The organism is Streptomyces amakusaensis, from assembly GCF_039532665.1.
GTDB lineage: Bacteria > Actinomycetota > Actinomycetes > Streptomycetales > Streptomycetaceae > Streptomyces > Streptomyces amakusaensis.
Genome location: NZ_BAAASB010000011.1, coordinates 168,745 through 224,757, shown reverse-complemented (window position 1 = coordinate 224,757; position 56,013 = coordinate 168,745). Strand labels below are relative to the sequence as shown.

51 protein-coding genes, 3 pseudogenes and 1 riboswitch (2 of these 55 cut by a window edge) are annotated in these 56,013 nt (G+C 71.4%); of the genes and pseudogenes, 21 read left to right on the top strand and 33 right to left on the bottom strand.

The window, feature by feature from the left end:
• The 12 genes from ABD371_RS20950 to ABD371_RS20895 form a co-directional block, all read right to left on the bottom strand.
• On the bottom strand, window positions 1-121 hold the 5' end (the start) of the coding sequence (locus ABD371_RS20950) for an STAS domain-containing protein (protein ID WP_344479070.1). Its footprint begins 170 nt before the window's first position; only the first 121 of its 291 coding nucleotides appear in the window; it begins with the start codon at window positions 119-121; its stop codon lies off the left edge, out of view.
• 84 nt (window positions 122-205) lie between these two features.
• Window positions 206-1,483 carry a thymidine phosphorylase gene (locus tag ABD371_RS20945; protein ID WP_344479069.1) on the bottom strand — a complete coding sequence of 426 codons (1,278 nt, stop codon included), beginning with the start codon at window positions 1,481-1,483 and terminating at the stop codon, window positions 206-208.
• Between the two features lie 105 nt (window positions 1,484-1,588).
• Window positions 1,589-1,984 carry a cytidine deaminase gene (locus tag ABD371_RS20940; protein ID WP_190121579.1) on the bottom strand — a complete coding sequence of 132 codons (396 nt, stop codon included), beginning with the start codon at window positions 1,982-1,984 and terminating at the stop codon, window positions 1,589-1,591.
• Window positions 1,981-3,273 (bottom strand): ABC transporter permease, encoded by a 1,293-nt coding sequence (locus tag ABD371_RS20935; RefSeq protein ID WP_344479067.1) that lies wholly within the window; start codon window positions 3,271-3,273, stop codon window positions 1,981-1,983. Before ABD371_RS20935 ends, ABD371_RS20940 begins: the two co-directional genes overlap by 4 nt.
• A complete protein-coding gene (locus ABD371_RS20930; RefSeq protein ID WP_344479065.1) occupies window positions 3,270-4,382 on the bottom strand; it encodes an ABC transporter permease in 1,113 nt (370 codons plus the stop codon). The genes ABD371_RS20935 and ABD371_RS20930 overlap by 4 nt, the downstream gene beginning before the upstream one ends.
• Complete coding sequence (locus ABD371_RS20925) at window positions 4,379-6,007, bottom strand: ABC transporter ATP-binding protein (RefSeq protein WP_344479234.1); 1,629 nt, start codon at window positions 6,005-6,007, stop codon at window positions 4,379-4,381. The genes ABD371_RS20930 and ABD371_RS20925 overlap by 4 nt, the downstream gene beginning before the upstream one ends.
• Window positions 6,008-6,347: 340 nt before the next feature.
• Window positions 6,348-7,403, bottom strand: coding sequence for a BMP family lipoprotein (locus ABD371_RS20920; protein WP_344479064.1), 1,056 nt, complete (start codon window positions 7,401-7,403; stop codon window positions 6,348-6,350).
• A gap of 242 nt (window positions 7,404-7,645) precedes the next feature.
• Complete coding sequence (locus tag ABD371_RS20915; protein ID WP_344479233.1) at window positions 7,646-8,869, bottom strand: amidohydrolase; 1,224 nt, start codon at window positions 8,867-8,869, stop codon at window positions 7,646-7,648.
• Window positions 8,870-9,054: 185 nt separating this feature from the next.
• Window positions 9,055-10,125 (bottom strand): hypothetical protein, encoded by a 1,071-nt coding sequence (locus ABD371_RS20910; protein ID WP_344479062.1) that lies wholly within the window; start codon window positions 10,123-10,125, stop codon window positions 9,055-9,057.
• A 144-nt stretch (window positions 10,126-10,269) separates the two neighbouring features.
• A complete protein-coding gene (locus ABD371_RS20905; protein ID WP_344479061.1) occupies window positions 10,270-11,208 on the bottom strand; it encodes an N-acetylneuraminate synthase family protein in 939 nt (312 codons plus the stop codon).
• Between the two features lie 41 nt (window positions 11,209-11,249).
• On the bottom strand, window positions 11,250-12,551 hold the full coding sequence (locus tag ABD371_RS20900) for a cytidylyltransferase domain-containing protein (RefSeq protein WP_344479059.1): 1,302 nt from the start codon (window positions 12,549-12,551) through the stop codon (window positions 11,250-11,252).
• A 50-nt stretch (window positions 12,552-12,601) separates the two neighbouring features.
• The gene (locus ABD371_RS20895; RefSeq protein ID WP_344479058.1) at window positions 12,602-13,915 is read right to left on the bottom strand and encodes a DUF6716 putative glycosyltransferase; all 1,314 of its coding nucleotides are present in this window, start codon (window positions 13,913-13,915) and stop codon (window positions 12,602-12,604) included.
• 197 nt (window positions 13,916-14,112) lie between these two features.
• Between ABD371_RS20895 and ABD371_RS20890 the strand changes: the two genes are divergently transcribed.
• The 3 genes from ABD371_RS20890 to ABD371_RS20880 all read left to right on the top strand — a co-directional run bounded on the left by ABD371_RS20890 (window position 14,113) and on the right by ABD371_RS20880 (window position 17,339).
• Complete coding sequence (locus ABD371_RS20890) at window positions 14,113-15,093, top strand: glycosyltransferase family 2 protein (RefSeq protein ID WP_344479056.1); 981 nt, start codon at window positions 14,113-14,115, stop codon at window positions 15,091-15,093.
• Window positions 15,093-16,472: a polysialyltransferase family glycosyltransferase gene (locus ABD371_RS20885; protein ID WP_344479055.1), complete on the top strand. Its 1,380-nt coding sequence runs from the start codon at window positions 15,093-15,095 to the stop codon at window positions 16,470-16,472. Before ABD371_RS20890 ends, ABD371_RS20885 begins: the two co-directional genes overlap by 1 nt.
• A gap of 249 nt (window positions 16,473-16,721) precedes the next feature.
• Complete coding sequence (locus ABD371_RS20880; protein WP_344479053.1) at window positions 16,722-17,339, top strand: CBS domain-containing protein; 618 nt, start codon at window positions 16,722-16,724, stop codon at window positions 17,337-17,339.
• A gap of 61 nt (window positions 17,340-17,400) precedes the next feature.
• On the opposite strand, the gene leuE is transcribed toward ABD371_RS20880, so the two are convergent.
• Both leuE and ABD371_RS20870 read right to left on the bottom strand, forming a co-directional pair.
• Window positions 17,401-18,060, bottom strand: coding sequence for a leucine efflux protein LeuE (leuE, locus tag ABD371_RS20875; RefSeq protein ID WP_344479052.1), 660 nt, complete (start codon window positions 18,058-18,060; stop codon window positions 17,401-17,403).
• A 77-nt stretch (window positions 18,061-18,137) separates the two neighbouring features.
• Entirely contained in the window at window positions 18,138-19,718 is a 1,581-nt protein-coding gene (locus ABD371_RS20870; RefSeq protein WP_344479050.1) for an acyl-CoA mutase large subunit family protein, read from the bottom strand.
• A gap of 151 nt (window positions 19,719-19,869) precedes the next feature.
• Between ABD371_RS20870 and ABD371_RS20865 the strand changes: the two genes are divergently transcribed.
• Window positions 19,870-20,850, top strand: coding sequence for a L,D-transpeptidase family protein (locus ABD371_RS20865; protein ID WP_344479048.1), 981 nt, complete (start codon window positions 19,870-19,872; stop codon window positions 20,848-20,850).
• A gap of 252 nt (window positions 20,851-21,102) precedes the next feature.
• On the opposite strand, the gene ABD371_RS20860 is transcribed toward ABD371_RS20865, so the two are convergent.
• The 4 genes from ABD371_RS20860 to ABD371_RS20845 all read right to left on the bottom strand — a co-directional run bounded on the left by ABD371_RS20860 (window position 21,103) and on the right by ABD371_RS20845 (window position 25,882).
• On the bottom strand, window positions 21,103-22,323 hold the full coding sequence (locus tag ABD371_RS20860) for a hypothetical protein (protein WP_344479047.1): 1,221 nt from the start codon (window positions 22,321-22,323) through the stop codon (window positions 21,103-21,105).
• The gene (locus ABD371_RS20855; protein WP_344479045.1) at window positions 22,323-23,135 is read right to left on the bottom strand and encodes an RNA polymerase sigma factor; all 813 of its coding nucleotides are present in this window, start codon (window positions 23,133-23,135) and stop codon (window positions 22,323-22,325) included. Before ABD371_RS20855 ends, ABD371_RS20860 begins: the two co-directional genes overlap by 1 nt.
• Before the next feature lie 304 nt (window positions 23,136-23,439).
• Window positions 23,440-24,024, bottom strand: coding sequence for a hypothetical protein (locus ABD371_RS20850; RefSeq protein ID WP_344479044.1), 585 nt, complete (start codon window positions 24,022-24,024; stop codon window positions 23,440-23,442).
• A gap of 262 nt (window positions 24,025-24,286) precedes the next feature.
• Window positions 24,287-25,882: a beta-N-acetylhexosaminidase gene (locus ABD371_RS20845; RefSeq protein ID WP_344479231.1), complete on the bottom strand. Its 1,596-nt coding sequence runs from the start codon at window positions 25,880-25,882 to the stop codon at window positions 24,287-24,289.
• Between the two features lie 110 nt (window positions 25,883-25,992).
• On the opposite strand from ABD371_RS20845, the gene ABD371_RS20840 reads away from it, so the two are divergent.
• The 7 genes and pseudogenes from ABD371_RS20840 to ABD371_RS20810 all read left to right on the top strand — a co-directional run bounded on the left by ABD371_RS20840 (window position 25,993) and on the right by ABD371_RS20810 (window position 31,179).
• Window positions 25,993-26,880 carry a 2-oxo-4-hydroxy-4-carboxy-5-ureidoimidazoline decarboxylase gene (locus ABD371_RS20840; protein ID WP_344479230.1) on the top strand — a complete coding sequence of 296 codons (888 nt, stop codon included), beginning with the start codon at window positions 25,993-25,995 and terminating at the stop codon, window positions 26,878-26,880.
• A gap of 167 nt (window positions 26,881-27,047) precedes the next feature.
• Entirely contained in the window at window positions 27,048-27,428 is a 381-nt protein-coding gene (gene sdhC / locus ABD371_RS20835) for a succinate dehydrogenase, cytochrome b556 subunit (protein WP_344479042.1), read from the top strand.
• Between the two features lie 6 nt (window positions 27,429-27,434).
• Window positions 27,435-27,911, top strand: a complete 477-nt coding sequence (locus ABD371_RS20830; RefSeq protein WP_190121597.1) for a succinate dehydrogenase hydrophobic membrane anchor subunit — start codon at window positions 27,435-27,437, stop codon at window positions 27,909-27,911.
• 19 nt (window positions 27,912-27,930) lie between these two features.
• The gene (gene sdhA, locus ABD371_RS20825) at window positions 27,931-29,685 is read left to right on the top strand and encodes a succinate dehydrogenase flavoprotein subunit (RefSeq protein WP_190121598.1); all 1,755 of its coding nucleotides are present in this window, start codon (window positions 27,931-27,933) and stop codon (window positions 29,683-29,685) included.
• Window positions 29,685-30,443: a succinate dehydrogenase iron-sulfur subunit gene (locus tag ABD371_RS20820; RefSeq protein WP_344479040.1), complete on the top strand. Its 759-nt coding sequence runs from the start codon at window positions 29,685-29,687 to the stop codon at window positions 30,441-30,443. The genes sdhA and ABD371_RS20820 overlap by 1 nt, the downstream gene beginning before the upstream one ends.
• A gap of 80 nt (window positions 30,444-30,523) precedes the next feature.
• Window positions 30,524-30,813 (top strand): annotated as a pseudogene (locus tag ABD371_RS20815) (type II toxin-antitoxin system RelE/ParE family toxin); the annotation flags it as partial.
• Window positions 30,810-31,179: pseudogene (locus tag ABD371_RS20810) on the top strand (helix-turn-helix domain-containing protein). The pseudogenes ABD371_RS20815 and ABD371_RS20810, both read left to right, overlap by 4 nt.
• Before the next feature lie 294 nt (window positions 31,180-31,473).
• Here the strand turns inward: ABD371_RS20810 and ABD371_RS20805 are convergent.
• Window positions 31,474-31,734 (bottom strand): DUF7660 family protein, encoded by a 261-nt coding sequence (locus ABD371_RS20805; protein ID WP_344479037.1) that lies wholly within the window; start codon window positions 31,732-31,734, stop codon window positions 31,474-31,476.
• Window positions 31,731-33,977 (bottom strand): polymorphic toxin-type HINT domain-containing protein, encoded by a 2,247-nt coding sequence (locus ABD371_RS20800; RefSeq protein ID WP_417801411.1) that lies wholly within the window; start codon window positions 33,975-33,977, stop codon window positions 31,731-31,733. The genes ABD371_RS20805 and ABD371_RS20800 overlap by 4 nt, the downstream gene beginning before the upstream one ends.
• Here ABD371_RS20800 and ABD371_RS20795 point away from each other — a divergent pair.
• Both ABD371_RS20795 and ABD371_RS20790 read left to right on the top strand, forming a co-directional pair.
• Window positions 33,880-35,151 (top strand): annotated as a pseudogene (locus ABD371_RS20795) (DNRLRE domain-containing protein); the annotation flags it as partial. The gene ABD371_RS20800 and the pseudogene ABD371_RS20795 overlap by 98 nt on opposite strands.
• Before the next feature lie 152 nt (window positions 35,152-35,303).
• A complete protein-coding gene (locus ABD371_RS20790) occupies window positions 35,304-35,828 on the top strand; it encodes a hypothetical protein (RefSeq protein WP_344479036.1) in 525 nt (174 codons plus the stop codon).
• A 45-nt stretch (window positions 35,829-35,873) separates the two neighbouring features.
• On the opposite strand, the gene ABD371_RS20785 is transcribed toward ABD371_RS20790, so the two are convergent.
• The gene (locus ABD371_RS20785) at window positions 35,874-36,629 is read right to left on the bottom strand and encodes an alpha/beta fold hydrolase (RefSeq protein WP_344479034.1); all 756 of its coding nucleotides are present in this window, start codon (window positions 36,627-36,629) and stop codon (window positions 35,874-35,876) included.
• A 136-nt stretch (window positions 36,630-36,765) separates the two neighbouring features.
• On the opposite strand from ABD371_RS20785, the gene ABD371_RS20780 reads away from it, so the two are divergent.
• From ABD371_RS20780 to ABD371_RS20770, 3 genes are read left to right on the top strand one after another with little or no spacing between them, the layout of a single operon-like run.
• The gene (locus ABD371_RS20780) at window positions 36,766-37,209 is read left to right on the top strand and encodes a hypothetical protein (protein ID WP_344479033.1); all 444 of its coding nucleotides are present in this window, start codon (window positions 36,766-36,768) and stop codon (window positions 37,207-37,209) included.
• A 5-nt stretch (window positions 37,210-37,214) separates the two neighbouring features.
• Window positions 37,215-37,682, top strand: coding sequence for a thiol-disulfide oxidoreductase DCC family protein (locus ABD371_RS20775; RefSeq protein ID WP_344479031.1), 468 nt, complete (start codon window positions 37,215-37,217; stop codon window positions 37,680-37,682).
• 11 nt (window positions 37,683-37,693) lie between these two features.
• Complete coding sequence (locus tag ABD371_RS20770) at window positions 37,694-38,527, top strand: TetR/AcrR family transcriptional regulator (RefSeq protein WP_344479030.1); 834 nt, start codon at window positions 37,694-37,696, stop codon at window positions 38,525-38,527.
• Window positions 38,528-38,560: 33 nt separating this feature from the next.
• On the opposite strand, the gene ABD371_RS20765 is transcribed toward ABD371_RS20770, so the two are convergent.
• Window positions 38,561-39,928 carry a metallophosphoesterase gene (locus ABD371_RS20765; protein ID WP_344479028.1) on the bottom strand — a complete coding sequence of 456 codons (1,368 nt, stop codon included), beginning with the start codon at window positions 39,926-39,928 and terminating at the stop codon, window positions 38,561-38,563.
• Window positions 39,929-39,939: 11 nt separating this feature from the next.
• A complete protein-coding gene (locus tag ABD371_RS20760) occupies window positions 39,940-40,191 on the bottom strand; it encodes an SCO4848 family membrane protein (RefSeq protein ID WP_344479027.1) in 252 nt (83 codons plus the stop codon).
• Window positions 40,192-40,321: 130 nt separating this feature from the next.
• Here ABD371_RS20760 and ABD371_RS20755 point away from each other — a divergent pair, with 130 nt between their 5' ends.
• Window positions 40,322-41,605 carry a D-alanyl-D-alanine carboxypeptidase family protein gene (locus ABD371_RS20755; RefSeq protein ID WP_465270031.1) on the top strand — a complete coding sequence of 428 codons (1,284 nt, stop codon included), beginning with the start codon at window positions 40,322-40,324 and terminating at the stop codon, window positions 41,603-41,605.
• 2 nt (window positions 41,606-41,607) lie between these two features.
• On the opposite strand, the gene ABD371_RS20750 is transcribed toward ABD371_RS20755, so the two are convergent.
• From ABD371_RS20750 to ABD371_RS20740, 3 genes are read right to left on the bottom strand one after another with little or no spacing between them, the layout of a single operon-like run.
• Window positions 41,608-42,540, bottom strand: coding sequence for a YihY/virulence factor BrkB family protein (locus tag ABD371_RS20750; RefSeq protein WP_344479023.1), 933 nt, complete (start codon window positions 42,538-42,540; stop codon window positions 41,608-41,610).
• A gap of 28 nt (window positions 42,541-42,568) precedes the next feature.
• The gene (locus tag ABD371_RS20745; protein WP_381734023.1) at window positions 42,569-43,534 is read right to left on the bottom strand and encodes a decaprenyl-phosphate phosphoribosyltransferase; all 966 of its coding nucleotides are present in this window, start codon (window positions 43,532-43,534) and stop codon (window positions 42,569-42,571) included.
• A complete protein-coding gene (locus ABD371_RS20740) occupies window positions 43,531-44,172 on the bottom strand; it encodes a phosphatase PAP2 family protein (RefSeq protein WP_344479021.1) in 642 nt (213 codons plus the stop codon). Before ABD371_RS20740 ends, ABD371_RS20745 begins: the two co-directional genes overlap by 4 nt.
• A 166-nt stretch (window positions 44,173-44,338) precedes the next feature.
• Here ABD371_RS20740 and dprE1 point away from each other — a divergent pair, with 166 nt between their 5' ends.
• Window positions 44,339-45,712, top strand: a complete 1,374-nt coding sequence (gene dprE1, locus ABD371_RS20735) for a decaprenylphosphoryl-beta-D-ribose oxidase (protein WP_344479020.1) — start codon at window positions 44,339-44,341, stop codon at window positions 45,710-45,712.
• A gap of 35 nt (window positions 45,713-45,747) precedes the next feature.
• Entirely contained in the window at window positions 45,748-46,503 is a 756-nt protein-coding gene (gene dprE2 / locus ABD371_RS20730) for a decaprenylphospho-beta-D-erythro-pentofuranosid-2-ulose 2-reductase (protein ID WP_344479018.1), read from the top strand.
• A 2-nt stretch (window positions 46,504-46,505) separates the two neighbouring features.
• Here the strand turns inward: dprE2 and ABD371_RS20725 are convergent, their stop codons facing one another.
• The 3 genes from ABD371_RS20725 to ABD371_RS20715 all read right to left on the bottom strand — a co-directional run bounded on the left by ABD371_RS20725 (window position 46,506) and on the right by ABD371_RS20715 (window position 49,629).
• Complete coding sequence (locus tag ABD371_RS20725; protein ID WP_344479017.1) at window positions 46,506-47,093, bottom strand: 2'-5' RNA ligase family protein; 588 nt, start codon at window positions 47,091-47,093, stop codon at window positions 46,506-46,508.
• Between the two features lie 163 nt (window positions 47,094-47,256).
• The gene (gene trpS / locus ABD371_RS20720) at window positions 47,257-48,297 is read right to left on the bottom strand and encodes a tryptophan--tRNA ligase (RefSeq protein WP_344479015.1); all 1,041 of its coding nucleotides are present in this window, start codon (window positions 48,295-48,297) and stop codon (window positions 47,257-47,259) included.
• Between the two features lie 66 nt (window positions 48,298-48,363).
• A complete protein-coding gene (locus ABD371_RS20715) occupies window positions 48,364-49,629 on the bottom strand; it encodes a serine hydroxymethyltransferase (protein ID WP_344479014.1) in 1,266 nt (421 codons plus the stop codon).
• An 87-nt stretch (window positions 49,630-49,716) separates the two neighbouring features.
• A riboswitch (ZMP/ZTP riboswitch) is annotated at window positions 49,717-49,806 on the bottom strand.
• Window positions 49,807-49,942: 136 nt separating this feature from the next.
• On the opposite strand from ABD371_RS20715, the gene rocD reads away from it, so the two are divergent.
• Complete coding sequence (rocD, locus tag ABD371_RS20710; protein WP_344479012.1) at window positions 49,943-51,151, top strand: ornithine--oxo-acid transaminase; 1,209 nt, start codon at window positions 49,943-49,945, stop codon at window positions 51,149-51,151.
• A 46-nt stretch (window positions 51,152-51,197) separates the two neighbouring features.
• Here the strand turns inward: rocD and ABD371_RS20705 are convergent, their stop codons facing one another.
• A complete protein-coding gene (locus ABD371_RS20705; RefSeq protein WP_344479011.1) occupies window positions 51,198-52,379 on the bottom strand; it encodes a glutathionylspermidine synthase family protein in 1,182 nt (393 codons plus the stop codon).
• Window positions 52,380-52,431: 52 nt separating this feature from the next.
• Entirely contained in the window at window positions 52,432-52,707 is a 276-nt protein-coding gene (locus ABD371_RS20700) for a hypothetical protein (protein ID WP_344479009.1), read from the bottom strand.
• Between the two features lie 316 nt (window positions 52,708-53,023).
• Here ABD371_RS20700 and ABD371_RS20695 point away from each other — a divergent pair, with 316 nt between their 5' ends.
• Window positions 53,024-54,496, top strand: coding sequence for an FG-GAP-like repeat-containing protein (locus tag ABD371_RS20695; protein ID WP_344479008.1), 1,473 nt, complete (start codon window positions 53,024-53,026; stop codon window positions 54,494-54,496).
• A gap of 17 nt (window positions 54,497-54,513) precedes the next feature.
• Here the strand turns inward: ABD371_RS20695 and ABD371_RS20690 are convergent, their stop codons facing one another.
• A complete protein-coding gene (locus tag ABD371_RS20690) occupies window positions 54,514-55,071 on the bottom strand; it encodes a chloramphenicol phosphotransferase CPT family protein (protein WP_344479006.1) in 558 nt (185 codons plus the stop codon).
• 188 nt (window positions 55,072-55,259) lie between these two features.
• Window positions 55,260-56,013, bottom strand: the 3' portion of a protein-coding gene (locus ABD371_RS20685) for a malate dehydrogenase (RefSeq protein ID WP_190121621.1). The gene runs 236 nt beyond the window's last position; the window shows 754 of its 990 coding nt (coding positions 237-990); its start codon lies beyond the right edge, outside the window — the gene reads right to left on this strand; it ends in the stop codon at window positions 55,260-55,262.

Genomic DNA, 56,013 nt, shown 5'->3' with positions numbered 1-56,013 from the left:
AGACGGCCTCGGTCGCGCCGGTGCCGGCGAGGCGGGCGCTCAGTTCCTGGCAGAGCCGGGGCACATCGTCCCGGGAGACGGGCCCTTGGATGCGTACGACGACGGGGTCTGGGGTGTTCACACCCACAGAGACCAGCGGGAGGGGCGGAATTCATCGGCGGACCGGGCGGGATCTGCCCGGACCGGTCCGCCGACGAGCGCGGGATCAGGAGATGCGGTCGAGCACGATGGGGCTCGGGGTGAAGGCGGTGCCCGCCGGGGCGATGTCGTAGGAGGACTCCAGCGACTTCAGGGCGTAGTCGAACTTCTCCGGGGTGTCGGTGTGCAGGGTCAGCAGCGGCTGGCCCTCGGTCACCGTGTCGCCCGGCTTGGCGTGCAGCTCCACACCCGCCCCCGCCTGGACGGGGTCCTCCTTGCGGGCGCGGCCCGCGCCGAGCCGCCAGGCGGCGATGCCGACGTCGTACGCGTCGAGGCGGGTCAGCACACCGGAGGCCGGGGCCGTGACGACCTGGCGCTCGCGGGCCACCGGCAGCGCCGCGTCCGGGTCGCCGCCCTGGGCCGAGATCATGCGCCGCCAGACGTCCATGGCGGAGCCGTCGGCGAGGGCCTTCGCCGGGTCGGCGTCCTTCAGCCCGGCCGCGTCGAGCATCTCGCGGGCGAGCGCGAGGGTCAGCTCGACGACATCCGCCGGGCCGCCGCCCGCCAGGACCTCGACGGACTCGCGGACTTCGAGGGCGTTGCCCGCGGTGAGGCCGAGCGGGGTGGACATGTCGGTGAGGAGGGCGACGGTCCGCACTCCGCTGTCGGTGCCCAGCGCCACCATCGTGGAGGCCAGCTCACGGGCGTCCTCGATGTTCTTCATGAACGCGCCGGTGCCGGCCTTGACGTCCAGGACCAGCGAGCCGGTGCCCTCGGCGATCTTCTTCGACATGATCGAGGAGGCGATGAGCGGGATGGCCTCGACGGTGCCGGTGACATCGCGCAGCGCGTACAGCTTCTTGTCGGCGGGGGCCAGACCGTCGCCCGCCGCGCAGATCACCGCGCCGGTGGTGTCCAGTACGTGCAGCATCTCCTCGTTGGAGAGCAGCGCGCGCCAGCCGGGGATGGACTCCAGCTTGTCCAGGGTGCCGCCGGTGTGGCCGAGGCCGCGCCCGGAGAGCTGCGGCACGGCCGCGCCGCAGGCGGCGACCAGCGGGGCCAGCGGGAGGGTGATCTTGTCGCCGACGCCGCCGGTGGAGTGCTTGTCGGCGGTGGGGCGGGAGAGCGCGTCGAAGTTCATCCGCTCGCCGGAGGCGATCATCGCGGCGGTCCAGCGGGCGATCTCCGTACGGTTCATGCCGTTCAGCAGGATCGCCATGGCCAGGGCCGACATCTGCTCGTCGGCGACCTCACCCCGGGTGTAGGCGTCGATGACCCAGTCGATCTGCTCGGGGCTCAGCTCCCCCCGGTCCCGCTTGGTGCGGATGACGGAGATGACGTCCATGGCATTTCCTCCAGAGTGGCGGATCGCAGTGCTCTACGCGCATAGCGATCGGGGGTAAAGGCCGCGGCCCCTCCGTTCGCAGGGAGGGGCCGCAGCCAGGGGTGTCTAGATGAGATTCTTGGGACCGAAGGCCTGGGGGAGCATCTCCGCCAGGGTCACGATCCCGCCCGGGGTGTCGAGCAGCAGCTCGGGCCCCCCGAACTCGTACAGCAGCTGCCGGCAGCGACCGCACGGCACCAGGCTCTCGCCCCGGCCGTCCACACAGGTGAAGTGGGTCAGCCGGCCGCCGCCGGTGGCCTGGAGCTGGGAGACGAGTCCGCACTCGGCGCAGAGCGAGAGCCCGTAGGAGGCGTTCTCGACATTGCAGCCGGTGACCGTGCGGCCGTCGTCCACCAGGGCGGCCACCCCGACCGGGAAGTCCGAGTAGGGCGCGTACGCGTGGGTCATCGCCTCACGCGCCCGGCTCCGCAGGACCTCCCAGTCGAACGCGGCCGTCGTCACTTGCCCTGGCCCTTGCGGTAGCGCATGCCGTCCGCCTTCGGCATTCGCAGCCGTTGCGCGGAGAGCGAGAGGACCAGCAGCGTCACCACGTACGGGGTGGCGGTCACGAACTCGTTGGGAACGGTGTCCGTGGCCAGGTACCAGAGCAGCACCAGGGCGGCGATGACCGCGCTGACCACGGCCTGGACCGTGTTCTTGCGGTAGAACTTCCAGATCGCGAGGGCGACCAGGCCGATCACCAGCAGCAGCAGGAGCGCGTGGACGGTCTGGCCGCCGTTGCGCAGCTGGAGCGCGTCGGTGAAGCCGAAGAGGCCCGCGCCCATGGCGAGCCCGCCGGGCCGCCAGTTACCGAAGATCATCGCGGCGAGACCGATGTAGCCCCGGCCGCCGGTCTGGCCCTCGTTGTAGATGTGCGCGGTGACCAGCGACAGGAACGCGCCGCCGAGACCGGCCATACCGCCGGAGACGATCACGGCGATGTACTTGTACTTGTAGACGTTGACGCCGAGCGACTCGGCGGCGATCGGGTTCTCGCCGCAGGAGCGCAGCCGCAGACCGAACGAGGTGCGCCACAGCACGAAGAACGTCATCACGAAGAGCGCCACGGCCACCAGGGTCAGCAGCGACAGATTGGTGACCAGACCGCCGAGGATGCCCGCCAGGTCCGAGATCAGGAACCAGTGGTTCTTCTCGATCGTCAGCAGCCAGTCGGAGAGCCCCGGCACGGTGATGGAGGTGATCGAGTCGGCCGGCGGGGACTGCTTGGGGCTGCCGCCCGCCGCCGCGGCCTCGCCGCTGTTGAACCAGAGCTTGGCGAAGTAGGTGGTGAAACCGACGGCCAGGATGTTGATCGCGATGCCGGAGATGATGTGGTCGACGCCGAAGGTGACGGTGGCGACCGCGTGCAGCAGTCCGCCGAGCATGCCGCCCAGCACACCGCAGAGGACACCGATCCAGGGATCGGTCTGCCAGCCGGCCCAGGCGCCGAAGAAGGTGCCCAGGATCATCATGCCTTCGAGGCCGATGTTGACCACGCCCGCGCGCTCGGCCCAGAGGCCGCCGAGACCGGCGAGGCCGATCGGCACCGCCAGGGAGAGCGCGGCGCTGACCAGTCCGGCCGAGGTGATGTCCTGCGCCCCGGTGATCATCCGAACCGCGGAGAGGACGAGCAGCGCGCCCGAGATGATCAGCAGAACGACCGGGAAGGACAGGCGGGTACGGCCGCCCTTGCCGCCGCTCACCTTGGGGGCGGCGGCGGGCGGCGGGGTGGAAGTCGCCGTGACGCTCACGCCGACACCTCCTGCTTCTCGGAGTTACGGGCCTGGGCGGCGAGCTTCGCGCCGACCTGCCGCTGCTGGCGCTTGAGGCCGTAGCGGCGCACGACTTCGTAGGCGATGACCACGCAGAGGACGATCACGCCCTGGATGACGCCGACGATCTCCTTGTCGTAGCCCTGGAATTCGAGCTGGCCGCTGCCGCGCTCCAGGAAGGCCCAGAGGATCGCGCCGAGGGCAATGCCGATCGGGTGGTTGCGGCCGAGGAGGGCGATGGCGATACCGGTGAAGCCGATGCCGACGGGGAAGTCGCCGCTGTACTCGTAGCTGTCGTTGAGCAGGGTCGGCATGCCGACCAGGCCCGCGACCGCGCCGGAGATCAGCATGGAGGTGACGACCATCTTCTTCACGTTCACACCGCTGGCCTGGGCCGCGGAGCCGGACTGGCCGACCGTGCGCAGATCGAAGCCGAAGCGGGTGCGGGAGAGCGTGAACCAGTAGGCGACGCCCGCGAGGGCCGCGACCACGATGAAGCCCCAGACGGGGCCGGTGGCGGTCGGGAACTCGAAGAAGTGCGAGGACTCCGGGATGGGCTTGGTGGAGATCTTGGTGCCGGCGGTGTCCAGGTGGCCGAGGCGGCCGGTCTGGAGGAGATAGCCGATGATCGCGGTGGCGATCGCGTTCAGCATGATCGTGGAGACGACCTCGCTGACGCCCCGGGTGACCTTGAGGACACCGGCGATACCGGCCCACATCGCGCCGACGGTCATCGCGCAGAGGATGATCAGCGGGATCTGGATCGCGCCGGGCAGGGTCAGCGCGCCGCCGAGGGCGGCGGCGAAGAAGGCGGCGAGGCGGTACTGACCGTCGACGCCGATGTTGAACAGGTTCATCCGGAAGCCGAGGGCGACCGCGAGTCCTGCCAGGTAGTAGGTGGTCGCCTTGTTCAGGATGTAGACCTGGCTGTCCGCCTTCGACCCGTAGTCGAACATGATGGCGAAGGCGTTGAACGGCTCCTTGCCGGTCGCCAGCAGCACCACGGCGGTCACCAGGAACGCGACCACGATCGCGAGCAGCGGGGCCGCGAGGCCCAGGAGCACCCGCTCCTTGTCGATCTTCTTCATCGGTCCTCTCCCCCGTCCCGGGGGTCGTCCGCGTCGCCGTCGGACTCAGCAGGGGCTTCGAGATGGCCGGAGGCCGCGCCGGTCATGGCCGAGCCCAGCTCCTCCGGGGTGATGGTCGCCGGGTCGGCGTCCGCGACCAGCCGGCCCCGGTACATCACCCTGAGGGTGTCGGAGAGCCCGATCAGCTCGTCCAGGTCGGCGGAGATCAGCAGCACCGCCAGTCCCTCCCGGCGCGCCTCGCGGATCTGGTCCCAGATCTGCGCCTGCGCGCCGACGTCCACACCGCGGGTGGGGTGGGCGGCGATCAGCAGCTTGGGGTTGTGGCTCATCTCGCGGCCGACGATCAGCTTCTGCTGGTTGCCGCCGGAGAGCGAGGCCGCGGTGACGTCGATGCCGGGGGTGCGCACGTCGTACTCGCGGACGATCCGCTCGGTGTCGGCGCGGGCGGCCTTGAGGTCGAGGAAGGATCCCCGGCTGTTGGGCTTCTCGGTCACATGGCCGAGGATGCGGTTCTCCCAGAGCGGGGCTTCCAGCAGCAGTCCGTGGCGGTGACGGTCCTCGGGGATGACCCCGATGCCGTCCTCGCGGCGCTTGCGCGTCGGGGTCTGCGAGATGTCCTGGCCGTCGAGGGTGAGCACACCGGTGTCCAGATGGCGCATGCCCATGATCGCCTCGACCAGTTCGGACTGGCCGTTGCCCTCCACGCCGGCGATGCCGAGGACTTCGCCCTTGTGGATGGTGAAGTCGATGGAGTCCAGTACGGCGCGGACGACTCCGTCGGGGTCGGTCGCGGTCAGCCGCACCTCCTTGACCTGGAGCATCGGCACATCGGTGACGGTGGACTCACGGGTCTCGGGCGAGGGCAGCTCGCTGCCGACCATCAGCTCGGCGAGCTGCTTCGGTGTGGTGGAGGCGGGGTCGGCGGTACCGACCGTGGTGCCCCGGCGGATGACGGTGATGTCGTCGGCGACCGAGAGCACCTCGCCGAGCTTGTGCGAGATGAAGATGACCGTGAGGCCCTCCGCCTTCAGCTCCCGCAGATTGTCGAAGAGCGCGTCGACCTCCTGCGGCACCAGCACGGCGGTCGGCTCGTCCAGGATCAGCGTGCGCGCGCCCCGGTAGAGAACCTTGAGGATCTCGACCCGCTGGCGGTCGGCGACGCCGAGGTCCTCGACATGGGCGTCGGGCCGGATGCCGAGGCCGTACGCGTCCGAGATCTCCTTGATCTTGGTGCGGGCCCGGTCGCCGATGCCGTACAGCTTCTCGGAGCCGAGGACGACGTTCTCGAGGACGGTGAGGTAGTCGGCGAGCATGAAGTGCTGGTGCACCATGCCGATGCCGCGGGCGATGGCGTCTCCGGGGTTGGAGAAGGAGACCTGCTCGCCGTCCACCGCGATGGTGCCCTCGTCCGGCTTCTGCATGCCGTAAAGGATCTTCATCAGGGTGGACTTGCCCGCGCCGTTCTCGCCGACGAGGGCGTGCACGGTGCCACGGGCCACGGTGATGTCGATGTCGTGGTTGGCCACGACTCCGGGGAATCGTTTGGTGATGCCGCGGAGCTCTACGGCATGGGGACTGCTGGACGCTTTGATGGCGCACTCTCCAGGACAGGAGTGGAGGAGCAGAGGCGGTGGTGGCGAAAACTACCGCGTAGCACCCCGTAGCTGGGAAACTACGCGCGTAGCGTCGCCAAATCGTGAAAGACCCTGGCGCGCTCGCCGAACGCGATACGTGCGTCGGGGCCCGGAGGGGCGGCAAGGGAGTGTCTTCAAAGTAGCGTCGTCCGCCCGAAGGGCGGGTCTGGCGGGGTCTGGTGCGTGCGATCGCAAGGCGGAGGAAGGAGCCCACGCGGAGCGTGGGCGACCGACGACAACGCGGCGAGCGTGCGTACCAGGGCACGGCAGACAGACGGGACTTTGAAGGCACGACCTTAGGCCGCTCGTCCGGGCCCCGATCCCGGCTGGATCAGGTCGTGGTGTTGACCTTGATCTCGCCGTCCACGATCTTCTTCTTCGCGGCGTCGAGCTTGTCCTGGATGTCCTTCAGGTGGTCGCCCGTGGTGGTGAGGCTGACACCGTCCTCCGCGAGGGAGTAGGTGTGCGTGCCGGTCAGCGGCTTGCCGTCCTTGACGGACTTGGCCAGCTCGAAGACGCCGGTGTCGACGTTCTTGACGACCGAGGTCAGGATGACGGAGGCGTACTTCTTCAGAGCCGGGTCCTTGGCCTGGTCCGAGTCGACGCCGATCGCCCAGGAGCCCTTCTTGGCCGCGACGGCCTCGATGGCGCCGGCGCCGGAGCCGCCCGCGGCGGTGTAGATCACGTCGACACCCTTGTCGAGCATGCCCTCGGCGGCGCCCTTGCCCTTGTCGGGGCTGCCGAAGCCGGAGAGGTCCGTACCGGTGGTCAGGTACTGGATCTGCACCGACGCCTTGGGGTTGGTCTCCTTGACGCCCTGCTCGAAGCCGGCCGCGAACTTCTTGATCAGCGGAAGGTCGACACCGCCGATGAAGCCGATCTTGCCGTCCTTCGACTTCAGCGCGGCGGCGACGCCCGCGAGGTAGGAGCCCTGCTCCTCGGTGAAGACGATGTTGTCGACGTTCTTGGCGTCGGAGATCGAGTCGACCAGGCCGAAGCTCGTCTTGGGGAACTGCGGAGCGACCTTGTCGATCGTGTCCTTGTAGGCGAAGCCCACGGCGACGACGGGGTTGAAGCCGCCCTTCGCCAGCGAGGCGAGGCGCGCCTCGCGGTCCGCCGGGGTCTCGCCGTGCTTGGCGGTGAGCTCCTTGGTCTCGGCGCCCAGCTCGGCCTTGGCCTTGTCCAGGCCGCGGGCGGCGGAGTCGTTGAAGGAGTTGTCACCACGGCCGCCGACGTCGTAGGCCATGCCGATCTTCAGCTTGCCGTCCGCCGCACCGGTGGACTCGGTGGTGGTGGACTCGGTGGACGCCTCACCGCACCCGGAGGCGGTGAGAGCGAGGGCCGCGGAGGCGAAACACGCGGCAGCGATCTTGGATACCCGGCGCAAGAGGAGGCCCCTTCGAGACTGACCGAAAGCGCCTCTTCCGGCGCTGGTTTTGCGGCGATCGTAACGCGCGTAGATGTCAGTTAAAGCCCTGTTCATGAGTCGTTATCGGATCGTCGCGAACAGGGCGTGTGAAGGACTGAGCGTAGCGTTACGGGCACGGAGACGGGTGGTGCGCACGGGGCCGGGGGTGCGACCCCCGGAATGCCCTGGAATGGCGCTTCCAGGGCATTCCGGGTGCGGTGTCAGCCGCGGGCCGCGTGGAGCAGGGCCGTGGCGGTGAAGAGCTCGACGCCGACCTTGATGGCCCGCTCGTCGGCGTCGAAGTCGCCCCGGTGGAGATCGCGCTTGACCGGGTCGCCGGGGGTGCGCACACCGAGCCTGGCCAGTGCGCCGGGGACCCGTTCGAGGTACCAGGAGAAATCCTCGCCGCCCAGGCTCTGTTCGGTGTCCTCGACGGCGGCGGGGCCCAGCCGGACGGTCTGCGCCTCCCGCAGCAGCTCGGTGACGTAGGGATCGTTGACCACGGGCGGCACGCCCCGGATGTAGTTGATCTCCGACTTGGCCCGGTGGAGCGTGGCGATCTCGTCGATGGCCGCGTGGACCAGATCGGGCGCGACCCGCCAGCCCGGCAGATCCAGGCAGCGGACGGTGCCGGAGAGTTCCGCGTGCTGGGGGATGACATTGCAGGCGTGGCCCGCCTCGATGCGTCCCCAGGTGACGGCGAGCCCCGAGCGGGCGTCCACCCGGCGGGCGAGCAGGGCGGGGACCTCGGTGGCCACCTTCGCCGCCGCCGTGACCAGGTCGGTGGTCAGATGCGGACGGGCGGTGTGGCCGCCGGGCCCGTCGAGGGAGACTTCGAGCCGGTCGCAGGCGGAGGTGATGGGGCCGGGCCGCAGCCCGATGACGCCCGCGTCGACCCGGGGGTCGCAGTGCACCGCGACGATCATGCCGACGCCGTCCAGCACCCCCGATTCGATGGCGTCGGACGCGCCGCCGGGCAGCACCTCCTCGGCGGGCTGGAAGATCAGCCGTACCGGGCGCGGCAGCAGCCCCTGCCGGTCCAGCTCGGCCAGGACCAGCCCGGCCCCCAGCACCGTGGCGGTGTGGATGTCGTGGCCGCAGGCGTGCGCGCGGTCCGGGACGGTGGAGCGGTAGGGGACGCCGGTCTTGGTGTCGGGGATGGGGAGCGCGTCGATGTCCGCGCGGAGCGCCAGAAGTGGCGTTTCTCCGTCCCACTCGCCGATGTCACACAGGAGTCCGGTGCCGACGGAGAGCACCCGTGGTTCGAGACCGGCCTCTTCGAGGCGCGCCTTGAGAGCGGCGGTCGTACGGAACTCCTGGTTGCCCAATTCGGGGTGCATGTGCAGATCGCGGCGGAAGGCGATCAGCTCGGCGCGCAGCGATTCGGACAGAGTGCCGGGGAGGGCGACGCCCCCGGGCAGGTCGGCTTCGGACTCGCGGGACATCAGTTGGTTCACCTGTTGAAGAGTAGGCCCAGCAGGGGGCCAACTGACCGCTGATCAACAAAAGTTCAACCCTACAGGCGAAGGAACAGCGGCCCCCAGGTGCATGATCTCGGATATCTGTGGGTAAGCTCACGCCTCTTTCCGAACGTACCCCACCGCGCGGGACCTCGCCGCCGGGCGGTTTCTCAGGCCGGCGCGGGCAGCCGCTCGACGTCCCGGGCGCTCCCGGTGACGCCCGCGAGGAACCCCCGGGCGCGTGGTGAGGCGGTCGCTCTCAGCCATTCCGGGGCTATGTCGCAGACGGCCACCTTGATTCCGGTGCCCGCGAGTGCGATGGGGAGGGTGTGGACCACGGTGGAGGGGAAGCTGAGGACCGTGGCGGCGATCGGGCCCCGGCGGGCGACCAGCTCCAGCGGGAGGTCCGGGCGGACGATCTCCACTCCGGTCTCCCGGGCCAGCCGGGCGAGTTTGCCGGACTCCTCGCGGCGGTGGGCGAAGTAGCGGGTCACGCCGTGCGTCCGGGCGAGGGCGGCGACCGCCGCCGCGTACCGGTCCGGGTCGACCACCCCGGTCTCCACCAGGGAGGTGCCCACCAGATCGGCCCCCGGCGCGATCTCCGGCGGGCCGAAGCGGAAGCGGGCCCAGCCGAAGGTGTTGGGGGTGACGGCGATTCCTCGGGGCGGGTCGACGGGCATCGAGGTGAACAGCTCGACGGACTGGGTGCGGGAGGGCGTCAGCCGTCTGCGGGCGAGCCGGGTGACCGGCGCGAGGGCCAGCTCCCGGGGGCCCCGGGCGTCGCGCCGGTGCCAGCGCGTCAGCTTCTCGCCCCGGGCGAGCCGGTCGGTGAACTCCATGGTCGCGGTGCCGTCGTCCACCACGGTCAGCGGCACGCCGCCGACCAGCGTCAGCAGCAGCTGCACATAGCGCGAGAACGGGTCGCCGATGACGATCCGCCCGGCGCGGCGCAGCTCCGGCAGCAGTTCGCGCACCGCCCTGAGCGGCGCGCCCGCGCCGCCGCGCGCCTCCTGCCAGCGGACCGCGAAGCCCTCCTCGCGGGCCAGCTCGGCCATGGTGCGCAGCTGGTCCCGGGAGACGGGGTCGGTGGGCGGGAGCACGACGACGAGGATGCCGTCGGCGGGGCCCGGGGCCGGGGCCTTCGGCGGTCCGGGGCGGCGCGGTGGCTCGTACGGCTGGGCGTGGGCCCACTCCAGGACGTTCAGGAGCTGGACCGGGCTCTCGACGAAGGCGAGATTCACTGCGGGTCACCTCTGACGTGGACGGTTCGGTCTTCGGAGAGGGAGGGGAGGGCCGGAGGGCGGGGGTCCGCAAGGGGGTCACCCAGAGGGGGTTCGGCCTCTGGGCACGGGGTCCGTCCGCCCTCCGGGGTCTGCGGGGAAGGTTCAGACGGCGACGGGCTCGCGGTCGTCGGCCCCGGTCCCGGTCTCCACCGCGTGGAGACCGGGGACGCGGCGGAGCTTGCGCATGGGGGCGAGTTCGGATGCGTAGACCTTCTTCACGCCGTCGCCGAGCGCCGCCTCGATGGTGCGGATGTCGCGTACGAGACGCTGGAGCCCGCCCGGTTCGACGGAGGCGGCCTGGTCGGAGCCCCACATCGCGCGGTCGAGGGTGATGTGGCGCTCGACGAAGACGGCTCCGACGGCGACGGCGGCCAGGGTGGTCTGGAGTCCGGTCTCATGGCCGGAGTAGCCGATCGGGACGTTCGGGTACTCGTCCTTGAGGGTCTGGATCACCTTGAGGTTCAGCTCCTCCGCCCGCGCCGGGTAGGTCGAGGTGGCGTGGCAGAGCAGGATGTTGTCGCTGCCCAGCACCTCCACCGCGTGCCGGATCTGGCGCGGGGTGGACATCCCGGTGGAGAGGATGACGGTCCGGCCGGTGGCGCGCAGGGCGCGGAGCAGTTCGTCGTCGGTGAGCGAGGCGGAGGCCACCTTGTGCGCGGGGACGTCGAACTTCTCCAGGAAGGCGACGGCCTCGGTGTCCCAGGGCGAGGCGAACCAGTCGATGCCGCGCTCGCGGCAGTGCGCGTCGATACGGCGGTACTCCCGCTCGCCGAACTCCACCCGGTGCCGGTAGTCGATGTAGGTCATCCGGCCCCAGGGGGTGTCGCGCTCGATGTCCCACTGGTCGCGCGGGGTGCAGATCTCCGGGGTGCGCTTCTGGAACTTGACGGCGTCGCAGCCCGCGTCGGCGGCGGCGTCGATGAGGGCGAGGGCGTTGTCCAGGTCGCCGTTGTGGTTGATGCCGATCTCACCGGTGACATAGACGGGGTGGCCCGGCCCGGCGGTCCTGGTGCCGAGGGTGCGCAGTCGGGACGTGCTCATGAGGGTGGTTCCTTACGTGTCGGGGTTCGGTCGAGTGAGGTTCAGGACGGGGACTGGTCGTGGGGCGGCCGGCCGGGGCCGTTCAGCTCCGGGCCGAGGAGCCAGCCGGCGATCTCGCGGACGGCTCCCTCGCCGCCGCGCGTCGCGGTGACCGCGCGGGCGGCGGCGCGTACGGGGCCGTGCGCGTCGGCGACGGCCACGGGCCAGCCGGCGAGCGAGAAACAGGGCAGATCGTTGACGTCGTTGCCGAGGTAGAGCACGCGCTCCGGCGGGATGCCCCGCTCCTCGCACCACTCGGCGAGCGCGAGATCCTTGCGGTCGATGCCGTGCAGCACGGGGATGCCGAGCTTGCGGGCGCGGGCGGCGACCACCGGATTCCGCTCGCTGGAGAGGATCAGCAGGGCGAGCCCGGCCTCGCGGAGGCGGGCGATGCCGAGCCCGTCGCCCCGGTGGACGGCGACGGTCTCCCGGCCGTCCGCGTCGATGAGGACGCGGTCGTCGGTCTGGGTGCCGTCGAAGTCGAGGACGACGGCGTCGACATCGGCCGGGGCGGGCCGGGCGGGCGCGGTGTCCCGGTCGCCGGGACGCCTTCCGGCGGCGGGCGGGTCGAGCAGCGGGGCGAGCGCCCTGGCCCGGGCGAGGTCGTGGGGGTCGTCCACCTCCAGCACGCGGGCGGGGTCGGTGCGGACCAGCTCGGTGCGGCCGAAGAACCGGTGCCGTGCGGCGCGGAAGCCCGCCGCGTCCATGGCGTACGCGGCTCCCGTCTCCAGCAGGTCCTGCGGCCGGTCCTGGCGGCGGGGCCGGTGGGCGGGGTCGTGGTTGACGCCGCGGGCTCCCCGGGCCGGCTCCGGGTCCTGGTCCTGGTCCTGGTCCTGGTCCGGGTCCTGGCCGGAGGCCGATTCCCGCGCGTCGCGCCAGAGGAAGCCGTGGAAGGGGGCCACCGTCACCGCGCTGTCCGCGCCGCCCTCGGCCACCGCCGAGGCGACGCCCGCCACTTCCGCGCCGGTGAGGAAGGGGCTGGTGCACTGGACCAGCACCACCACGCCCACCCGCCTCCCGTGCGCCGACTCGAAGGCGTCCAGTGCGTGCAGCACCGCCGATTCGCTGCTCGCCGTGTCCCCGGCGAGCGCCTCGGGCCGCCACACCACCTCCGCGCCCGCGGCCTTGGCCGCCCCGGCGATCTCCGGGTCGTCGGTGGTGACCACGACATCGGTGACCAGCCGGGCGGCGAGGCTCTCCCGTACGGCACGGACCACCAGCGGCACACCGCCCACCGGTGCGAGGTTCTTGGCGGGGACGCCCTTGGAACCGCCCCTGGCGGGTATCACGGCGAGGACGGTCATCGGCTGTCGCTCTCCTGAGGTGTCGGGGGCCGGCCGGCCCGAGGCGCGGCTCACAGTTCGCCCACCCGCCGGATCGCCGGGGCGACCCGCTGGACGCCGTGGCGGTACGCGCCGCGCGCGGCCCCCCGTACGGCGTCGCGGACCAGCCTTCGCACACCGCCGGGCCCGGCCTCCCCCGCCGCGCCCGGCAGCGGGACGCCGTCCGGGCCGAGCCGGTGGCGGGCGAGGATCCCGGGCAGATAGCCGGGGGCGGTGGCGGCCGTGTAGTACGGCGCGAGGGGCGGGAGTCCGGGGCGCGCGAGCAGCTCGGCGACCCGTTCGCGGGCGGTGTCGAAGGCGTTCTCGTACCGTCCGTCCGCCGCGACGCCCTGCCCGGCCAGCCAGAGCGGGTCGGGCACCGGGCGGTGCCCGGCGTCGAGACGGTCGAAGGAGGTCAGCAGCCCGGAGCCGATGAAGTGGTGGTTGCCGAGGGACTCGCGGACGCCGAGGTCGGTGAGGATCGCGGTCGGGATCCCCCGGTGCAGCGACTCCATAGCCGCCGTGGAGGAGACGGTGACCAGCAGATCCGTACGGTCCAGTACCTCGCCCATGTGCCCGTGCGCCAGGGTGAGGTTGGGCGGCAGCCCGCCCGGCGCCTTCTCGGCGAGCCGCTGGTACGGGAGTTCTTCGAGGTGGGTGGTGTGTTCACCGGGCCGGGAGCGCAGCTTGAGGACCACTTCGCGGGCAGGGTGGAGCCTCGCGTGCTCGATCAGTCTGCGCAGCAGATGGGCGCGGTCGGCGCGGGCCGCGGGCACCGACGGCTGTGTCGCGAAGACGAGGGTGTCGCGCCCGGCCTCGGGCCGGTACGCCTCGCCGCCGAGGAAGGGCAGCGCGGCCTCGGTGACGGCGGACGCGTCCGCCCCGACCCCCTCGTACACCGCGCGGAACCGCTCCGCGTCCCGGCGGGAGTTGGCGAGCACGAGGTCCGCGCCGTGCCTCAGCAGCAGTCCGTCGGCGAGCTTCTCGTAGACCACTCCGACATATCCGGTGACGACGACCGGGCGGTCCGGCGTCGGCTGCGCGGCGAGGCCGTGCAGCAGGGCCTGGACCCCGCCGCCGACGAGCGCGAGGACGATCACGTCGTAGGCGTCGCCGCCCGCCCGCCGCAGGAATTCGGCGGCGGTCACCTCGTGGATCGCGTCCGCCTCCGCGCCGACCTCGGCGAGCTGGCGGGCCGTGGGAGTGGCCCGGCCGCGCAGCAGGAAGCCGGTGAGGGCGGCGGGTCCGGGGGCGATGCGGCGGGCGGTGAGCGCGCCCCATTTCCACCGGGTGTCGGAGTCGGCGAGTACGGCCACGCGTACTGGCTCGCTGGTAGGTGATGGCACATCCAGGACGTTAGGAAGCCATTTCGTTCGACGGCCCAACGCGACCGCAACAAAGGGTTAACAGCGCCCCTACGCATGGGGAGTTCGGGCGGATCCGGAATCGGCACGCGAGAATGAACGCGTTCGTCGCCCGCCGTTCATCCGGCGTCCGTCCGGCGGACGGACGCCGGCCCGATCGGCGATCCAGCCTCGGGCGGGTGGTCAAGCTCTCCGTCATCGTGCCGTTCTTCAACGTACGGACATACGCGCCCGACACCCTCCGAAGCCTTCTCTCCAATGCCCGTGACGACTTCGAATTCCTGCTGGTCGACGATTTCTCGACCGACGGGACCGCGGAGATCCTGGAGCGCGCGGAGCGCGACGTCCCCGGCGCCCGGCTGATCCGCCGGGAGGCCAACGGCGGTCTGGCGACCGCCCGCAACACCGGGCTGGACGCGGCGCGCGGGAGGTACGTCGCCTTCCTCGACGGCGACGACTGGCTCGCCCCGGGCCATTTCGCCCGGCTGCTCACCGCGATGGAGGAGCTGGGCTGCGACTTCGTCCGCACCGACCATGTGCAGTGCACGGCGAGGTCCCGCACGGTCCGCCGGGTGCCGGTCGGCCGCCGGGGCGAGGTGCTCGATCCGCGATCGGTGATCGGGCCCGCCGACCGGTCGACGGCCGTGGACTACCCGTTCGCCTGGGCGGGGATGTACCACCGCAGACTCCTCGAACAAGGGCTGCTGCATTTCACCGACGGGCTGCGGACGGCCGAGGACCGGCCGTGGATATGGCGGCTGCACCGGGACGCGGAATCCTTCGCGGTCATCACCCTGCTGGGAATCTTCTACCGGCGCGGAGTCGCCTCCTCGCTCACCCAGATCGGCGATGTCCGCCAGCTCGATTTCCTCCGCGCTTTCGACCAGGTACTTGCCGAGACGGCGAAAGACCGGGAAGCGGAAAGGCTGTTGCCGAAAGCGGTCCGCACCTACTGTGCGGTGATCGCCCACCATCTGAATTCGGCGGGGAGATACGAACCGGCGGTGGCGAAGTCCCTGCGGACACAATCGGCGGCGGCACTGCGGCGCATGCCCCAGGAAGTGCTGGGGGACGTCCTGGACTCGATGGACGCCCGCCGGGCGGGCCGGCTGCGCGCGCTGCGCCGCCGCACCCTGGCGACCGGACGGGCGGCGGCCTGATGCGGACGACCCAGATCTTCTACGCCTCCTCGCTGTACGGGATCGCCACCCTGGCGGCGGCGATCGACAGCGGCTTCTTCCCCCCGGCGGACCGCAGACTGCTGCTGGTCTCCAACAACGCGCGCACCCCGGAGACCTCGCCCGCGCCGGACACCGCGCCGGGCTTCGAGCGGCTGCGGGGCCGCTTCGACGGGGTGGTGTCGTGGAACGAGGCGATCGCCCCCTTCCACCCGGGCGGCTGGTCGCCGCGCCGGGACGATCTGCCCCTGTGGGAGAGGTATCTGCGGCTGCGGTGGGGGCTCGGCGACGACCGGATCGCGCTCGCGGTGGAGTCCGTCCAGGTCGCCCCCGCGCTCACGGTCGCCCAGCTCTTCCCGGACGCGCCGGTGGATGTGTACGCGGACGGGCTGATGAGCTACGGGCCGACGCGCGACGCGATCGATCCGCTGGTGGGCGAGCGGGTGCGCCGGCTGCTCCATCTCGATCTGGTGCCGGGGCTCGAACCGCTGCTGCTGGCGGAGTTCGGGGTGAGGCCCGAGGTGGTGCCGGCGGAGGCCTTCCGCGAGGTGATCGCCGAGCTGGCGGAGGCCGCGCCCCCCGGCGGCGGGGAGGAGGAAGGGGAAGGGGCCGTGCTGCTGCTGGGCCAGTATCTGGCGGCGCTCGGGATCCTCACCCCCCAGGAGGAGGAGGACCTCCATCTGCGGATGATGTGGGCCGCCGTCGAGCGGGGCCACCGCCGGATCGTCTTCAAACCCCATCCGACGGCCCCCGCGTCCTGGACCCGCGCCCTGGAGCTGTCGGCGGCGGACCTCGGGGTGGAGCTGTCCGTACGGGCGGAGCCGGTGCTCGCGGAGGTGGTCTACCGGCGGGCGCGGCCCGCGCTGGTGGTGGGCTGCTTCTCCACCGCGCTGCTGACGGCGAACGCCTTCTACGGCATCCCGGTGGCCCGGATCGGCACCGAACCGCTGCTGGACCGGCTGACGCCGTACCAGAACAGCAACCGGATCCCGCTGACGATCGTGGACGCGCTGGTGCCGGAGGTGTCCGGAAAACCCGACGGGACGGACAGAACCGGCGGGGCGGGCGGGACGGGCGGGACGGACGGGACGGGCGGGACGGACCGGGTCCTGACCGTGGACGAGCTGACCGGGCTGGTCAAGGCGGTCGGTTTCGCGATGCAGTCGCGGATCAGGCCCGATCTGCGCGGGCCCGCCGAGGAATTCCTCGCCACCCGTCTCGACGCCCGGACACTGCGCTACTTCAAACGCCGACGGCTGACCGCGCTGGGCCTCCCGGGCGGCGCGCCGGTGCCCCGGGGAGCGGCGGTCAGAAAGATGGTGCGCGGGGCTCGCCGCCTGCGACGGGCGGCACTACGCTGAACCGGCGGCACCCGTTCTCCCGTAAAGAGGGCGGGTGCCGTCCAGGTGTCCCGCCCTCTCCCCTCCCCTCCCTCCCCCTCCCCTGGTTGTTCCCGCTCTCTGCCACGCCCCCGCCGGAATGAGGCCCAAGGTCAAAAGGGGCCTAAGGTCTCTGTGCGGAGAGGCTTCGCACCGACCACGCTGGTGGTCAGCGGCATGAAGCAGCACGGAGCAGCACAGAACAGCACTTCGGGAAGGGGCTGGGGAGCCATGAGGCACCGCAGGGTCGCCGACCTGATGACGCCCGCCGCCGTGAGCGTCCAGCGGGGAACCGCTTTCAAGGAGATCGCCCGGCTGCTGGACGAGTACGGCATCACGGCCGTGCCGGTGGTCGACGACGAGGAGCGCCCGGTCGGCGTCGTGTCGGAGGCGGATCTGCTGCGCAGGCAGACCTCCCGGACGACGGCGAGCACCGCCGAGGCGCTGATGTCCAGCCCGGCGATCGTGGCGGAGCCGCAGTGGAGCGTGGTCCGGGCGGCCCGGGTGATGGAGGAGAAGCGGATCAAGCGGCTGCCGGTGGTGGACGCCGCCGGACGGCTGACCGGTGTGGTCAGCCGCAGCGATCTGCTCCGGCTCTTCCTCCGGCGGGACCGGGCGATCCAGGAGGAGATCCTTGAGGACGTCCTCACCCAGACCCTGGGTCTCTCCCCCTCCGCCCTCACCGTCGACGTCACCGACGGCCGGGTCACCCTGAGCGGAACCGTGGAGCGGCGGACGGTGCTGCCGGTGTTCGTCCGGCTGTGCGAGAGCGTCGACGGGGTGGTCGAGGTCATCGACCGGCTGAGCTACCGCCTCGACGACACGGCTCCCGCCGAGGCGCCGGACTGACCGCACTGACCGGCCGGGCCGCACTGACCGCACTGACCGGCCGGGCCGTGGGCGTACCGCCTCAGGCGGCGCTGCTGAGCGAGAGCTTCACCGCGAAGCCGAGGAAGAGGGCCCCGGCGGCCGAGTTCGCCCCGGCGGTCAGCCGTCTGCGGCGGCGGAAGGCGGCGGCGAGGTGGGTGCCGGTGAATATCAGCGCGGAGAGATAGAGGAAGCTCGCCAGCTGGAGGAAGCCGCCGAGGACGGCGAAGGACAGCGCGGGATAGGCGTACGCGGGATCCACGAACTGCACAAAGAAGGCGATCATGAACAGGATCGCCTTCGGGTTGAGCAGGCTGATCACAAAGGCCTTCCGGAAGGGCCGCTCGGCCGTCACCGCGGGCTGTTCACCGGCGGGGGTCTCGGCGGGCTCCTCGTGCCGCTGCCGCCACAGCGACCAGGCCGCGCGCAGCATGCCTATCGCCAGCCAGGTCAGATAGCCGGCCCCGGCGAACTTCACGATCCCGAAGAGCAGCTCATTGGCCTGGAGCAGCGAGGCCACGCCCGCCGCCGCCAGCACCATCAGCACGGTGTCGCCGCACCAGACGCCGGCGGCGGCCGTGTACCCCTTGCGGGTCCCGCGCCGCGCGGCGACCGAGAGCACATAGAGCGAGTTCGGCCCCGGCAGCAGAACGACCAGGACGAGACCCGCCAGATAGGTCGGAAGATCGGTGACACCCAGCATGAAAAGGAGTGTCGCACACGGGTACGACAACCCCTCTCTGTGTTCTCCGCCACAGGTCAGAGGGGGGGCGGAGGGGGTCAGAAGGTGTCCGTGGGGACATGGGAGCCCCAGACCTCGCGCAGCGCGTGGCAGACCTCGCCGACCGTCGCCAGGGCGCGCAGCGCGTCCTTCATCGGGGGCAGCACATTCGCCGTGCCCCCGGCCGCCGTGCGCAGCGCGTCGAGCGCCCCGGCCACGGCGGCCCCGTCGCGTCCGGCGCGCAGGGCCGCCAGCCGCTCGCACTGCCGGGCCTCGATCCCGGGGTCGACGCGGAGCGGCTCGTACGGCTCCTCCGTGTCGAGCGCGTAGCGGTTGACGCCGACGACGACGCGTTCGCCGCTGTCGGTCTCCTGGGCGATCCGGTAGGCGCTGCGCTCGATCTCGCGCTTCTGGAAGCCCTGCTCGATGGCGTCGACCGCGCCGCCCAGCTCCTGGACCCGGCGCAACAGGGCCAGGGTCTCGTCCTCGATGCCGTCCGTCAGCCGCTCGATCGCGTACGAGCCGGCGAACGGGTCGACGGTGGCGGTCACATCGGTCTCGTACGCCAGGACCTGCTGGGTGCGGAGCGCCAGCCGGGCGGACTTCTCGGCCGGCAGGGCGATCGCCTCGTCGAAGGAGTTGGTGTGCAGCGACTGGGTGCCGCCGAGGACGGCCGCGAGGGCCTGCACGGTGACGCGTACGAGATTGACCTCGGGCTGCTGGGCGGTGAGCTGCACGCCCGCCGTCTGGGTGTGGAAGCGGAGCATCAGCGACTTGGGGTTCCGGGCCCCGAACTCCTCGCGCATCACCCGTGCCCAGATCCGGCGCGCGGCCCGGAATTTGGCGATCTCCTCCAGGAGGGTGGTCCTGGCGACGAAGAAGAAGGAGACCCGGGGGGCGAAGTCGTCCACCTCCATGCCCGCCGCCACCGCCGTGCGGACGTACTCGATGCCGTTGGCGAGGGTGAAGGCGATCTCCTGCGCGGGCGTGGCCCCGGCCTCGGCCATGTGGTAGCCGGAGACGGAGATGGTGTTCCACCGGGGGATCTCGCGCCGGCAGTACCGGAAGGTGTCCGCGACCAGCCGCAGCGAGGGCCCCGGCGGAAAGATGTAGGTGCCCCGGGCGATGTACTCCTTGAGCACGTCGTTCTGGATGGTGCCGGTGAGCCGGTCGGCCGGTACGCCCTGTTCCTCGGCCACCAGCCGGTAGAGCAGCAGCAGCGGCGCGGCCGGGGCGTTGATCGTCATCGAGGTGGAGACGCGGTCGAGCGGGATGCCGTCGAACAGGACGCGCATGTCGTCGAGGGAGTCGATCGCCACGCCGACCCTGCCCACCTCTCCGTGGGCGATCGGCGCGTCGGAGTCGTGGCCCATCTGGGTGGGCAGGTCGAAGGCGACGGAGAGTCCGGTGGTGCCGTGGGCGATCAGCCGCCGGTAGCGGGCGTTGGACTCGGCGGCGGTGCCGAACCCCGCGTACTGGCGCATGGTCCAGGGGCGGCCGGTGTACATCGTCGGGTGGACGCCCCGGGTGTAGGGGTACGAGCCGGGCTCCCCCAGCCGCTCCGCCGGGTCCCAGCCCGTCAGCGCGTCCGGCCCGTAAACCGGTTCGATGGGCAGCCCCGACTCGGACTGGCGTGTCATTCTCGGCCTCCCCGGGACCTCTTTTCGGACCTTTCTTCCCCATCATGCGGGGGATTGGGCAACCGGGCAGGGCGGAATCACCTCTGGAGGGGCAGCACAGGCGGCCGGGGGACACAGGGGGACGGGCATGCTTCGCAGCAGCGTCGTACGCGTGAGGACACGCCGGGGGACACGCCAGGGGCCGCGCCGGGGGACCCGCCGGGCGGCGACGGTACGCGGAGTGCTGGCGGCGGTGGCCGTGCTGGCGGTGACCACGGGGTGTACGGCGCAGGCGAGCGATCTCCGGTCGGCGGGGGCCGGTTCCGGGGTCGGCGGCACCCCGTCCGCGACCGGAGCCGTCTCGAAGCCGCCTCCGGCCCCGGCCCCGGTCCTTCCCCCGCCCCCGGTCTCCAGCTCGGCACCGGCACCGGCGGCGACGCCGTCCGCCCGGCCGTCGGTGTCCGCGTCGGCGACGACGGCGGCTCCCGCGCGGTCGGCCGCCCCGAGCACCCCGCCCGCGCCGGTGCTGATGAGCCGGGGCGCCCGGAGCGACCAGGTCCGCGAACTCCAGGCCAGGCTCGCCCAGATCGGCTGGTTCGACGACGCTCCCACCGGGACGTACGGACCGGTCACCACCGCCGCCGTCCAGGGGTTCCAGAGCAGGCGCGGACTGCCCGTGACGGGGGCCACGGACACCGTGACCTGGCGGAAGCTGCTCGGTATGACGACCGAGCCGACCCGCGCCGAGCTGACCGGCGAGACCGTCAACAAGCCCGCCGTGAAGCTCGACCCGCGCTGTACGACGGGCCGGGTGATGTGCGTCAGCAAGACCACGCGCACGCTCTCCTGGGTGGTCGACGGCGAGGTCCGGTCGACGATGGACGTACGGTTCGGCTCGGAGTACACCCCCACCCGGGAGGGGGTCTTCAGCGTGTTCCTGAAGTCGAGGGACCATGTGTCGACGCTGTACGACACCCCGATGCCGTACGCGCTGTTCTTCAGCGGCGGCCAGGCGGTGCACTACTCCTCGGACTTCGCCGCGAACGGCTACAGCGGGGCCTCGCACGGCTGCGTCAATGTGCGGGACCGGGCGGCCGTCTCGGCTCTCTTCGCGGAGGTGCGGAACGGCGACAAGGTCGTCGTCCACTGGTGACCCGCCCGGCGGGAAGGAAGAAAAGGAAGAAGAGGAGAAGGCGCGGGCGGGACCGGGGGAACGTGTCCCACCCGCGCCGATGCGTCAAGCCGTAGGTACGGGGGGAACCCCGGCTCATGACGCCACCGATGACCAGTCGGCTCACTCATTACTGCGCCGTACGCCACAAAAATGTCACACATGGCTGTTCCCCCGAATGAAGTAGCAGGTCAGGGCGGTTCGGGGGAGGCCGAGCGGTACGGGCGGCAGGCGCTACTCCGACGGCCCCCGCCGGCGGTCGACGGCCGAGCCGCCGCCCGGGCCGCCCGCGCCGGTGCCGGTGCCGGTGCCGGTGCCGGTGCCGCTGTTCGCCGTGCCGCTCCCCTTCACGGTCTGACCGTCCTTCACGGTGCCGCCGTTCTGGGCGGACTTGCCGTTCTTCCCGCCGGTACGGTCGCCGTGGTGGTGCCCGTGGCCGTGGTCATTCCCCTGCCCCTGCCCCTGCCCCTTCGGCCTGGGCTTGGGCTTGGTCCAGCTCTTCCCGTGGTCGGGCCGGGTGAACTTGTCCGGCTTGGCCGGTACGGCGGAGGCGGCGTCGGCGTCCCCGTCCGCCGTGTCCCGTCCCTTCGCCCGGAACGGACCGTCGAGCAGCCTCTCGCAGAAACGGCCCACCCGGTCGGCCCCCTTGGCGTTCCGCTCCAGCCGCTTCGCGCCCACGGGACCGAGGGTCCCGTCACGGCGGGCCCGGCAGTCGGCGACCAGCCGGTGGTACTTCTCCCCCGCCACCCGGTTCCGGTTCTGGTTCTGGTTCCGGTCCTGGTCGCCCGTCCAGCCCTCCGCGCCGATCTCCCCGCCGCCCGGGCCCGGCTCGGCGTCCACGCCGCCGGGCGAGCCGGAGCCGCTCGTGGAGGGTTTGGGCGCACCGCTCTGGGCACCGCTGTCGGCGAGCGGGGCCGTCGGACTCGTACCGACTACACCGGGCGGGCGCAGCGGCGGACGGGTCTCCGGCTCGGCCGGCGGCTCGCTGCTCGCGGGCGTCGGGGCGTCGCCGCCGCCGACGACGTGCGAACCGGCGGGCGGCGCGTGGAAGGGCGAGGGCAGCAGACCGCTGCTCGCCGCCACCGCGACCCCGCCGAAGGCGAATCCGGCGACGGCGGCCACCACGCCGAACCGGACCGTGCGCGGCAGCCCGCCCGCCTGGCGCGGGCGCGGCGGCCGGGTCAGCCGTACGACTCCGAGGCTCTCGCCCTCCTGCGGGATCCGGGCGGGCGCTTCGGCCCGTACTCTGCGAAAGGCCGCCGTCGCGGCGGCCTCTCCCTGCATCTCGCCGTCCTCCGGACGGAGTGGCAGCCGTGGAGCGCCGGCGGAGCGCAGCGCCCGGTCGAGCCGGTCGGCCTGGGTACGGGCTCGCCCCTCGGGGGCGTCGACCGGTTCACCGCGCAACAGCCGTTCCGCTGCGTCCTGGTCGAGCCACTCGTACCGCTCGTCGGCCATCACATGTCCTTCTGCGTCCGCAGCCGTATATGCGTCACACCGGCGGGTGCCGTCGCACCCGGCCGTGGTACGCGCTGCGGAGGCACACCATTCAGGTCGGTTCCGCGGTCGTCGGGGCCGGTTCCCGCGCTCGCGTCGTCCGTGTCGACACTGTCCGCACCGTACGCTCTCGCGACCGGATCTCGGTATTCCATTTGCCGGTGACCAGCCCTCGGGCGCGGCCCGTCGAGGCTCTCAAGAGGGCTCCCGGCGAGGTCCGGGCCCTCCGCGCCCAGCAGCTCGGCCAGTCGCTTGAGGCCCCGGTGGGCGGCGGTGCGGACCGCGCCCGGGCGCTTGCCCAGGGTCTTGGCGGCGCTCTTGGCGTCGAGGCCGACCACCACCCGCAGGACGACCGCCTCGGCCTGGTCCTGGGGCAGCTGGGCGATCAGCGCCATGGTGCTGCCGGTGGCCAGCGACTCCATCGCCGCGTCGGCGGTGTCGCACTCGGCGGGCTTCCCGGTCAGCTCGGTCTCGTCGCCGCCGACGGCGGGGCGGCGGCCCCGCATCCGTATGTGGTCGAGGGCCCGGTTGCGGGCTATGCGCGCGGCCCAGCCCCGGAACCGGTCCGCGTCGCCGCTGAAGCGCTCCAGGTCCCGGGCGATCTGGAGCCATGCCTCGGACGTGACGTCCTCGGCGTCCGCCTCTCCCACGAGAGTGCGCACATAGCCGAGCAGCCGCGGGTGCACGGCGCGGTACACAGTACGGAAGGCGGTCTCGTTCCCGTCCTGTGCCGCGAGCACCGCGGCGGTCAGCTCCGCGTCGTCCCCCAGCACTACCTCAACCTGTTTCGAATCGCAGCTGGTCACCACTGCCCGCGCCCTCAGGGCGCGCATCAGACGCTACGGCGTCGCCCTGGCTCACGTCCATGGCTTGTACAACTTGCAACAATATGCCGACTCAGTGGGGTGTGACAGAAAACGTCTGCCCGGCGCTGAGTGAAGTACGGGGACGCCACGCGACCCCGACGGACGGCGACCGGGGCCTCTCCTGTGGGGGGTGGCGGCCTCGGTCGTCCCTCCATCCACCACCACGGCCGCCGCCCGGCGAACCTCCGTACGCGCGTGCGTCGCGGGCCGGTCAGCCCTGGACCCTGGACCGGCGGGAGACCACCGCGCGCAGCACCCGCCGCCCCTCGGTCGACACCCGCAGCACCTGGCGGAGCCCGGCCCCGCCCTCCCCCGCGCCGAGTATCTCCAGCACCTTCAGCTGCCGCCGCAGCTCGCCCGCGACCAGCGGGCCGGCCCCGGCGGGCTCGCCCTCGCGGCAGCCCTTCAGCACCTCGACGACGGCGGTGGCGGCGGGCTCCCCGACCGCCGGGCCCGCGTCCAGCCGGTGGTGGAGTTCGAGCGCGGCGATCGAGCAGTCGTCCGCCCACTCCCGCAGCGGCTCCCGGTCCCAGAGCGGGGGCGCGGCATCCAGCATCTGCCGTACGAGAGTGCCCGCCTCGTCCCCGGTGTCCGCCTCGGCCATCGTCTCCCGGGCCTCGATCAGCGCGACGGACCAGCCGTCCGCGCCCTTCGCCAGCCCGGCCCAGAGCGGGCGCAGCACGTCCGCCTCCGCCGCGAGCAGCGGCAGACAGCGCTCCAGGCTGGCCAGCCCGCTCGCGGCGAGGCCTCGCTCGTCGGCCTCCGCGATCAGTTCTCTCAGGCATTTCGACGCCATGGGACGTCTCCCCCTCCCGACGTGCCCCCATCGATCCGGAGGCCCGTTCAGCGGCGCGGTTTTCGGGCCGCTTGGCGCAAAGTACTCCCTTCCGCACCCCGCCCGCCATGGGTTGTGCGGAGCTGGACGGTTGTGCACCGGACTGACCGAAGCACATCAAGTGAGCTTGACTCCCTCACATGTGCGTCACGTGGCCATGACATTCCCGCCACCCGAAGGCGTTCGGCCGCAGGCTCTCAGTCCTGTCGGCCGGCCCCGCCGCTCAGCCGAGCCGCTCGGCCAGCGCCTGGAACCCCGGCCAGTCACGGGCGGGCGGGCGCGGGTCCCAGACCTTCTGGGCCGTCGCCCGGAGCGGCAGCGCGATGCCCCGGGCGATCCGCTCGGGGGTCTGCGCCCCGGCGATGTCGCACCAGATCGCGAACCGGGCGCCCAGGATCTGCCGCGAGTACTTCTCCGGCACCGGCGCGGTGCCGCGCAGCACCAGCGGGGTCCACTGCTCGTAGATCCGCTCGCCGGTGGGATAGACGAACTCATTGGGCTCGCCGAGCACGTAATAGAGGTACTCGTCGTTCAGATTCACCACCGGCCGGCCCTCGGCGAGGTACTCCTCCGGCTGACGCGCCCCGATCTCCTTGCCGGTCCAGTACTGGACCTCGACGTCCTTGTCGACGCTCACCCGCCCGCCCCGGAAGAATCCGTCGTTCCACGCGGTGGGCACCCGGCCCAGCGGGCGCACCACGGCGGCGCGGTCGTTCACCCAGTCGGTCGCGAGGTCCTGGATGCGGCCCTGGGGCCCGTACCGCTCGCGGGCGAGGGTGGCGAGCGCGGGGAAGGAGGCCTCGGGGTCCCGGCGGGTCAGCGCCTGGTACTCGTCGCCGCCGAGGTTCCAGTACCGGCTGTCGAAGAGCTGGGCGTACTCCCTCAGCAGTTCGTCCACCAGGGTGGCGGACGCGGGCTTGGAGATGTCGATCGCGCCGGGCACGGTCCTGCCCGCGCTGTCCTTCAGCCTCAGCTCCGGATAGTGGTCGAGGACCGCGCCGAGGTGGCCCGGGGAGTCGATCTCGGGGATGACGGTGATGTGCAGCGAGGCGGCGAGTTCGAGGATCCGCCGGACCTGGGCCTTGGTCAGATGCTCGCGGGAGACGATCTCGGGGTGGGTGTCGGACTGGATACGGAAGGCCTGGTCGTCGGAGAAGTGCAGACCGAGCTGGTTGAGCTTGATGTCCGCCATCTCCCGCAGCCGGTCCTCCAGCCAGCCCGCCGTGAAGGGTTTGCGCGCGATGTCGACCATGAGCCCGCGCTGCGGCCGGCCGGGCGCGTCCCGCACGGTCCCCTCCGGCATCGCCCCGCCGGAGCGCACCGCCTGTTTCAGGGTGCGGGTCCCGTAGAAGACCCCGGCCTCGGCGGGCCCCGATATCCGGACCCGGCCGCCGCCGGTGACGACGGTGTACGACTCCGGCCCGGTCAGGGCCCCCTGGGCGGGCGGGGGCGACGGGGGCGCGGTGAGCGCCAGCTCCACATCGCCGGGCCGGGCCGGGGCCGTCCCCCGGAAGGCAATCTTCAGCTCCCCGGCGAGGAGCCGGCCCTCGTCGTCGAGCCCCTCGCCGCCCTTCGCGATCACGACCCCCGCGCCGGGTTCCGGCCGCCAGCCGGGGCCGCGCGCCGGTTCATGGACGCGTACGGCGGGGATGGTCGCGGGGGCCGAGGAGAGCGGATACGTCCGGGAGGGTGACGGGGTGGCGTCCTCCCGGGGCGCGTCCTCCCGGTCCCGGGAGGCGGCCTCGGTGCGGGCGGAGCCGTCGGGGCCGTCGGGACCACCGCCGGAGCCGCCGTCTCCGGAACAGCCGCTCAGCGCCATGGAGAGTGCGGTGGCCGCGGTGACCGCCGCGACGGCGAACCGGGCGCGCGAAGAGCCTCGTATCACTCGAATGCCTCCCAAGTAGCAAGAAAGTTCGTTAAACCACCCCCATCTGCCCATCACATAAAGCGAAACTCCCACTTTCGGGTGAAAATCGCGCGGCCGTCGGACGGCCACTCGGACAGATCGATAGCGTCCGACCCATCCGCCTCCCCCTTCCCAGCGGTTCCGCTGTTCCGTTCGAGGAGCCCACGCTGCCCAGCGAATCCCACGCCGGCCTCCCGAGGCGATCGCCGACACTCCACCACACCGCGACCGCCCCCACCCCTCCAGCCTCACCACCCCCGGCCGCCCCGCAAGCCCAGCCGCCGCAGCCGCCCCGGCCGCGTGCCGCCCGGATTCCGGAGCAGCGCGGCACCCGGCCCCCGTGGCCGCGCGACACGCCCTGGGGCCTGGACCGCTTCAACTCGGCCGACCCCCGGTCGGCCGTCACCGCCCTGCTCGGCTGCTGCGCCAGCCACCGCTGGGCCCGCCGGCTGGCCGAGCACCGCCCGTACCCCGACATCGGCTCCCTGCTCGCCGCCGCCGACGAGGCCTGTTACGACCTCACCCCCGCCGAGCTGGGCGACGCGCTCGCCGGCGAGTCCCGCGCCCGGCCGCACCCGAGCGCCCCCCGGGTGGCGCACACCGCCCTCGCCGCGGCCCACGCCGCGTACGAGAGCAGATTCGGCCACGCCTTCGTGATCGCCCCCGGCCCGGGTCTGCCCGCCGCCCACCTGGACCGGATCCTCACGGGCATCCGCACCCGGCTCGCCCACGAGCCGGACGAGGAGCGCACCGTCGCCGCCGAGGAGCTGCGCGGACTGGTCCGGGCCAGGCTGCGGCGGCTGCTGCCGGCCGGGCAGCCGGCCGGGTCCTCGGCCGGGTCCTCCGCCGGGTCCTCCGCCGGGTCCTCCGCCGGACAACCGAGGAAAGGCCGGACAAAGGCTTACCGATAGCCCGTCCGAGGCTGTTTGATTGCCTGTTTGATCACACCTGCGGACCCCGGGCGAACGAACCGACAAAGCGTCGCTACGATGGCCGGGGCCGGTGGACCGTACCCGGCCGGGCCAAACCGACCACCCAAGCCGGCAGGCCCTAGTCCCCGCTCCCGGAGGGTTCTTCCGTGCCGGCTGGAACGCTGTACCGCGGCCGGGAAGGAATGTGGTCCTGGGTGGCTCATCGAGTCACCGGCGTCCTCATCTTCTTCTTCCTGTTCGTCCATGTCCTGGACACCGCACTCGTCCGTGTCTCGCCAGAGGACTACGACAAGGTCGTAGCCGTCTACAAGACTCCCGTCGTCGCGCTGCTGGAGTACGGCCTCGTCGCCGCAGTCCTCTTCCACGCGCTCAACGGTCTGCGGGTCATCGCCGTAGATTTCTGGTCCAAGGGCCCGCGCTTCCAGAAGCAGATGCTCTGGACCGTCGTGGGCATCTGGGTCGTGCTGATGGTGGGCGCTCTCTACCCCGTCCTCGGCCACGCCGTACGCGAAGTATTCGGGAGCTGACGCACCATGTCTGCTGACACCTCTTCCGCCATCGGTTCCGTCGAGAGCGGCCCGCACTACGACGTGGACAACCCGGCCCCCCTCATCGAGGCCCCGCGCAAGCGCACCGGGAAGACCCCGCGCGCCACCCGCGGCAACTTCGAGATGGCCGCCTGGCTCTTCATGCGTCTCTCCGGCGTCCTGCTGGTCGTCCTGGTCATCGGCCACCTGATCATCCAGCTGGTGCTGGACGGCGGCGTCTCCAAGATCGGCTTCGCGTTCGTCGCGGGCCGCTGGGCGTCCCCGTTCTGGCAGGTCTGGGATCTGCTGATGCTCTGGCTCGCCATGCTGCACGGCGCCAACGGCCTGCGTACCGTCATCAACGACTACGCCGAGCGGCCGAACACGCGCCTGTGGCTGAAGGGCCTGCTGTACGCCGCCACGGTGTTCACCATCCTGCTGGGCACGCTGGTGATCTTCACCTTCGACCCGAACATCCGCTAAAGCCGGGGCTGACGAACCAATGAAGATCCACAAGTACGACACCGTCATCGTCGGCGCCGGTGGCGCGGGCATGCGCGCGGCCATCGAGGCCACCAAGCGCAGCCGTACCGCGGTGCTGACGAAGCTCTACCCCACCCGCTCCCACACGGGCGCGGCGCAGGGCGGCATGGCCGCCGCGCTCGCCAATGTGGAGGAGGACAACTGGGAGTGGCACACCTTCGACACGGTCAAGGGCGGTGACTACCTGGTCGACCAGGACGCCGCCGAGATCCTGGCGAAGGAGGCCATCGACGCGGTCCTCGACCTGGAGAAGATGGGCCTGCCGTTCAACCGGACGCCGAACGGCACCATCGACCAGCGCCGCTTCGGCGGGCACTCCCGCAACCACGGCGAGGCCCCGGTCCGCCGGTCCTGCTACGCCGCCGACCGCACCGGTCACATGATCCTCCAGACGCTGTACCAGAACTGCGTCAAGGAGGGCGTGGAGTTCTTCAACGAGTTCTACGTCCTGGACCAGCTGATCACCGAGGTCGACGGGGTCAAGAAGTCGGCCGGCGTCGTCGCGTACGAGCTGGCCACCGGCGAGATCCACGTCTTCCAGGCGAAGTCCGTGATCTACGCCTCCGGCGGCACCGGCAAGTTCTTCAAGGTGACCTCCAACGCGCACACCCTCACCGGCGACGGCCAGGCGGCCTGCTACCGGCGCGGGCTGCCCCTGGAGGACATGGAGTTCTTCCAGTTCCACCCGACGGGCATCTGGCGCATGGGCATCCTGCTCACGGAGGGCGCCCGCGGTGAGGGCGGCATCCTGCGCAACAAGGACGGCGAGCGCTTCATGGAGAAGTACGCCCCCGTCATGAAGGACCTCGCCTCGCGCGACGTCGTCTCCCGCTCCATCTACACGGAGATCCGCGAGGGCCGCGGCTGCGGCCCCGAGGGCGACCACGTCTACCTGGACCTCACCCACCTGCCGCCGGAGCAGCTGGACGCCAAGCTCCCGGACATCACCGAGTTCGCCCGGACCTACCTCGGCATCGAGCCCTACACGGACCCGATCCCGATCCAGCCCACCGCGCACTACGCCATGGGCGGCATCCCGACCAACGTCGAGGGTGAGGTCCTGCTGGACAACACCACCGTCGTCCCGGGCCTCTACGCCGCCGGCGAGGTCGCCTGCGTCTCGGTGCACGGCGCCAACCGGCTCGGCACCAACTCGCTCCTCGACATCAACGTCTTCGGCAAGCGCTCCGGCATCGCCGCCGCCGAGTACGCCGCGAAGGCCGACTACGTCGACCTTCCGGAGGACCCGGCCTCGCTGGTCCAGGAGCAGGTGGAGCGGCTGCGCAACTCCACGGGCAACGAGCGGGTCGCGGAGATCCGCCGTGAGCTCCAGGAGACGATGGACGCCAATGTGATGGTGTTCCGCACCGAGCAGACGATCAAGACCGCCGTCGAGAAGATCGGCGAGCTGCGCGCCCGCTACAAGAACGTGTCCATCCAGGACAAGGGCCGCCGCTTCAACACCGACCTCCTCGAGGCCGTCGAGCTGGGCAACCTGCTCGACCTGGCCGAGGTCATGGCCGTCTCGGCGCTGGCCCGCAAGGAGTCCCGCGGCGGTCACTACCGCGAGGACTACCCGAACCGCGACGACGTCAACTTCATGCGCCACACCATGGCGTACCGCGAGCTCGGCGACGACGGCACCGAGACCATCCGTCTCGACTACAAGCCGGTCGTCCAGACCCGCTACCAGCCGATGGAGCGTAAGTACTGATGGCTACCCCCGTACTGGACAAGGTCGAGGCGGAATCCGCCGCCTCCCCCTACATCACGGTCACCTTCCGGGTCCGCCGCTTCAACCCCGAGGTGTCGGAGCACGCGGTCTGGGAGGACTTCCAGATCGAGATCGACCCCAAGGAGCGGGTCCTCGACGGCCTCCACAAGATCAAGTGGGACGTCGACGGCTCCCTCACCTTCCGCCGCTCCTGCGCCCACGGGATCTGCGGCTCCGACGCGATGCGGATCAACGGCAAGAACAGGCTCGCCTGCAAGACGCTGATCAAGGACATCAACCCGGAGAAGCCGATCACGGTCGAGCCCATCAAGGGCCTCACGGTCCTCAAGGACCTCGTCGTCGACATGGAGCCCTTCTTCCAGGCCTACCGCGACGTCATGCCCTTCCTCGTCACCAAGGGCAACGAGCCGACCCGCGAGCGCCTCCAGTCCGCCGAGGACCGCGAGCGCTTCGACGACACCACCAAGTGCATCCTCTGCGCCGCCTGCACCTCCTCGTGCCCGGTGTTCTGGAACGACGGCCAGTACTTCGGCCCCGCCGCCATCGTCAACGCCCACCGCTTCATCTTCGACTCGCGCGACGAGGCCGGCGAGCAGCGCCTGGAGATCCTGAACGACAAGGACGGCGTCTGGCGCTGCCGCACCACCTTCAACTGCACCGACGCCTGCCCCCGCGGCATCGAGGTCACCAAGGCCATCCAGGAAGTCAAGCGCGCCCTGATCACCCGCCGCTTCTGACCCTCCCTCGTGGTCACCGCTCCCCGCCCCGCCGGATCCGATCCGGCGGGGCGGAGTGCTGTGGGGGCTCCCCGTCGTACCGGAGCGCCGACTTGCTCGCGGCTCGGCCGACCACTCTGGCGGAGCCCTACTCCCGTCACCTCGGTGGCAAAGTGTGCGCGAGCTTCCCTTCACCATGGACGGCACCGCTGTTCGCATCACCTACTGGCTCCCGTCCGATCGGCGAAACGTGCTGCTGACGGTGTTCCGCAAGACCAGGCAACACGAGGAAGCCGAGGTCGATCGGGCTCGGCAGGCGCAGAAGACATGTCAAGCTGATCATGATGCCGCGCAGCACAGCTACGGTCGGACCAAGGAGAAGAATCGGTGAACCACGCCCAGTGGAAGACCCGTAGAACGAGGAAGCTCTTGGAAGAGTCCGTCGAGGAATCCCCCGCATACACCGAAGCCGGATACGCCTTCGCGTTGGGGCAGGCCGTCTACGACCGGCGAACCGAGCTCGGTTTGTCACAGACCGAACTCGCACGGCGAGATGGCATGACACAACCCCAGATCTCCCACATCGAGGGTGGCGACTCCACACCCACCCTGCCGCTGCTGACCAGGCTGGCCAAGGCCCTGGACGCCTCGCTGACCATTGACCCCGGACGGCGACTCCTCAGCCTTCCTCTTCTCTCCGCACGACACCGGTCGACCGCTGTCGGAATCACCGGATGAACAGACCTCGGCCGCTTGAAGGACCAGGACCACGGGCGGGCCCGGAGGGAAAGCCCTGCTATCTCTCCAGAGACGGAACCGAGGTCGTGCCCCGCCTGCCTCTGCCTGCCATCGCCGATGAGGACGACAGAGCGTGAACCTGACGTGTTCACACCCGTCCGACGCGGCTGACCTACCGGCCGAGAGGGAGTCCCCGAAGAAATCATCACCCCGGGGACTCCTACGTTCCAGTGTTCGCCTCTGCCGTAGATTCACTCACGGGTCACAAATAAGCACGACACCCCTAAATCACCCTGCACGCCTAAGATTGAATCTATTCATAGACGAGTGCAGCCCGGAAGATAGCGGCAATTATCGCCCAATCGGGAGTCTCTGGCACTGGCTCCTTCATCACATTCATGAAGAACCCATCCATAGATTTCGTCCAGCGCCCAGCAGATTCAACGAAGGAATCCGTTGTGGCGTTTTCCGCAAGAAGACTCCCATCGCGAACCTTATCCGCCAATCCAGTCAAGTACTGGGCAAGATCTTCCCTGCTCCGGATCTCGTTCAACGTTTCATCTGGCCAGTTCACGGCATCCACTCCACTGGGTCAAAGTAGTTAATCAAGATTGAACGCCCTTCGTTTTTAGTTGTGAACTTCCACGCTTCACTCGCAGCCTCTTCAGGTGTCGCCATGCGAAATGGCATAGGAATACCTGCCTTCTGGAATGCCACGAGCCTCCTGTTGTCGAGTGAGTGAATTTTCCCACCCTTGACAGTTAGCCTCACCGTCGGAAGATCGCTCGCCTCAAGGTAGCCGGACCGCAACGCTGCGGCCGTCTGCTCGATCGTCTCTCCACTACCAAAACGAGGACTGACCGTATCCTGGGAGAACCTCACCAATTTTGGATCGATGGTCCCGCCACCACAGTTGTGGACAAGGACCGGCGTCGCCCCTGCCAGCACATAGTACGTATGGATGTCGACAACGGTCAGGTTGTGAACCGCCGCCCGCTGCGTCCAGCGCTCGACCGCCGTGATCTGAACATGCGTACCCGCGCTGGTCTTCAGCCACTGGCCGGCCTGGAGCTCGGTGGCGTTGATCCATTCGCCGAGTTCGGGGACCCAGAACGGGTGGCCTTCGGTGGCGGTGATCGAGGCGAGGGGGGCGGAGCCCTTGCCGTCGACGTCCAGGCTCACCTTCACCAGGTTTTTGGAGCCTTCGTTAAAGAGTTCGGCGGTGACAGTCTTGGGGGCCGTCTCGCCGGTTTCGGGGTCGGTGGCGAGGACCTTGTCGCCGATCTTGACGTCTTCGATGGGCTTGGCCGTGCCGTCGGCCATGAGGACTTTGGTGCCGGGGAGGAAGCTGTTGGGGTCGCAATCGTCAGAGCGCTTCGCTCTTCCTGGAGTACGCCCCCGCCCACCGGCCCCGGCCAGTCCCATCATGCCCGCAGCCGCCTCTGCTGAAGCCGCCTTCGCCTTCCCGCCCGGGCACACGCCTGTCTCATGGCAGGCATTCATATGGAGGCTGGCGAGTTCCATCTGATACGTGGGAAGGGCGGGATTCGGGGAGCCGTTGTACCAAAAATCGCGATCCCGCGCTTCCTTTTGCACGAACTGAACGTATTTCTTGGCCCCTGGGTAACTTTTGGCGATCAGCATCCCGGGAAGAGCGGTGCAGTAAGTCCTCTGCACCCGCTGCGGAGTGTGGTGCTTGGCATAATCCTGCCAAGCCTTCCAGTTGGCCTCCTTCTTACTCATCCCATAGCCATGGTTGATATCGGCGTAAAGGGCGACGAGCTGCTCGCGGCTGACCGTCCCCCCGCTGCCCACATCCGCATTGATCAGACCCGTCGGGTCGCTCTTGCTGATCGGGCTGTTGTTGCTGTACGCATACCCGTTCATCTGGAGCGGGTCCGCGATGTCGATGATCGGGTCGGCCGAGATGAAGCGGCCGGCCTTCTGGTCGTATTCGCGGGCGCCGATGTGGGTGAGGCCGGTGGTTTCGTCGTCGATGCCGACGCCGAGGTAGGTGCGCTTGTTGGGCCACTTGGAGGGCTTGGGGCCGCGGAGTTCGCCGTAGGGGGTGAAGGCGCGGCGGGTGATGGGCTGGCCGGGGCCGAGGTCGATGGTGGTGTTGGCGGTGCCGGCCTGGTCGGTGATGAGGGCGCTGAGCTTGTGGCTGGTGGTGGAGCCGTTGTCGGTGGTGCGGATGACGGAGGGGGCGCCGGGGTGGGCGTAGCCGCGGGAGGCGCGGGTGATCTTGCCGGTGGCGTCGGTGGCGAGTTCGGTCTCGCCGAGGTAGAGGGTTGAGCCGGTGGGGGAGTTCTCCAGGATCCGGTTGCCCTCGGCGTCGTAGACGTAGGTGATCTTGACGCCGTTCTCGGTGATCGTGTCGAGCCGGTTCTCGGGGGTCCACTTCAGGGCCTGGTCCTGGGCGGTGCCCGGGAAGTCGCGGGTCGTGGTGTTGCCGGTGGCGTCGTAGTCGTAGGTGCTCTCCTTCCCGGCCGGGACGGAGGTGACGGATGTCAGGGTGTGGGGCTGGGAGATGTCGGCGGGGGCCGTGCCGTTGCCGGTGGCCTTGCCGTAGGCGTAGGTGTGGCTGACCTTGTCGCCGGGGCTCGCCGGGCTGTGGTCGGTCAGGGTCGCGCGGTTGCCCAGCCGGTCGAAGGTGAACGACTGGTGGTAGGCGGTGGCGTCGTTGGTGACCGTGTTCGTGAACGGCGCGGTGGCGGCGAGAGTGGCGGTGAGGGACTTCCCCGACGCCGACGACAGTGAGAACGGCTTCAGCAACGACGCCGAGGACTCGGTCTGGAGCACCAAGAAGTTCGGCACGGCCGGCAGGTTCACCCTGCGCGCGCTGAGCACCGACGTCGTGCGGTACGAGTACGGATACAACTCCGCCACCTACACCGGCAGCAAAGCACGCACCCTGGGGGCGGCGACCTCGGTCACCACCGACATCACGGACGCCAAGCCTCCGACCGCCGGCCCGAATGTGCTGTACGTACGGGCGGTGGACAGCGCGGGCAATGTGTCCGAGCCGACGAAGTACTTCTTCTACGTCACCCCTCGCGACCAGGCCGACTCGCCGGGAGACTTCACGGGTGACCGGCTGCCGGACATGATGACGGTCACCGAGCACGGCAATCTCTATCTCTATCCCTCACAGGCCGTCACCGACCTCTCCCGGGGCAGCGGCGACCTCGACTACTCGATGCCCGGGGCCTATCGCGCCAACCCCGCGAAGGATCCCAACGGGGACGATCTGCCGCCCTACGCCCCCGCGCCGTCGGGCCACTTCAAGAGTGCGCTGATCACCCACAACGGAGACATCTACGGCGGTGACGGGCTCCAGGACCTGGTGGTGCGCGTAGGCGGAAAGCTCTGGGTCTACCCCGGTGACGGCTACGGTGCCGTCAATGTCGACAAGCGCCGGGAGATCCTGCTTCCGGCGGGCGCGCCGAGCCCGGCCTCGCTCACCCAGATCGTGGCCGGGGGCGATGTCACCGGTGACGGGCGGACGGACTTCCTCGCCCTGGCCGGGGACGAGCTGTGGGCCTTCACCGGGTACCACGGGGCCACGATCGACCGGGCCGTGCTGCTGTCCGGCACTCCGTGGAAGGTGCGGGACATCGTCACCTTCCAGGACATCACCGGGGACGACATCGCCGACCTGGTCTACCGGACGGATGTCTCGGGGAGGCTGCTGCTCCGCAAGGGCATCGCGGCGGCCGGGGGCGGAGTCGAGCTCGCCTCGCTGGCGTCCGCCGCCGGGTCGGCGGGCGGGGCCGACGACTGGTACAGCGCGGAGGGATGGTCGCGGGCGAGCGTGCCGCTGCTGATGGGGACGCCGGACGCCAATGGGGACTCGCTGCCCGATGTCTGGAATGTGCGCTCCGATGGTTCCGTCCGCTACTGGGCGGGCGGCAAGACCGGACTGACTGGCTCCGGATGGGAGATCATCGGCCCGGCGAGCTGGTGGAAGACGCGTATCGCCATCGGCTGAGACGGCGTGCGCCCGCCTCGCCGGGGGCCCGTCCCGCCCGGGAACCAGGGCGGGACGGGCCCCCGGCGGGCCATCGGGCTTCTCGTCGCGGGAGGGGACCTGGCAGGATCAGAGGGCCTCTGACTGATGGGGCGGAAAGCGGGGAAACGACCATGAGCGAGCCGAATCCGTACCGGCCGGACGGGGAACCCGAGTACCAGTGGGGGCCCGAGCAGCCGTACGGGTATCCGCAGGAGACGCAGGGGTACGGGTATCCGCAGGGGGCGGGGCCGGGGTTCACGCAGGCGGCGGGGGTGCCGGTGCCGGTGCCGTATGGGCAGCCGGTGGGGGGTGCTCCGGCGCTGGCGATCGGGGACATCACGGTGGTGGGGGACACGATCATGACCCCGGCGGGGGGAATGCCGCTGCGGGGGGCGGTGTGGAACGCGTCGGATCTGTCGCGGACCGAGGAGAAGATCCCGGTGTACGCGATCGTGCTGGCGGTGCTGTTCGTGGGGGCGTGCGGGCTCGGGCTGCTCTTTCTGCTGATCAAGGAGAAGGAGACCTCGGGCTTTGTGCAGGTGACGGTGACCAGTGGCGGGAAGCATCACGCGACGATGATCCCGGCCATGCACCCGCATCTCTTCCAGCAGGTGATGGCCCAGGTCGGCTACGCGCGCTCGATCAGCTCGATGTGACGGAGCCCCGGCCCCCGGCGGGCGGGAGGCCGCCCGCCGGGGGTGTCACGGGGTGAGGAAGTCGGCGAGGAGAGCGGTGATCTCGGCCGGGCGCTCCAGGCTGGGGAGATGGCCCGCCCAGGGGAGTTCGCGGTGGTGCGCGCCGGGCAGGAGTCCGGCGGCGCGGGTCGCGGAGGCGCGGAAGTCCGGGAAGTCGTGGGCGCCGGAGAGGACGAGGGCGGGGACGCGGAGGGCGGCGAGGGAGGGGACGTCGAAGCCGGCGGCGCCGTCGTGTTCCTCGGCGGCGGCGGACTGGACGCGGAAGGCGTGCAGTTGCATGGCGCGGACGGCCTCGGCGGTGGCGGTGTCGGCCTCGGGGCCCAGCCAGGCGCGGGCGTTGAGTTCGGCGGCCTTCTCCAGTTCGCCGGCTTCGAAGAGTTCGGTCTCCCGGGCGTCGAAGTCGGCGAGTTCGGGGCTCTCGCCCTGGTCGGGGAGGCCGGGGCAGAGCAGGGCGAGCGCGGTGACCCGGTGCGGGGCGCGGAGCGCGATGTCGAGGGCGGTGCGCCCGCCGTACGAGGAGCCGACGAGGGCGGCCTGTTCGATGCCGAGGGTGTCCAGGAGCCGGAGTACGTCGTCCGCGTCGCTGTAGGGGGCGGCTGAGGCAGGGGTCTCGCCGTACCCCCTGAAGTCGCAGCGCACCAGCCGCAGTCCGGCGGCCGGGAGCGTCCGCCACTGCGGGTCCCACATCCGGCGGTCGCAGACGGTGGAGTGCAGCAGGACGGCCACCGGGCCGTCGCCGGTCATGTCATGAGTAAGAGTCATCAACGGCACGTTAAGCCGGAGTCGACCCCCGCGCCAACTGGTTTGCGGGGCCGTACACCCATGTCTTGAACATGTTCAAAAATAGGTCTACCGTCTTTCGTGACAGCCTTTTGAACGCGTTCAAGGAGCGTGGGGCATGGACTTCAACGTGGTCGGCTACATCGTCTATCTGGTGGTCAGCGTGGCGCTGACGGTCTGGGTGGCCCGCACCCTCAGCCGCAACGGCCGGATCTTCCTCGCCGATGTGATGCACGGGAACGAGAAGCTCGCCGACGCCGTCAACCATCTGCTGGTCGTCGGCTTCTACCTGGTCAACCTGGGCTTCGTCGCCCTGTATCTGCGGGTCGCCGAGAACATCGGGGACACCCGGGGGCTGTTCGACGCGCTCTCGGTGAAGCTCGGTGTCGTCCTGCTCGTCCTCGGTGTGCTGCACCTGGGCAATGTCTATGTCCTCAACAAGATCCGCCGCCGGGGTGTGATGGAGCGCGAGACGACCCCGCCGGTGGAGCCGCGCGGCTGGCTGCCGCCCGCGGACAAGACCCCGTGGACCCCGCCCGCCGGCGGCCCGGCCGGAGCCTGAGCGCCATGGCCACCGACGGGCACGACCGGGGTCGGCTCCAGCGGCTGACCGTCCTCTACGACGCGGGCTGCCCTCTCTGCGTCCATCTGCGGCACTGGCTCAAGCGGCAGCGCCAGCTCGTCCCGCTGGATCTGGTGCCCGCCGGCTCGGACCTGGCACGGCGGCTCTTCCCCGGCCTCGACCACCGGAGCACCCTGCGCGAGATCACCGTGATCGGCGACGGGGGCCAGATCTACAGCGGCTCGGCCGCCTGGGTCGTCTGTCTGTGGGCGCTGGCCGAGCACCGGGCCAGGGCCCACTGGCTCGCCACCCCCGCCGGAGCCCCCTTCGTCCGCGTCACCATGCTCGCGGCGGCCAAGTACCGCGAGCTGTCCGGCGTACGGCCGGGGCCGGCCGGCGGGCCCCCGGGGCCGGCCGGAGCGCCGGCCTCCGGCGGTCCGCCCTGCGACGACCGGTGCGAGATCCCCCGTTAGGCTCGGACACCGTGACGGACGCGCAGGCCCCCAAGAGTGCCCCCAAGAGCGAGCAGACCCGCACGCTCATCCTCGAAACAGCCCTGAGGCTGTTCCAGGAGAACGGTTACGACAAGACGACCATGCGGGCCATCGCCAAAGAGGCCGGTGTCTCGGTGGGCAACGCGTACTACTACTTCGCCTCCAAGGAACACCTCGTCCAGGGCTTCTACGACCGGATCGCCGCCGAGCACCGCGCGGCGGTCCGGCCCGTGCTGGACAACGAGACCCAGCTGGAGGCGCGGCTGGCCGGGGTGCTGCTCGCCTGGCTGGAGATCGCGGAGCCGTACCACGAGTTCGCGGCCCAGTTCTTCAAGAACGCGGCCGACCCGGAGAGTCCCCTCAGCCCCTTCTCCAAGGAGTCGGAGCCCGCCCGCGAGGAGGCCATCGCGGTGCACCGCGAGGCGCTGGCCGGGGCGAGGACCAAGGTGCCCGCCGAACTGGCCGACGCGCTTCCGGAACTGCTGTGGCTCTCCCAGATGGGGCTGGTCCTGTACTGGGTCTTCGACCGCTCGGAGGGCCACGAGCGCAGCCGCCGGCTCGCGGAGCAGGGCGCGCGGCTCACCGCCCGGGGCATCGTCCTCGCCCGTTTCCGGGTGCTGCGCCCGCTCGTCCACGATGTGCACGAGCTGCTGACGGATCTGCTGCCCGGGATGGCGCAGTCGGCCGTGGGCCGCAGACAGGGCGCGACGGCCGCGAAGAAGGCCGCGGGGGCGCGGAAGCGGGCCACGGCGACCTTGATCCGCAAGAGGACGGCGACGGCGGTACGGAAGGGTGCGGCCACGCCGCCGCCCCCGGCGGAGTGAGGCCGGGCGGAGTGCGCCCGGCCTCGGTGAGGCTCAGGCCTTGGGCGAGGCGAGCTGGACGACGGTGATGTCGGAGGAGGCCCCGACCCGGACCGGCGGGCCCCAGGCTCCCGCGCCCCGGGTGACGTAGAGCTGGGTGTCGCCGTACCGCTCCAGGCCCGCGACGGTGGGATTGGCGAGTTCGGCGAGGTAGTTGCCGGGCCAGAGCTGTCCGCCGTGGGTGTGGCCGGAGAGCTGGAGGTCCACGCCGTGCTTGACGGCGTCGTGGATGACGACGGGCTGGTGGGCGAGGAGCACGGAGGCCCGGCCGGTGTCCCGGTCGCCGAGCGCCCGGGCGAAGTCGGGTCCGTGGCCGGTGGCCTCGCCCTCCAGGTCGTTGACCCCGGCGAGGTCGAAGCCGCCCGCGATCTCGACGCGTTCGTTCTCCAGCGGTCGCAGCCCCAGCTCACGGACGTGGTCGACCCATTCGTCGGCCCCGGAGTAGTACTCGTGGTTCCCGGTCACGAAGAAGGAGCCGTGCCGGGCCCTGAGCTGGGTGAGGGGTTCGGCGGCGGCCCCGAGGTCGGCGACGGTGCCGTCGACCATGTCGCCGACGACGGCGACGAGGTCGGGCTGGGCCGCGTTGATGGCGTCGACGATCCGCTGGGTGTGGCCCCGGCCGAGGATGGGCCCGAGGTGGATGTCGCTGACGACGGCGATCCGGAAGCCGTGCGCGGAGCGCGGCAGCTTGGCGAGCGGTACGGTGACCCGCTTGATCCTGGGGCCGCGCAGCACTCCGTACGCGCCGTGGCCCACGGTCCCCAGCGCGGCGGCGGCGGCCGTGCCGCCGACCACCCGGGAGACGAACAGCCGCCGGGAGACCGGCCGGGGCGCGGGAGCGCCGGGCGCGGCCTTGACCTCGTGGGCGGCGGCGGGGCCGGCGGGCGCGGTCAGGACGGCGGACGGGGAGCCGGGGGCCGGGGCCTGCTCCGGGGCGGCGGAGGCCGCCGCCGGGGGCTCCGCGCCGGTCCGCCCGGACGACCCGGGGCTCTCGGCGTCCGCGGTGGTGCGATCCGGTGCGCCGACGGCCCCGGCGGCGGGCGTCCGCTCGGCGCGGCGCAGCCACAGGGCGCGTACGGCCTCGCCGACGAGCAGCCACAGGACCAGATAGAGCAGGACCGGCAGCCAGAGATACCCGGGCCAGGCCAGCACCTGCTCCAGCCGGAACGGCACCCCCACCCGGCTCGACGTCAGGGCCGCGACCGACAGCAGGGGCAGCGTCCACACCGCCACCGTGCCGATCCGCCGCGCCGTCCCGCCGGCGCGCGTGGTGTCACGGACGAGTCTGCGCCAGACATACCAGTGCGCCCCCGCGAAGACGGCGATCACCGCGACCATGACCAGCAGGACGACCACAATCACAGACTGCTCCCCTATTCTTCGCGTTCTTCGCGCCGCGAGGCGCGAACCGCACGCAACCCGATGACTCCGACGGCCGTCCCCAGCATCAGGGACGTGATGGCGAGCACCAGGTGGACCCAGAAGTACCCCGTCGGGTCGCCCGCGCCGTCGAACGCGAGCCCGCTGCCGTCCTGCCAGAGGTTTTTGACGAAAGTGACCCAGATGAACCAGCTCCACACCCCGAAGGCGAGCAGGAACCAGGACGCGGGGCGGCTGAGCTTCATACACCCAGTATCGGGGGCGTCCGCGGGGCCGGCCGCGCCGGGTGGGCTGTCCCGGCGGTCTTCACGGCGCGCCATGAACCCGATAAGCATATTTTCTGTTTTCCCCTGTACTTTCACATCCGTGTCCGCCCTGAAGAAGACCGTGAAGAAGTCGGTGCTGACGGTCGCCGCCGCCTCGCTTCTCCCCCTCCTCCTCGTCGCTCCCGCCGCCGCGGACTCCCACGACGACAAGCCGAAGGGCAAGTCCAAGAGCACCTCGAAGAAGCAGCCGAGCCCCCCGGCGGCGATGTCCACCATCGGGGGCTCACTGCTCGGCAGGGCGGGCACCCAGGTCACTCTCGGCAAGGGCGCGCCGGTGCTCCCCAAGGAGCTGAGCGGACGGTCCTGGATCGTCGCGGACGCGGAGAACGGCGATGTCCTCGCCGCGCACAACGCGCACTGGCGGCTCCCCCCGGCGTCCACGCTCAAGATGCTCTTCGCCGACACCCTGCTGCCGAAGCTGCCCAAGGCGACCACCCACAAGGTCTCCGCCGAGGAGCTGGAGGACGTCGGCCCCGGCAGCAGCCTGGTCGGGGTCAAGGAGGACCTCAGCTACTCGGTCCACGATCTCTGGCTCGGCGTCTTCCTGCGCTCCGGCAATGACGCGGTCCATGTGCTGTCGGCGATGAACGGCGGCTTCGACAAGACCGTCCAGGACATGCAGGCGCACGCCGAGGAGTTGCAGGCGCTCGACACCCAGGTGGTGTCGCCCGACGGCTACGACGCGGCGGGGCAGGTCTCCTCCGCGTACGACCTGACGCTGATCGCCCGCAGCGGGATGCAGAAGAAGGACTTCCGCGAGTACGCATCCACCGTCAGCGCCGACTTCCCCGGCGAGATGGACGGCAAGAAGCGGGAGACCTTCGAGATCCAGAACACCAACCGGCTGCTGACCGGCGACTACGGGATCGCCCCGTACAAGGGGGTCGCCGGGGTGAAGAACGGCAATACGACGCATGCCGGGGCGACCTTCACCGGAGTGGCCGAGCGGAACGGCAAGGTGCTTCTCGTCACCGTCATGAACCCGGACTCGGGCGAGAGCAACGCCGTGTACAAGGAGACGGCGGAGCTGTTCGACTGGGGCTTCGCGGCCTCGGGGAAGGTCACCCCGGTGGGTGAGCTGGTGGCTCCCCGGTCCGTCCCCGTCAAGGACGTCGGCAAGGCCGGTCCGGCCAAGAACGAGCACGGCGGGGACACGGCCGGGGCCGGGAGCGGCAGCGGGAACGGGACCGCGGCGGATCAGGTCGCCTCGGCGGGGGCGAAGGAGACCTCCGGGGGGATGGGGACGGCGCTGGCGATCGCGGGCGGGGCGCTGATCGCGCTGGCGGCGGCCGTGTTCGTGGTCAACCGCCGCTGGCCCTCCCGGCGCGGCTGAGATCAGGGGGTGCGGGGGGCCTGCTCGGTGGCTTCGCCGCTCTCACCGCTGTCACCGTTCTCGCCGCTCGCCTTCGCCGTGTCCGTCGCCGTCGCCGTCGCCGTCCAGGCCGCGCAGTACAGCAGCAGCTTCGCGGTCAGATTGATCCACAGCAGCAGGGCGACCGGCACGCCGAACGCCCCGTACAGACTCTTCGAAGCGACCCCCTGCATATAGCCGCTGAGCAGCAGCTTCAGCAGCTCGAATCCGACCGCGCCGAGCAGGGCGGCCACCAGCAGCCGGCGGCGCGGCGGATGGGTCCCGGGGAGCAGGGTCAGCAGATAGAGCAGGATCAGGAAACCGGCGGCGACGGCGACGGAGATGGCGGCGGCCGACAGCAGCACTCCCTCGGCCCCGCCCGGCTCGATACCGAGCCGCTCCGCTCCCCAGCCGACCGCCGAGGAGCCGAGCGCGGAGGCGGCGAGGGAGGCGAGCGCCGTCGCGCCGAGCCCCAGGAGCACGCCCGCGTCCTTGAGCCTGCGCAGAACCGGATTGCCCTCGTCCTCGTCGTCCAGACCCCACACGGCCCGCAGGCAGTCCCGCATCGAGCCGACCCAGCCGATCCCGGTCAGCAGCAGCAGCGCGCCCGCGACCAGCCCGACCGTACCCGCGTTGGCGACCAGCGAGCCGATGTCGAGCTGCTCGGAGATCCCCGGCACCTGGTCGGCGAGCCGGTCCTGGAGCCTGGTCAGCCCCTCCTCGCCCAGCAGCGCGGCCCAGACCGCCGCCGCGACGGTGATCAGCGGGAAGAGCGCGAGAAAGCTGAGGAAGGTGATGGCGGCGGCGAGCCGGGTCCAGTGCGCCCGCTCCAGGGTCTCGTAGGAGCGCCAGGCGTGCGTACGCGCCAGCCGGGCCGCCCAGGGGCCGATGAGCGGGAGCCGTGTCAACCAGTCCATGCCGTACGCCTACCCCCTGGGCCGCCGCTCACAGGCCCGCGACCGCCAAACCGTACATCGCGGCCCACACCAGACCGATGACGGCGAGCGCCCGGTCGCGCAGCACCACGTCCTCGGGCTCGCCCGCGGTGCCCCGGTCGGCGAAGACGGCGTACCGCAGCACCGCGAGGATGAAGGCGATCATCGACAGCTGCCGCCAGGGCAGCAGCGCCCCGGCGTCGGCGGCGTCGTTCTCCAGCGCCCACAGACAGTAGGCGAGCACGGCGACCCCGGCCGCGAGCTGCCAGACGAACCGCAGATAGCCGGTGGTGTACTCGTTCAGCAGGGCCCTGGTCGCGCCGCCGCCGCCCGCCATCTGAACGGCTTCGGAGTAGCGCTTGGCGGCGACCATGAAGAGCGCGCCGAAGCCGGTGGTGATCAGGAACCAGCGGGAGAGCGGGATGTCGAGCGCGACTCCGCCGATCATCGCCCGCATCAGAAAACCGGTGGTGACGACGGCCAGATCGACCACGAGGACATGTTTGAGCCAGACGCAGTACGCGATCTGCGTCGAGAGGTACGCGGTGAGCAGCGCCCCGGTCAGCGGGTTGCAGAGGGCCGCGGCCCCGGCCACCGCCGCCGCCGCGAGCAGCGCGGACGCCGCGTAGGCGAGGGGTACGGGGACCTCCCCGGCGGCGACCGGGCGGCGGCACTTCACCGGGTGGGCGCGGTCGGCCTCGGCGTCGCGGGCGTCGTTGAGGAGGTAGACGGCGGCGGCGGCCGTGGTGAAGAGCAGGAAGACGACGGCGAGCCGGGCGGCGTTGTGGAGGGAGTCCAGCTCCCCGGCGGCGGCGGGCGCGGCGAGGACCAGGGCGTTCTTGACCCACTGCCGGGGCCGGGCGGACCGGAGCAGCCCGCCGGGCAGGGCACGGATGCCGGGGGGCGCGGGTCTGGGCACGCGCCCCCCGCCGGGGTGCGGGGGGCGGCCCAGCAGGGCGGTGCCGCGGCCGGTCACTCCGCCCGCCCTCCGCACGGGCCCCGGCCCCCGGTCCACCGCGAGCCGAGCCGGGCGGCGAGCCCGCCGAGGGCGGCGCCCGCCGCGACATCGCTCGGATAGTGGACGCCGACGACGAGCCGTGACACACACATCGCGGCGGCGAGCACGGCCACCGCCGGTTCCGCCGCCGGGAGAAGCGCGCCGAAGACGACGGCCGCCGCCGCGGCCGAGGTCGCGTGCGAGCTGGGGAAGGAGTACGGCCCCGCCGTCCGCACCAACGGCCCGAGCGCCGCGGCGGACCCGGCCGCGTCCGCCCGTACCGTCTGGGGAACCCCAGGGGACGCGGTGCCGGAGGCGGGAACCCGGCGGTCCGGCGCGGACACCGGCACCGGGCCCGGGCGGGCGCGGCGGACGGTCCATTTGAGGCAGAGGCTGGCCAGGTGGGCCGTGCCGATGAGGGCTGTGGCGCGGAGCCAGCGGCTCCGGCGGCGGTGGTCGACGGCGGCGCCGGCGAGGCCGGCGGCGAGCCAGAGCGCGCCGTGCTCGCCGGCGTGGGAGAGCGCCCGGGCCGCCCCGGCGACCCCCGGCCGGCCGCCGCAGTCGCGCATCGCCGCGAGCAGCCCACGGTCGGCCGCCGCGCAGTCGGCGTATCTCATTCGCCACCCCTTCTTCTGAGCCCGGCCCCCGCTCTCGGGGCGACTCTTCTGGGCGACCGGCCGACATTTCACGCCATTCTTTGATGACACTCGTTTAATCACCCATTTCGGCGAGTCAGCCAGACACTCCAAAAATGTGGGCATACACGGCTATACGGTCACATCCATGCCTGCCGAGAACCCCCTCCCCCCCGTCGACCCCTTCGTCCCCGTCAGCGGCTGGGGCCGCACCGCCACCACCACCGCCGCCGTGCTGCGCCCCCGCTCCCACGACGAGGCCGCGGCGGCGGTACGCGACTGGGGTGTCCGGGGCGGAATCGCCCGGGGGCTCGGCCGGGCCTACGGCGACGCGGCGCAGAACGCGGGCGGCACGGTCCTCGACATGACGGCGCTGCGGCGGATCCACGCCGTCGACACCGAGGCGGGCACGGTCGTCTGCGACGCCGGGGTGAGCCTGCACCGGCTGATGGAAGTGCTGCTGCCGCTCGGCTGGTTCGTGCCGGTGACGCCGGGGACCCGGCACGTCACCGTGGGCGGCGCGGTCGGCGCGGACATCCACGGGAAGAACCACCACGTCAGCGGGGCCTTCTCACGCCATGTGGAATCCGTCGAACTGCTCACCGCCGACGGCTCGGTGCACACCGCGCTCCCCGGCACCGACCTCTTCGACGCCACCACCGGCGGCATGGGACTGACCGGGGTGATCCTCTCCGCGAAGATCCGCCTCCACCGGGTGGAGACCTCGCTGATGTCCGTCGACACCGAACGCGCCACCGATCTCGACGACCTGATGGCCAGACTCGCCGCCACCGACCACCGCTACCGCTACTCGGTCGCCTGGATCGATCTGCTCGCGCGCGGCAGGGCGCTCGGCCGCTCGGTCCTCACCCGGGGGGAGCACGCCCCGCTGGACGCGCTGCCCGCGCGCGCCCGGCGCGATCCGCTCGCCTTCCGCCCCGGCAGACTGCCCGCGCCGCCCGCCTTCGTCCCGGCGGGACTCCTCACCCGCACCACGGTCGGCCTGTTCAACGAGTTCTGGTACCGCAGGGCCCCCCGGTCCCGGACCGGCGCGCTCCAGCGGATCCCGTCCTTCTTCCACCCGCTGGACGCCGTGCCGCACTGGAACCGGATCTACGGCCGCGACGGCTTCGTCCAGTACCAGTTCGTCGTCGGCCACGGCCGGGAGGAGACCCTGCGCCGGATCGTCCGGCGGATCGCCCGCCGCCGCTGCCCGTCCTTCCTCGCGGTCCTCAAACGGTTCGGCGAGGCCGACCCGGGCTGGCTCTCCTTCCCGGTGCCCGGCTGGACCCTGGCGCTGGACATCCCCGCCGGGCTGAGCGGCCTCGGCGGCTTCCTGGACGAGCTGGACGAGGAGGTCGCGGGCGCGGGCGGCCGGGTCTACCTCGCCAAGGACTCCCGGCTGCGCCCGGAACTCCTCGCCGGGATGTACCCCCGGCTCGCGGACTTCCGCACCCTGCGGGCCCGGCTGGACCCGCGCGGAGTCTTCGCCTCCGACCTCTCCCGACGGCTCGGCCTGTGAGCCCCGCCCCCTCCCACGCACGTACAGGAGCAGTCATGAAGGACGCCTTCGGCACCCCGCAGTCCCTGCTCGTCCTCGGCGGCACATCGGAGATCGGCCTCGCCGTCGCCCGCCGGCTGATCGCCCGCCGCGCCCGCACCGTCTGGCTGGCCGGACGCCCCTGCCCCGAACTCGAAGCCGCCGCCGAGGGGCTGCGCGCGCTCGGCGCGGACGTCCGTACGGTCGCCTTCGACGCGCTGGAGACCGGCGCGCACGAGGAGAGTCTCGGCAAGGTCTTCACCGAGGGCGACATCGACATGGTGCTGCTCGCCTTCGGCGTCCTGGGCGACCAGGCGAACGACGAGGGCGACCCGCCCGCGGCGGTGCGGGTCGCGCAGACCAACTACACGGGCGCGGTGTCGGCCGGGCTGATCTGCGCGGCGGCGCTCCAGAACCAGGGGCACGGCTCCCTGGTGGTGCTCTCCTCCGTCGCGGGCGAGCGGGCCCGGCGCGCCAACTTCATCTACGGGTCGAGCAAGGCCGGACTCGACGCCTTCGCCCAGGGGCTGGGGGACGCGCTGTACGGGACGGGGGTCCATGTGATGGTCGTACGCCCGGGATTCGTCCGTACCCGGATGACGGCGGGGCGGCCCGCCGCGCCGCTGGCCACCACCCCCGAGGCGGTCGCCGCCGCCGTGGAGCTGGGGCTGCGCCGCCGCTCGGAGACGGTGTGGGTGCCGGGGACGCTGCGGATCGCGATGACGGCCCTGCGGCATGTGCCGCGACCGCTGTTCCGCCGGCTTCCCGTCTGAAGTCAGGAGGAGAAGGGCGCGGGCTCGCCGGCCGGCGAGCCCTGCGGGGGCACCGCGGCGGGCCCGCCGTCGCCGAAGGCGTACGAGTTCAGCTTCCGCCAGACGCTGTCCGCGCCCTGCTCGTACAGCGAGAAGGAGGCGCAGGTCCAGGCCGCCTCGAAGTCGGCGAGTTCCTCGTACGCCCGGTCCATGGCCTCCTCGGCGATGCCGTGGGCGACGGTGACATGGGGGTGGTACGAGAACTGGAGCTCGCGCACCAGCGGGCCCGAGGCGTCCCGGACCCGCTTCTGGAGCCAGGAGCAGGCCGCCGCGCCCTCGGCGATCCGCACGAAGACGACCGGGGAGAGCGGCCGGAAGGTCCCCGTACCGCTGAGCCGCATGGGGAACGGCCGCACCGCCCGCGCGACCTCGGTGAGATGCGCCTCGACGGCCGGGAGCAGCGCGGGGTCGGCCTCGGTGGGCGGCAGCAGGGTCACATGGGTGGGGATGCCGTGGGCGGCGGGGTCCCCGAAGCCCGCGCGCGCCTCCTGGAGGAAGCTGCCGTAGGGCTCCGGGACCGCGATCGAGACGCCGAGCGTGACGGTCCCCACGTCGTTCTCCTTCACACTTCGGTCGGGCGGTGCACCCGTCGGGCGGGACCCCCGCCGGAGCGGGAGTCGTACAGCCGCCAGTGTGGCGGCTGTACGGCGTGTGTGGCCAGAGGCGTTGGACACAGCGCCGGGGGGCCGGCAGGCCCCATACTGAAAGGCTCGGTCAGTGCTTGGCCGGCACCAGGCCCACCCTGTCGTACGCCGTGGCCAGGGTCTCGGCGGCCACCGCGCGGGCCTTCTCGGCCCCCTTGGCGAGCACCGCGTCGAGCGTCTCGGGGTCGTCCAGATACTCCTGCGTACGGGCGCGGAACGGCGTGACGAACTCCACCATCACCTCGGCGAGGTCGGTCTTGAGCGCGCCGTACATCTTGCCCTCGTACTCCCGCTCCAGCTCGGCGACGGACGTGCCGGTGAGGGTGGAGTAGATGGTCAGGAGGTTGCTGACGCCGGGCTTCCCGACCGGGTCGAAGCGGATGACGGCCTCGGCGTCGGTGACCGCGCTCTTGACCTTCTTCGCGGTCGTCTTCGGGTCGTCCAGAAGGTTGATCAGGCCCTTGGGCGTGGAGGCCGACTTGCTCATCTTGATCGCCGGGTCCTGGAGGTCGTAGATCTTCGCGACCTCCTTGACGATGTGCGCCGCCGGGACGTTGAAGGTGTCGCCGAAGCGGGTGTTGAAGCGCTCGGCGAGATCGCGGGTCAGCTCGATGTGCTGGCGCTGGTCCTCGCCGACCGGCACGGAGTCCGCCTGGTAGAGCAGGATGTCCGCGACCTGGAGGATCGGGTACGTGAAGAGCCCGACGGTGGCCCGGTCGGCCCCCTGCTTGGCGGACTTGTCCTTGAACTGGGTCATCCGGGAGGCCTCGCCGAAGCCGGCGATGCAGTTCATCACCCAGCCGAGCTGGGCGTGCTCGGGCACATGGCTCTGGATGAAGAGGGTGCAGCGGTCGGGGTCGAGCCCGGCGGCGAGCAGCTGGGCGGCGGCGAGGCGGGTGTTGGCCCGCAGCTGGGCCGGCTCCTGCGGCACGGTCATCGCGTGCAGGTCCACGACCATGTAGAACGCGTCGTGGGTCTCCTGGAGCGCCACGTACTGGCGGATCGCTCCGAGGTAGTTCCCGAGGTGGAACGAGCCTGCGGTGGGCTGGATGCCGGACAGCGCCCGGGGGCGGGGGTGCTGGGCGGAGCCATGCTGACGGTCTTGGGCCATGCCGGTCATTCTCTCAGGTGCCCGGCCGGGCCCGGACACCCTGCCGGGCCCGGGCCGGGCGGCGGATCAGCCGGGCAGCCCGGGAGCAGGGTATGCGGCCATCAGTTCGGCGACCTCCCGGCGGATCGCGGCCAGCGCGTCCTCGTCGCCCGCGCCCGCCGCGCGCACGCCCCGGTCGATCCAGTCGGCGACGGCGGGCATGTGCTCCGTGCCGAGGCCGCGCGAGGTCAGGGCGGGGGTGCCGATGCGGATGCCGGAGGGGTCGAAGGGCTTTCTGGCGTCGTAGGGGACGGTGTTGTAATTCACGACGACGCCCGCCCGGTCCAGGCCCTTGGCGGCGATCTTGCCGGGGACCTCCTTGGGGGTGAGGTCCATGAGGATCAGATGGTTGTCGGTGCCGCCGGAGACCAGGTCGAAGCCCCGCTCCAGCAGGGCCTCGGCCAGCGCCCGGGCGTTGGCGACGACCGCGTGGGCGTAGCTCCGGAAGGAGGGCTGGGCGGCCTCGTGGAGGGCGACCGCGATGGCGGCGGTGGTCTGGTTGTGCGGGCCTCCCTGGAGTCCGGGGAAGACGGCCTTGTCGAGGGCCTTGGCGTGCGTCTCGCGGGACATCAGCATCGCGCCGCGCGGGCCGCGCAGGGTCTTGTGGGTGGTCGTGGAGATCACATCGGCGTGCGGCACGGGCGAGGGGTGCGCGCCGCCCGCGATCAGTCCGGCGATGTGGGCGACGTCGGCGACCAGGATCGCGCCGGCCTCCCGGGCGATCTCCGCGAAGGCCGCGAAGTCGATGGTCCGGGGCACGGCGGTGCCGCCACAGAAGATGATCTTCGGGCGTTCCTTGAGGGCCAGCTCGCGGACCTCGTCGAAGTCGACCAGGCCGGTGTCCCGGCGTACCCCGTAGCGCACCCCCCGGAACCAGGTGCCGGTGGCGGAGACGCCCCAGCCGTGGGTGAGGTGGCCGCCCATGGGCAGCGACATGCCCATCACGGTGTCGCCGGGCTCGGCGAAGGCGAGATAGACGGCGAGGTTGGCCGGGGAGCCGGAGTACGGCTGCACATTGGCGTGCTCGACGCCGAAGAGGTCCTTGGCGCGGGCGACGGCGAGCCGCTCGACCTGGTCGATGTTCTGCTGGCCCTCGTAGTAGCGGCGGCCGGGGTAGCCCTCGCTGTACTTGTTCTGGAGCACGGTCCCGGCGGCCTCCAGCACGGCGCGGGAGACATAGTTCTCGCTGGCGATCAGCCGGAGCGTCTCGGCCTGGAGCCGCTCCTCGGCTCCGACGAGCGCGGCGAGTTCCGGGTCGGCGGCGGCGAGGGCGGGGTGGGGAAGGGTGCTCATGGCGTGTCCTCCGGGTCGTGGTGACGACCGGTTCCCCGGGGCGGCTGGACGGACGGTCCTCCGGCGGCCCCGGGGGTGACCGGGTTGCCGGGACACCCAGGCGGGCGGTGTCTCGTCTGCTCCTGAGGGCACGGCTCCACCGCGGTCATTCCGCGTACGCCAGTCGCCGTGCTCACCACCCACCCTAATGCCGGGGCCCGACGGCAAGGTTTCCGTGTCCGTATGGCGAGCGACGATAGAAACAGGGGTGCGTGCTGACAAGATCGGCCCGCCCCACGCCGGATGCCCTTGTATCTACCTGATCGGAGATCCCGTGTCCGCATCTGACAGCGCCATCGCCGCGGCCGAGGCCCACACCGCGCACAACTACCACCCGCTCCCCGTGGTCGTCGCCACGGCGGAGGGCTCGTGGGTGACCGATGTCGAGGGGCGGCGCTTCCTCGATCTGCTCGCGGGCTACTCGGCCCTCAACTTCGGCCACCGCAACCCCCGGCTGATCGAAGCGGCCAGGGCGCAGCTGGACCGGGTCACCCTCACCTCGCGCGCCTTCCACCACGACCGGTTCGCCGATTTCTGTACGGAGCTGGCGGAGCTGTGCGGCATGGAGTCGGTGCTGCCGATGAACACCGGCGCGGAGGCGGTGGAGACGGCGGTGAAGACCGCCCGCAAGTGGGGGTACCGGGTCAAGGGGGTCCCCGAGGGCATGGCCAAGATCGTCGTCGCGGCGAACAACTTCCACGGCCGGACGACGACGGTGATCAGCTTCTCGACCGACCCGGAGGCGCGGGCGGACTTCGGCCCGTACACACCGGGGTTCCAGATCGTGCCGTACGGGGATCTCACCGCGATGAGCGCGGCGATGACGGCGGAGAACACCGTGGCCGTGCTGCTGGAGCCGATCCAGGGTGAGGCGGGGGTGCTGGTGCCGCCGGAGGGATATCTGGCGGGCGTGCGCCGGCTCGCCAGTGAGCGGAACGTGCTGTTCATCGCCGATGAGATCCAGTCGGGCCTGGGCCGTACCGGCCGGACCTTCGCCTGTGAGCACGAGGGCGTGGTGCCGGACGTGTATCTGCTGGGCAAGGCGCTGGGCGGCGGGGTCGTGCCGGTGTCGGCGGTGGTCTCCTCGCAGGAGGTGCTCGGGGTGTTCAGGCCCGGGGAGCACGGCTCGACCTTCGGGGGGAATCCGCTGGCCTGCGCGGTGGCGCTGGAGGTGATCGCGATGCTGAGGACCGGCGAGCACCAGCAGCGCGCGGCCGAGCTGGGCGAGCACCTTCACCATGAGCTGAGTCTGCTCACGGGCGCGGGCGCGGTGCGGGCGGTGCGCGGACGGGGGCTGTGGGCGGGGGTGGACGTGGATCCGGCCCGGGGCACCGGCCGGGAGATCTCCGAGAAGCTGATGGACCGGGGGGTGCTGGCCAAGGACACCCACGGCTCGACGATCCGGATCGCGCCGCCGCTGGTGATCTCCAAGGAGGATCTCGACTGGGGGCTCGATCAGCTGCGCGCGGTGCTGGCGGGCTGAGCGGCGCGTCCATGAGGATCCGGTACGGCCGGGCCGTACCGGATCCTCAGAGGATGACGTGCGGCAGGAAGCGGGCGTACTCGTCGGTGATCAGACTGGAGGACTCGCGGATGCCGAGGCCCGCCGCCTCGTCCTCGACCACCCATGCCCCGAGCACCACCCGGTTGCCGTCGAAGTCCGGCAGCGGGGCCAGCTCCTGGTAGCAGCAGGGCTCGTCGCGCAAAACCGGGGCGTGGCCGGGCTCGTGGACGGTGACGCCCGCGCCCTCGCGGCCGAGGAGCGGCTTGGCGACATAGCCGCGCCCGGCGGCGAGTTCGCGGGGGCCGTCGAGATAGGCCGGGAGCAGGTTGGGGTGGCCCGGGTACAGCTCCCAGAGGATGGCGAGCAGCGCCTTGTTGGAGAGGAGCATCTTCCAGGCGGGCTCTATCCAGCAGGTGGTGCCGGTGCCGCCGCCGTTGTCCAGGGTGTCCAGGACGTGCGGGCCGAAGCGGTCGGTGGTCAGCCACTCCCAGGGGTAGAGCTTGAAGCAGGAGCGGATGAACCGGAGTTTCTCGTCGACGAACCGCCCGGAGAGCCGGTCCCAGCCGATCCGCTCCACCGACAGCGCCTCGGTGTCGATCCCGGCCTGCTGGGCGGTCTCGCGCAGATAGGCGACGGTCATCAGGTCCTCGCCGAGTTCGTCGCCGTCGGAGTGGACGAAGTGCAGGGGGCCCGGCGGGAGCAGCGGGGCCTGCCGCTGCCAGGCGGCGACGAGCCGCTCGTGGAGCGAGTTCCACTGGTCCGCGCCGGGGAATCGTTCCTCCATCCAGAACCACTGGGGGCTGGCGGCCTCCACCAGCGAGGTGGGGGTGTCGGCGTTGTACTCCAGCATCTTGGCCGGGCCGGTGCCGTCGTACCGCAGGTCGAACCGGCCGTAGACGGAGGGCAGCTCGGCGCGCCGCCGCCAGGACTCGGCGATCAGCCGGGCGAGTCTCGGGTCGGTGATGCCGAGGTCGGCGAAGCGGTCCCGCGCCACGATGTGCGCGGCGGCGGCCAGGCACATGGCGTGGAGTTCGTCGACGACCTCCTCCAGCGCCTCGACCTCGGGCAGTGAGAACTCGTAGTAGGCGCTCTCGTCCCAGTACGGGCGGAGCGAGCCGTCCGGGTGGCGGGTGAGGGGGTAGACGCAGCCCTGTTCCTCCACGGTCCGCTGCCAGTCGGGCCGGGGCTCGATGGTGTGACGTCGCATCGGTGCTCGTTTCGGTGCTTGTTCCGGTGCTCGTTCCGGTGCTTGTTCCGGGTCAGCCGCCGCCGGAGCCGGAGCAGCCGAAGCCGTCCCGCTCGACCGCGCTCTTGTCGAAGCTGCCGCCCCAGACGGTGCCGCCCTCGATCTTGCCGCCGTAGTAGTGGTCGCCCTTGCCGTCGTAGGTGTCGCACTCGTAGCTCGGCAGATGGTCGAGGTTCGCCCGGTCCGCGCACCGCTTGTCCGGTTCCGACCCGCAGGAGGTGATCGTCAGCGCCAGTAGGCCCATCCCGCCGAGCACCACCGTGCTCGACCTCAGTCTGCGTCGCGCCATCAGCCGGCCGCCCCCGTTCGAAAATCACATGTCGTGGAAAGGTGCTGAAACGCCGACAGACTAGTGGTCACGCCGTCGGTCCCGCCCCCTGGCCCCCTTCACACCCTTCGAACACTCCACGCTCACAGGTGTTCCGGCGGTTCCGGCGCGCCGGGGAAGACGGGCGGGAGGGGAAGCGGACGTGAGGCGAGAGGTGCCGGAGGCGGGGCAACCCTTCGGGAACCTCGTGGGTCAAGCTGGTGCGTGTCCCGCCCCCGGGCGGGCCGCGCACCAGCCCCCCCCCGCCCGTCACGACGCTCACCTATGAGGCCCGCTCATGAACTCACGCCGTGTGTCCCGTGGTCTGAAACTGGTCGCGCTCGCGGCCGCAGGCTCCCTGGCCGCCCCGGTGGCGTTCGCCGTCTCCGGCACGGCCCCCGCCGAGCAGGCCGCGACCGTGGCCGCCGCGGGGCGGCCGACGGGCCCGACGGAGGACTTCAACGGCGACGGCTATCAGGATCTCGCGGTCGCCGCGCCCCTGGGGACCGTAGACGGCAAGAAACGGGCGGGCTATGTCTCGGTGCTCTACGGCTCGAAGTCGGGCCTGCGGATCGAGAGCAAACAGATCATCCATCAGGACACCCCCGGGATACCGGGGAGCACCGGGGCGGGCGACTCCTACGGCACGGCGCTCGCCGCGGCCGATCTGAACGGGGACCCGTACGCGGATCTCGTGGTCGGCTCCCCCCACGAGGACGCCAACGCGGACGGCACCCTCTCGGTGATCTGGGGCGGCCCCGACGGGCTCGCGGGCGGGGCGATCCTGCTGGACGGCTCGGAGCGGCGCTCCGGCAGCCACATCGTGACCGGCGACTTCGACGGCGACGGCGGCCCGGACGTGGTCACCACCGGACACGGGGACGAACTCTGGCTGCTCTCCGGACCCTTCGCCCGGGACGGCTCGCCCAGCCGCACCTCGCGGGTCCCCAGCCGGCGGGACGAGGAGATGGTGGAGCTGGCGGCGGGCGATGTGAACCGCGACGGGATCACCGACATCGCCGGGCTCCAGGGGTACGGCGAGGCGACCACCCCCGACCTCATGTACTGGAAGGGCACGGCCCAGGGCCTCGCCTCCCCCGCGTACGTCAACGGCTTCGGGCGCACCAGTGTGCGCGGCGACAGCCTCGACGTCGGCGATGTGAACGGGGACGGCTTCGAGGACATCGTCGTCGGCCACACCGAGGCGCACGCGTACGAGCCGGCCATCCCCACCGGCGGCAAGATCACCTATGTGCCGGGCTCCGCGGGCGGCCCGGCCGGGACCCGCGCGCGCGACTTCCACCAGGACGGCCCCGGGATGCCGGGCGGCGCGGGGCCCCTGGACCGGTTCGGCACGGCGGTCTCCATCGGTGACGTCGACGGGGACGGCTACGGGGACGTCATGGTCGGCGCGGAGGGCAAGGACTCCCCGGACCAGGAGGGTTCGGGGGCCGTCTTCGCCCTGCGCGGCACCGGGAGCGGGCCGACCGGCAAGGGGGCCAGGACCTTCGTCCAGGGGGACGCGGGGGTGCCCGGCACCGCCGAGGAGGACGACCGGTTCGGCTCCGCCACCAAGCTGATCGACTCCAACGGCGACGGGACGCCGGAGCTGGCCGCCACCGCCCGGGGCGAGAACGGACTCAACGGCGCGGTCTGGGTCTTCACCTCGACGGCCGACGGGGTCAGCCCGGACGGTGCCTTCGTGTACGGCCCCAGGGCGCTGGGCACGGTGGGGACGAACGGCCGGTTCGGCACCGCGTTCACCGACTGAGGCGCCCCGTCGCGCGCTCAGCCCCCGGGCGTCGCGGCGGCGTGCTTCAGCCGGGTGAAGGCGGTGGGCCGGGGCAGCAGCGGCAGGGCCTCGGCGATCCGCCGCGCGCACTCGGCGGGCGTGGCCGCGGCGGTGTCGCACTCGATGTCGTACACCCCGTGCGCGTGCACCTGCGCGAGCTGCCCGGCGGCCAGGCCCTCGGGCCGGTCCCCCCGCGCGCGTTCGCGCCGCTCCAGCTCCGCCGGCGGGCAGTGGACGCCGACCAGGACGACATCCTCGGGGACGAAGAGCTCCAGGCAGTCGGCCAGCCGCCACGGCTGGCTCAGCACATGGTCCACCACGATGTTGTTGCCCGCCGCCGCCATCCCCGCGACCGCCCGGTGAAAACCCGCCCAGGTGCGCCTGAGCAGCTGCTCCACCTGCTCGGGCGGGTACTCCCGCCGGGTGCGCATCGCGTGGAACGCGTCCACCGGCAGATGGAAGTACGGCTCGTCCAGGATCATCAGCAGCTCCTGGGCGATGCTCGACTTGCCGGAACTGGACGTCCCGTTCAGAAAGATGATCCGTCCGCTCACTCCGGACACCCCCGCCTCCCCAACACACCCCGTGTACAGGGAAATCAACCTATCGGAGCCGGGCGGGGCGTCTCGGCCGGGAGGGCGTGAACGCACTCCGCCCCCGGACGCCGGAGCGGCCGGGGGCGGGAGAGCTGCGGGGCGTACGAGCCGGGTCAGGCTCGGGTCAGGCCCGGATCAGGCTCGGATCAGAGGAGACCGAGGGCGCGCACCGCGTCGCGCTCCTCCGCCAGCTCGCGCACCGAGGCGTCGATGCGGGCGCGCGAGAACTCGTTGATGTCCAGGCCCTGGACGATCTCGTACCGGCCGTCCTTCGCGGTCACCGGGAAGGAGGAGATCAGACCCTCCGGGACGCCGTAGGAGCCGTCCGAGGGGATGCCCATGGAGGTCCAGTCGCCCTCGGCGGTGCCGTTGACCCAGGTGTGGACGTGGTCGATCGCCGCGTTCGCCGCCGAGGCGGCCGAGGACGCGCCGCGGGCCTCGATGATGGCCGCGCCGCGCTTGGCGACGGTCGGGATGAAGGTGTCCGCCAGCCAGGCCTCGTCGTCGACCAGCTCGGCCGCGTTCTTGCCCGCGATCTCCGCGTGGAAGATGTCGGGGTACTGGGTCGCCGAGTGGTTGCCCCAGATCGTCAGGCGCTTGATGTCGGAGACGGTGGTGCCCGTCTTCGCGGCGAGCTGCGACAGGGCGCGGTTGTGGTCCAGGCGGGTCATCGCGGTGAAGCGCTCGGCCGGCACGTCCGGGGCGGCGGCCTGGGCGATCAGGGCGTTGGTGTTGGCCGGGTTGCCGACGACGAGCACCTTGACGTCGTCCGCCGCGTGGTCGTTGATGGCCTTGCCCTGCGGCTTGAAGATGCCGCCGTTGGCCTCCAGCAGATCGCCGCGCTCCATGCCCTTGGTGCGGGGGCGCGCGCCGACGAGGAGGGCCACGTTGGCACCGTCG

What these genes read in the sequence shown, in the direction of transcription:
- ABD371_RS20945 (WP_344479069.1), bottom strand. Translation starts at nt 1,483, where the DNA reads ATGGACGTCATCTCCGTCATCCGCACCAAGCGGGACCGGGGGGAGCTG.
- ABD371_RS20930 (WP_344479065.1), bottom strand. Translation starts at nt 4,382, where the DNA reads ATGAAGAAGATCGACAAGGAGCGGGTGCTCCTGGGCCTCGCGGCCCCG.
- ABD371_RS20915 (WP_344479233.1), bottom strand. Translation starts at nt 8,869, where the DNA reads ATGTCCCGCGAGTCCGAAGCCGACCTGCCCGGGGGCGTCGCCCTCCCC.
- ABD371_RS20905 (WP_344479061.1), bottom strand. Translation starts at nt 11,208, where the DNA reads ATGAGCACGTCCCGACTGCGCACCCTCGGCACCAGGACCGCCGGGCCG.
- ABD371_RS20900 (WP_344479059.1), bottom strand. Translation starts at nt 12,551, where the DNA reads ATGACCGTCCTCGCCGTGATACCCGCCAGGGGCGGTTCCAAGGGCGTC.
- ABD371_RS20885 (WP_344479055.1), top strand. Translation starts at nt 15,093, where the DNA reads ATGCGGACGACCCAGATCTTCTACGCCTCCTCGCTGTACGGGATCGCC.
- ABD371_RS20880 (WP_344479053.1), top strand. Translation starts at nt 16,722, where the DNA reads ATGAGGCACCGCAGGGTCGCCGACCTGATGACGCCCGCCGCCGTGAGC.
- leuE (WP_344479052.1), bottom strand. Translation starts at nt 18,060, where the DNA reads ATGCTGGGTGTCACCGATCTTCCGACCTATCTGGCGGGTCTCGTCCTG.
- ABD371_RS20870 (WP_344479050.1), bottom strand. Translation starts at nt 19,718, where the DNA reads ATGACACGCCAGTCCGAGTCGGGGCTGCCCATCGAACCGGTTTACGGG.
- ABD371_RS20860 (WP_344479047.1), bottom strand. Translation starts at nt 22,323, where the DNA reads ATGGCCGACGAGCGGTACGAGTGGCTCGACCAGGACGCAGCGGAACGG.
- ABD371_RS20850 (WP_344479044.1), bottom strand. Translation starts at nt 24,024, where the DNA reads ATGGCGTCGAAATGCCTGAGAGAACTGATCGCGGAGGCCGACGAGCGA.
- ABD371_RS20845 (WP_344479231.1), bottom strand. Translation starts at nt 25,882, where the DNA reads ATGGCGCTGAGCGGCTGTTCCGGAGACGGCGGCTCCGGCGGTGGTCCC.
- ABD371_RS20830 (WP_190121597.1), top strand. Translation starts at nt 27,435, where the DNA reads ATGTCTGCTGACACCTCTTCCGCCATCGGTTCCGTCGAGAGCGGCCCG.
- sdhA (WP_190121598.1), top strand. Translation starts at nt 27,931, where the DNA reads ATGAAGATCCACAAGTACGACACCGTCATCGTCGGCGCCGGTGGCGCG.
- ABD371_RS20820 (WP_344479040.1), top strand. Translation starts at nt 29,685, where the DNA reads ATGGCTACCCCCGTACTGGACAAGGTCGAGGCGGAATCCGCCGCCTCC.
- ABD371_RS20790 (WP_344479036.1), top strand. Translation starts at nt 35,304, where the DNA reads ATGAGCGAGCCGAATCCGTACCGGCCGGACGGGGAACCCGAGTACCAG.
- ABD371_RS20785 (WP_344479034.1), bottom strand. Translation starts at nt 36,629, where the DNA reads ATGACTCTTACTCATGACATGACCGGCGACGGCCCGGTGGCCGTCCTG.
- ABD371_RS20780 (WP_344479033.1), top strand. Translation starts at nt 36,766, where the DNA reads ATGGACTTCAACGTGGTCGGCTACATCGTCTATCTGGTGGTCAGCGTG.
- ABD371_RS20775 (WP_344479031.1), top strand. Translation starts at nt 37,215, where the DNA reads ATGGCCACCGACGGGCACGACCGGGGTCGGCTCCAGCGGCTGACCGTC.
- ABD371_RS20760 (WP_344479027.1), bottom strand. Translation starts at nt 40,191, where the DNA reads ATGAAGCTCAGCCGCCCCGCGTCCTGGTTCCTGCTCGCCTTCGGGGTG.
- ABD371_RS20750 (WP_344479023.1), bottom strand. Translation starts at nt 42,540, where the DNA reads ATGGACTGGTTGACACGGCTCCCGCTCATCGGCCCCTGGGCGGCCCGG.
- ABD371_RS20740 (WP_344479021.1), bottom strand. Translation starts at nt 44,172, where the DNA reads ATGAGATACGCCGACTGCGCGGCGGCCGACCGTGGGCTGCTCGCGGCG.
- dprE1 (WP_344479020.1), top strand. Translation starts at nt 44,339, where the DNA reads ATGCCTGCCGAGAACCCCCTCCCCCCCGTCGACCCCTTCGTCCCCGTC.
- dprE2 (WP_344479018.1), top strand. Translation starts at nt 45,748, where the DNA reads ATGAAGGACGCCTTCGGCACCCCGCAGTCCCTGCTCGTCCTCGGCGGC.
- trpS (WP_344479015.1), bottom strand. Translation starts at nt 48,297, where the DNA reads ATGGCCCAAGACCGTCAGCATGGCTCCGCCCAGCACCCCCGCCCCCGG.
- ABD371_RS20715 (WP_344479014.1), bottom strand. Translation starts at nt 49,629, where the DNA reads ATGAGCACCCTTCCCCACCCCGCCCTCGCCGCCGCCGACCCGGAACTC.
- ABD371_RS20705 (WP_344479011.1), bottom strand. Translation starts at nt 52,379, where the DNA reads ATGCGACGTCACACCATCGAGCCCCGGCCCGACTGGCAGCGGACCGTG.
- ABD371_RS20700 (WP_344479009.1), bottom strand. Translation starts at nt 52,707, where the DNA reads ATGGCGCGACGCAGACTGAGGTCGAGCACGGTGGTGCTCGGCGGGATG.
- ABD371_RS20695 (WP_344479008.1), top strand. Translation starts at nt 53,024, where the DNA reads ATGAACTCACGCCGTGTGTCCCGTGGTCTGAAACTGGTCGCGCTCGCG.